Source organism: Polynucleobacter necessarius (genome assembly GCF_900095185.1).
In the GTDB taxonomy this organism is placed as follows: domain Bacteria; phylum Pseudomonadota; class Gammaproteobacteria; order Burkholderiales; family Burkholderiaceae; genus Polynucleobacter.
Genome location: NZ_LT606948.1, coordinates 1,476,684 through 1,531,960, shown reverse-complemented (window position 1 = coordinate 1,531,960; position 55,277 = coordinate 1,476,684). Strand labels below are relative to the sequence as shown.

The window sequence follows — 55,277 nt, the reverse complement described above, 5'->3', positions numbered from 1 at the left end:
GGTGTCAAGACGAACCACAAAACCAAGGTGCCTGGTTCTTTGTGCAGCACAACATCTTGGAAAACATGTCTGAAGGTATGAAGTTGGGCTATGCAGGGCGCCCCGCATCAGCCTCTCCAGCTTGCGGTTATGCACATCTCCACCAAGAGCAGCAGAAATCATTGCTCAATGGGGCATTCGCCAAATTAAAAGGTTATGTGATCACGAAATAATCGTATTCATTACTAAAACACATACATATATAAATAAACAGGATTGATCATGGCTATTTTCGAAGTTAAAGTTCCACAACTCTCTGAGTCAGTTGCCGAAGCAACTTTATTGCAGTGGAAGAAGAAAGTTGGTGACGCTGTTGGTCAAGACGAGATCTTGATCGAAATCGAAACAGATAAAGTGGTTCTTGAAGTTCCAGCACCTTCTGCCGGTGTTTTGACAGAAATTGTTGTTGCTGATGGCGGTACTGTACTTGCTGAACAGTTGATTGCAAAGATTGATAGCATCGCTGTTGCAGCCCCAGCCGCTGCAACTGCTCCGGCAGCTACCCCAGCTGCTCAGTCAGCAAGGGCCGCCGCCGCACCTTCTGCTGCAAAAATTCTGGCAGAAAAAAATATCGATGCTGGCCAAGTTGCCGGTTCTGGCCGTGATGGCCGTATTACCAAAGGGGACGCATTAAATGCCTCTGCAGGCAGCACTAAGGCAGCTGCCTTACCAAGCGCTCCAGTTCCAACAGGCGCTCGTCCTGAAGAGCGTGTGCCAATGAGTCGCTTGCGTGCTCGTATCGCTGAGCGCTTGCTCGAATCACAAGCAAACAACGCAATCTTGACTACATTTAACGAAGTTAATATGGCGCCAGTCATTGCTATGCGCAATAAATACAAAGATCAATTTGAAAAAGTTCATGGAGTGAAGTTAGGCTTTATGTCTTTCTTCGTAAAAGCTGCGACCCACGCTTTGAAGAAATTCTCGCTCTTAAATGCATCTGTTGACGGCAATGACATTGTTTACCATGGCTACTTTGACATTGGTATTGCTGTTAGCTCGCCACGTGGCTTGGTCGTTCCAATTCTGCGTGATGTAGGCCAAATGAATTTAGCTGACATCGAGAAAAAGATTGCTGAGTTTGGCGTTAAGGCGCGCGAAGGTAAGCTATCAATTGAAGAGTTGACTGGTGGCACATTCTCCATCTCTAATGGAGGCGTATTTGGCTCGATGCTTTCCACGCCAATCATCAACCCACCGCAATCTGCCATTTTGGGCATTCATGCGACTAAAGACCGCGCAGTGGTAGAAAACGGTCAAGTGGTTGTTCGCCCAATCAACTATTTGGCTTTGTCATACGATCACCGCATCATCGACGGCCGCGAGGCTGTACTTGGTTTGGTTGCCATGAAGGATGCCTTAGAAGATCCTTCACGTCTTCTCTTAGATTTGTAAGAAGGGAAGATCATGAGTCAAGCTTTTGATGTAGTTGTGATTGGTGGTGGACCTGGAGGCTATATTGCCGCAATTCGTGCAGCGCAACTCGACTTCAAAGTTGCCTGTGCAGAATCGAATGCCTATGATGATCCTAAGGGCGAGCCTCGTTTAGGCGGCACCTGTTTGAATGTTGGTTGCATTCCTTCAAAGGCGCTTTTAGCATCATCTGAAGAGTTTGAGAAGATTAATCATCACGCAGCTGACCACGGTATTAAAGTGGGAACAGTTAGCATTGACTCTAAAAAAATGGTCGCTCGTAAAGATGACATCGTTACCAAGATGACTGGCGGCATCCAGTACCTGTTCCGCAAGAATAAAATTACCCTCTTAAAAGGTCATGCCTCATTCGAAGGAAAGGGAGCTGATGGTTACCAAGTAAAGGTTGATGGCAAAGACAAAACTACGGTTACTGCAAAGAACGTCATAATTGCAACCGGTTCTAAAGCGCGTCACATTCCTGGTATCTCTGTTGACAATGTCTTGATCTGCGATAACGAAGGCGCACTCAAGTTTGATTCCGCTCCGAAGAAATTAGGAGTCATCGGCGCTGGTGTAATTGGCTTAGAGCTGGGTTCTGTATGGCGCAGGGTTGGTGCTGAGGTTACCGTGCTTGAGGCAATGCCATCGTTCTTAGTTGCTTGTGATGTCAGCATTGCTAAAGAAGCGCAAAAACTATTTGCTAAGCAGGGTCTAAGTATTAACACAGGCGTCAAGATTGGCGATGTCAAAGTAGAGAAGAAAGATATAGTTGTTAACTACACTGATAGTGCTGGTAAAGTAGCCAAATTGGAGTGTGATCGCTTAATTGTCTCTGTTGGTCGTGTGCCAAATACGGACAAATTAGGTCTAGATAAGATTGGTCTCAAAGTAGATGAGCGCGGTTTTATCCCGATTGATGACCATACTTGCGCAACTTCAGCGCCAGGCGTATATGCGGTTGGTGACGTTGTACGCGGACCTATGTTGGCCCATAAGGCTGAAGATGAGGGCGTCTTGGTTGCTGAAGTTATTGCGGGCCAAAAACCCCACATTGATTACAACTGCATTCCATGGGTGATCTATACCGATCCAGAGATCGCTTGGGTTGGTAAAACAGAGCAAGCTGTGAAAGAAGCCGGTATTGCTTATAAAGCAGGCCAGTTCCCATTTGCTGCAAATGGTCGTGCCTTAGGCATGGGCCGCGCTGATGGATTCATCAAAGTATTGGCTGATGCAAAGACTGATGAAATTTTAGGTGTTCACATCATCGGCGCCAATGCATCCGACTTAATTGCTGAAGCAGCAGTAGCAATGGAATTTAAAGCGGCAGCAGAAGATATTGCACGTATCTGTCATGCGCATCCTAGTTTGTCTGAAGTGATGCGCGAGGCAGCGTTGGCGACAGACTCGCGTGCATTAAATATGTAATTGAAAACCATTGAGTTTTACCAACAAGCGTTAAAGACGCGCGGGTATCAAAGCGATCCCGCGCAACTTCTTGCTGTAGCGCGTCTTCAACAATGCGAAAATGAGTGGATTGCTTACAAAGACATTCGCAGTAGTAAGCTGAAAAAAAAGCTTTTTAAACCAACTCTTCCTCGGGGATTGTATTTATGGGGTGGTGTGGGTCGTGGTAAGTCTTTCTTGATGGACTGCTTTTATGCTGCCTCACCACTCGAAAAAAAGATTCGGATTCATTTTCATGGGTTCATGCGTGAAGTGCATCGCGAACTTCATGAACTTTCAGGCTTAGCGGATCCACTAGATGAACTCGCCAAGCGAATCGCCGATCGTTATCGCTTAATTTGTTTTGATGAGTTCCATATCAATGACATCGCGGATGCGATGATTCTATACCGCTTGCTCAGCGCACTTTTTGCTGATCGTGTGCAGTTTGTAATGACATCAAACTACCGCCCAGATCAGTTATACCCAAATGGTTTACATCGTGATCGATTATTACCGGCGATCAAATTGCTAGAAGAGAAGCTTGATGTATTAAATGTGGATGCTGGCAATGATTATCGCCGCGTCCAAATGGCGCGAGTAGAGGCTTATCTCGCGCCAGTGAATGCAGAAACACAAACTGTCCTGGGGCAAATGTTCAAAACATTAATTGGCAATCAAAAAGAAACCCCTCAACCTGTTTTATATATTGAGTCCCGAGAGTTACGACCGTTGCATATGGCCGATGGTGTAGTTTGGTTTGATTTCAAAACGCTCTGTTGTGGACCTCGCTCACAAAATGATTATTTGGAGCTTGCCAATCAGTTTCATGCGGTAATTTTGTCAGGCGTTCCTTATATGCCCCCAAGGATGACTAATGAGGCACGCCGTTTTATTTGGCTAATAGACGTCTTATACGACCATAAAATTAAGCTCATTATGTCTGCTGAGGTACCGGCTCCGGATTTATATACCGAGGGTCAAATTACCGCAGAATTCGCACGAACCGTGTCCCGCTTGATCGAAATGCAGTCTCGTGACTACCTAGATGCGCCGCGCCGGGTAATTGATACCAGCTTGACCTAAAATAGAGGGCCATGAGCATCTTGCCCACCCTAAATGCCGATTTGCATTGCCACTCAGTTGTTTCTGATGGAACTTTCACGCCTGAAGCATTGGCTGAACGCGCTAAAGCCAATGGAGTGCATTTATGGGCGCTCACTGATCATGATGAGTTAGGCGGTCAGAAGCATGCTCGTGAGGCTGCTAGTGCATTAAATTTAGATTATCTTGCCGGCGTAGAAATTTCGGTAACCTGGATGGGTGAAACTATTCATATCGTCGGCCTCGGAATCGATGCAGAGCATGTTGGAATTATTGAGGGCTTGCGTCGCACGCGTGAGGGCCGCGGGAATCGCGCGCAACTCATGGCGGATCAATTGGCCAAAGTCGGTATTTATGGAGCATATGAGGGTGCACTTCATTGTGCTGGCAACCATCAATTGATTTCAAGAACGCACTTTGCGCGTTATTTAGTAGAGCAGGGAGTGTGCCGCAATACTGAGCACGTATTTAAAAACTATTTAATTGAAGGCAAGCCAGGATATGTGCCCCATCAATGGGCTAGTCTCGATGATGCAGTGGCATGGATCAAGGCATCTGGAGGAGTAGCTGTAATTGCACATCCTGGCCGCTACAGCCGGCTTAATGCGATGCAAATGGATGATGAACTTTATAAGCGCTTTAAAGATCTCGGTGGCTTAGCGATTGAGGTAGTCACTGGCAGCCATAGCCCCGATCAATACAAAACATACGCCAAGATTGCTGAGCAATACGGCTTTTTGGCCTCGCGTGGATCAGACTTTCACGACCCCAATGAGAGCCATATCGATTTAGGCAATTTGCCACTATTACCAGATCATCTCACTCCTGTTTGGTCTGCCTTTCATTAAAAATATAACCCCTTCACTATTTAGAAAAGAATACAGATGTTTGCTGAACGCGTTCTCTCAGGCATGCGACCAACCGGTAGTTTGCACTTCGGTCATTACCATGGTGTTTTAAAGAATTGGGTGCGCTTGCAGTCTGAATACCCCTGCTTCTTTTTTGTGGCTGATTGGCATGCCTTAACCACTCATTACGAGACCCCTGATGTGATCGAGCAATCCGTATGGGACATGGTGATTGATTGGTTGGCTAGTGGAGTGGACCCCAACCAAGCAACCTTGTTTATTCAGAGCAAAGTGCCTGAACATGCCGAACTCTTCTTATTACTGTCTATGGGTACGCCATTGGGCTGGCTTGAGAGGGTACCTACTTATAAGGATCAAATTGAAAAGCTCAAAGAAAAAGATCTGCAAACATATGGTTTCTTGGGTTACCCACTGTTACAAGCTGCAGATATGTTGATATATCGAGCCCAGTTTGTGCCGGTTGGCGAAGATCAGGTGCCGCACGTTGAGATGACTAGGGAAGTTGCCCGTCGCTTTAATTATTTATATGGCCGAGAGCCAGGTTTGAAGGAAAAAGCTTTAGAGGCTGTCAAGAAGTTGGGTAGTAAACGCGCCAAGATGTATGCTGAACTCCGGGTTGCCTTTCAAGAGCGCGGTGATGATGAAGCCCTAGAACAGGCAAAAGCACTTCTTCAAGAGGCGCAGAGCTTATCCATGGCTGATCGTGAACGTCTTTTTGGATTCTTGGAGGGCGCTCGCAAAATCATCCTTCGCGAGCCGCAGGCTTTGCTGACGTCTGCTTCGCGCATGCCAGGTATTGATGGACAAAAGATGTCAAAGTCTTACAGCAATACCATTAGCATCCGCGAAAACCCAGAAGATGTCATTAAAAAAATCCGCACGATGCCAACCGATCCGGCGCGTGTTCATCGCACCGACGTTGGCGATCCAGCGCGATGCCCAGTATGGCAATTGCATACCGTTTACTCTAATGACGAGACCAAGCTGTGGGTGGATAAGGGCTGTAAATCAGCCGGCATTGGTTGTCTCGAATGTAAGCAACCAGTGATTGATTCGATTTTGGCTGAACAACAGCCTATGTTTGAGCGTGCTCAGAAATATTTAGATGACCCGAGTCTGTTGCGATCCATCATTGCAGATGGATGCGATAAGGCCCGCAAGGTTGCACAAGAAACCATGCGTGAAGTTCGAGAGGCACTGGGTCTTGCTTACGATTGAGGCTTAATCTTGTCCAAGATGTACGCTATGCAATCCATGAATCCTTCCGAGGACTTTCAAACTAGAGGGTAATGAATGGTCCCTCTGACAGGCTCTATATTTAGCAGCATCATCGTGACAAATTACCTTTACCGCCCTTACCTCGATGAGTTACCCAAAATGTTGCAAAACGAAGGGGTTTTGATTTACGAAACCTTCGCCCAAGGAAATGGGGAAGGTGGGAAGCCAACGAACCCCAATTTCCTCTTAAAACCTGGAGGATTACTGGATTTTGCCTTGCGCAATAGCCTCAAGATGCTGGCCTATGAAGATATTTACGTGGATCAACCCAAACCAACTATGGTTCAGCGCCTATGCGCCGTAACAGGTCATCTAAAACAGCGTATTCCGTTACAATTTCAAGGTTAAGTCAGCTAGAAATCGGTGCATATTCGGTGATAAATACAGCTCATTCCAAAGGTATCAAAAAGCCTATCGCTGGCAGTATGCCGGCTATTGTGACTCCGATGTTTGAGGACGGTGGTCTGGACTATGTCAGTTTGCGTTCCTTGTTGGATTGGCATGTGGCCGAGGGTACTGATGGTATTGTGATTGTTGGCACTAGCGGTGAGTCTCCCACGGTCTCCGTTGAAGAGCACTGCGAGTTGATTCGTGTGACTGTAGAACATATTGCTGGGCGAATTCCCGTCATTGCTAGTACAGGCGGAAATTCCACCATTGAAGCGATTGAATTAACTCAATTTGCTAAGCAGGTTGGAGCAGACGCAAGCTTGCAAGTTGTTCCGTATTACAACAGGCCAACTCAAGACGGCATGTATGCCCACTTTAAAAAGATTGCCGAGTCAGTAGACTTGCCAATCATTTTGTATAACGTTCCCGGTAGAACGGTAGCTGATCTGGCAGGTGATACTGTTGTACGTCTTGTGGCTGTGCCTGGTATTATTGGAATCAAAGATGCTACCGGAAGTCTGGAACGCGGGACTTTATTGATCAATGATCTCAAGCGTGCTGGCCATCAGGATTTTTCAGTATTCTCCGGAGATGATCTTACGGCTGCCATGCTGATGTTGATGGGCGGTAAAGGCAACATCTCAGTTACAGCCAACGTTGCACCTCGTTTAATGCATGAGCTTTGCGTTGCCGCTATGTCAGATGATGTAAGGCGCACCCGTGAAATTCAGTATCAATTGATTGCTGTTCACAAGGCCATGTTTGCTGAGGCAAACCCAATTCCAGTGAAATGGGCATTGCACGAAATGGGCAAGATTACTGCTGGTATTCGTTTGCCATTAACCCCTTTAAATAATTCCTTGCGTGAGCCCTTAAAGGCAGCGTTAAAACAGGCCAACTTATTATGATGAATTTGCTTCCTATGTTGCGTCGACTGATATCGATCTTGGTTGTAGGCTTGATTGCTTCTGCTGCCTTGACAGCTTGTAAATCAGTAACTAGCAGTGATACTGTCGACTACAAGAGTGCCGGCGCTGTGCGTGGTCCTAATTTGTCCTACCCACCTGACTTGATTACAGCTCAGGCAGACCGTCGTTACATTGTTCAAGATGGTTCTGCTACTATGTCTGAATACAATGCAGCAGTAAAGAAATCCGCGCAAATGCGTAGTAACGTTATGACCGGTATTCCAGGTATGCGCATTGCACGTGATGGCGAACGTCGTTGGTTGGTAGTTGAGAAGCCTGCTCCTGAACTCTATCCGCAAGTAAAGGATTTCTGGCAAGAAAATGGTTTCTTATTGGTAGTTGATTCGCCATCAACCGGCATTATGGAGACTGATTGGGCAGAAAATCGTGCCAAGATTGCACAGGATTGGATTCGTTCTACGGTAGGCGGACTTCTGGATTCCGTTTATGCCACTGGGGAGCGTGATAAATATAAGACCCGTTTAGAGGTTGTAAAGCCAGGAGAGACAGAGATTTACATCACCCAACGTGGAGTTATAGAAAAGTGCGTGACCGATTCCACTACTACTGCATGTAATAACACTATTTGGACTGCTAGGCCAAATGATCCAGAGTTAGAAGCGGCTTTTTTGGCGCGCTTAATGGAGCGTTTGGGGATGACTCAAGAGCAAGCCAAGGCGATGGTTGCGGTACCTCTTGGTCCAAAAACGCCGAAAGCCAAGTTTGTGCAAGAGGGTAATAATCAGGGTTATATTGAGTTAAGCGCTGGCTTTGATCGCTCATGGCGCGACGTCGGTTTAGCGCTTGACCGCTCCAACTTTACTGTTGAAGATCGTAACCGTTCGCTTGGTATTTACTACGTTCGCTATGTGAACCCGAAAGATCTTGGGGATACCAAAGAATTTTTTACTAATCTCTTTAGCAGCAAAGATGAGTCTGGTATGAAAGCTAAAAAGTATCAGGTTGTTGTTAAGAGTACTGGTGAAAACTCAGCGAGTATTTACGTACAAACTGCTGATGGCAAACCAGAAACTACGCCGGCTGGATTCCAGTTGCTGACATTGTTAACAGATCAGTTAACTAAGTAAGAGCGATGCCACCAATCAAAAAGCCGCTGAAAAGCGGCTTTTTGATCTTCATGAAGAAGATTACTGCTTAGCGTCAGCAGCGGGAGCTGGTGCAGCTTCCACAGGTTTTGCTTCTTCTTTCTTACCGCAAGCGGCCAAGGCGATTGCTAACATAGCAGCGAATACGAGTGACTTCTTCATTTATAAATTCCTTTAAAAAATTAACAACAATTACCGGTAATTGTTCTTCAGAAATACCAAGGGATTACCCCTATGTATTTTCCAGTAATTATTATATCCATCTCTAAAGTGTCAGTTTTCAAAAATTAGCCATCCAGCCAAATAGGCCTCATAAAGGGCGGATCCATCTAAATGCTCAAGTTTTCTGGTTTTGAGACTCTTTTGGGCTGAAAGAGTTTGCCATGCTGAAGCAATATTTGCTGCCTGCTGGCCATTCGTCATGACCTCCACATTGCAGTAAACCTGCTTTTTAAGGCTCAAAATTCGGGATTTTGGGTGAGGTATAAGCCTATCGGTTGCGATTCTTTTTAGGAATGCCCTGGAGTTAAGTGGATTTTTAGGGGTTTCAAAAAAGACTTGCTGTTTTGGCTCCGAGAGGTAGGCGCTAATAATGCCAGGTCAAAAACCATGAATTTGATCTAACTTCAATTCTTTAAGTGTTTTACTCAATTACCCGAAGAACTGATTGGGTAATTGATTGGGGGTGTGTATTGCCTCTTGCTTGGGGTCAGAAAATTTTTGATCTAATTCTGGAATCTCTTCTAGTGACTCAGCAAGTCGCCATAAGCCTTCTTGCAGTAACGCTTTAAAGCTGGGTGCACGAAACCCAACAGACCAAGTTTGACAGCCTGCATCCAGAGCAATGCCGTCATGCGCAATATGTGGGGACAAATAGAGCATATCGCCTGACTCCAGAATCCATACCTGTTCTGGCCTGAAGTTCCGCAGAATTTTTAATGGCAGATTAGGGTTGAGGCTCAGATCTTTTTGCTTTGAGATGCACCATTGCCTTCTCCCGGACATCTGGATTAGGAACGACGCATCATATGAATCAAAGTGCGGTCCAACTCCACCTCCAACTCCGGCGATGCTGATCATCAACTCATTCAGACGGGGATCCGGTATGAATCGAAACTAAGACAGTGCTTTTGCAGCAGCTGGGTGGTTTGCCTCCATCCCTTGAAGCAGCAAGGCCCAATCTGATTTATTGAGTGAGGGAAGTGCTTGTTTGGAGAAAGGGCCTTGCTCAAAGCTCCAGGGCTGAGATTTAACGAGGCGCGCTTCCACCTCTTCGTTTAGTCCAAATGCCACAATAAGTCTTGAGCTAGAATTGGGCTATCAAGCCTCTCCCCATCCTGGGCTGCCAGGTTAAATACTGGAATGGCAACTCTGACGAGGAGGCACTTTTTTGCCAGTACTGAGCCATGTAGCGGTCGGGTCTCGCCAACTAAGGCCCAGGGCTTGCTCAAGTAAAATGAGGTCATATAGAGATAAAAGCTTTAAGAAACTGATTAAAACTGAGTGTTTGACAAATGCCGCATGAAGATTGAAAAAAATACCATCGTATCCCTTCGCTATAAGTTAACCGATGCGCAAAATCATGTCATTGAAGAGCCTGATTCTCCGAAGGTATACCGGCATGGAGGTTATGACGGTACTTTTCCCAAGATTGAGATTCTACTGGATAGTCAGGATATAGGTTATGAGGCAACTATCCAATTGGAGTCAAACGAGGCTTTTGGAGAATACAGCTCTAGATCTGTTAAAAATCGAGTCGCGTACGCGTTTTTCTGAATCTTTGGAAGTGGGTATGCAGTTTGAGGGTGTCCCAGATGCAGAAGAGGATGTAAGTTGCAGATGATGCTGATGAAGACCCTTTGATCTATACCGTTACCGACGTGGCTGACAATCCAGTGGTACTTGATGGCAATCATCCTTTAGCGGGAAAGGGCGTTGCGTTTTTGGGTACCGGTAGAGGATGTTCGTGCAGCGACCGAAGATGAAATTGAAAATCGTCATCCAAAAGGTGGATCTAGTTTTTCTTTTGGGATGCCCGATGATGATCATGAAGATGAAGAGTTTCCAGGTAATACATTGGGTAGCGATAACTCAGGGCCACGCACACTTCATTGAGAAGTTCGGTCAGCAATTAAAAAGGAATAGCAAGCTATTCCTTTTTGTTTTCTTCGGATATTAACCTTTGAGCGCTATTCTTTGAGTCATTCTTTAATAGCGTCTAAGTCGCGCTTGGTATCACTTGCGTTGGCATCGGTACCAATTGGTGTGTTATTCAACTTGGCAAGTGTGCTCTCTACTAAGGCTGCAATTTTGGCTTCTTGCTCAATGGTGGCATCAATGTAAGCCTTTGAGGGCCATTGATACAGGGTCATCCACATTGGGCGTGACACCACACGCAGAAAAATATTCTTTGGTTTTGCTATCAGCACTTTGCGGAAGATCGGGATGCAAAATACGTGCTGGTATGCCTACGGCTGTAGCACCTGCAGGGATTTCTTTTAAGACTATTGCGTTTGAGCCAATGCGCGCGCCGTCACCTACGGTAAAGCCACCAAGTACTTTTGCGCCAGAGCACTGGCTACTACACCTTTTCCAATGTTGGGTGACGCTTATAACGCCCTTGTAAAGCGAAGTGCCGCCTAAAGTCACGCCTTGGTAAATGGTGCAATCATCACCAATTTCAGTAGTTTCTCCGATCACAATACCAAGACCATGCTCCAAAAAATACACGGCGACCAATCTTGGTGCCTGGGTGAATTTCTATCCCCGTGAAGAAGCGTGTAAACATTGAGAGCAAGCGGGCAATCCATTTCAAACCTAAATTCCATAAGAAGTGTGAGATGCGATGAAGCCAAACTAAATGCAGGCCTTGGTAGCAGGTTATGACCTCAAGACGATTACGAGCGGCAGGGTCCCTAGCAATGATGGAGTCGACTTGGTCGAATATTGAATTTAGCATATCTGGATTTTAACGGTATGCGCTTATTTTCTCAGGAGCATCTGCTTAGCTATCCCTCGAAGAAGATCAATTTCTTCTTTATGCAGGCGGCTACGGGCAAATAGCCCCTGTAAACGGGGCATGAGCTTCTTAGGATTGGCTGGATCAAGATAGCCAATTGCTTCAAGGCCGTCGCGCCAATGCTCCAGCATGGCAGCAATCGCAGCTGGATCAGCATAATCTACCATAGATTCCCTGGCCACTGTGGTGTGTTGGCGTTCGTTTGGCTTGCCAAGCGATTCTCTTAAGGTATAAGCGCAAACCATTAAGGCTTGGGCAAGGTTAAGTGAGGGGTATTCAGGGTTGGCATTGAGCCATACGCGATGGGTACATAAACCTAAATGTTCATTATCTAGACCTGTTCTTTCAGGGCCAAACAACAAGGCAACCTTGCCATTTCCTGAAGTGGTTTCAGTGATTAAGGAGCGAGCGGTATCCCAGTCTAATGCGGGTGGTCCGAATTCTCGATCTCGACTTGTCAAACCCAGCACCAGAGAGCAACCCTCTACAGCACTAGCGAGAGAATTCGATTCTGATGATGAAGTTAAGACATCTACCGCACCGCTAGCTAAGGCTATCGCCTCAGGATGGCTGGCAATGGATTGCGCTTTGGGGTTAATCAGGCGAAGATCCGCAAAGTCCATAGTTTTCAGGGCGCGAGCAGCCGAGCCCACATTTCCCGGGTGGCTGGTCTCAACTAAAACCCAGCGCAGCAAGTTCAATGAATCGTTACTCATGCGTTGGGCGGGATGATGGATTGAGGGTTATAAAAGGCCTATTCATTGGGTAAAGGATGCTAATCGTTTAGAATCACACTGTTAGCTTCGTATTGTCATCCAATTTACCTTATTGGGGGGCGTTACAAGAAGCTTGTTCTTATTTAATTTGTCCAGCAATACTTATGCATCCCATGTTAAATGTAGCCATTAAGGCCGCCCGTCGCGCAGGAACAGTGATTAATCGCGCTGCTCTGAATTTGGAGCGCTTGCAGGTTGACCGCAAGCAACATAACGACTTTGTTGCCGAGGTGGGGAAAGCTGCAGAGGCAGCGATCATCGAAATACTCAGTGAAGCTTATCCAACCCATGGATTTTTAGCTGAAGAGACTGGTGAGCGTAATGTAGATGCAGAAAATGTTTGGATCATTGATCCCTTAGATGGCGCAACCAATTTCATTCATGGCTTTCCCCATTATGCGGTATCAATTGCTTTAGCAGTTAATGGCGTTACTCAACAAGCTGTGGTGTATGACCCAACCCGTGACGAATTATTTACTGCGACTCGTGGTGCGGGTGCGTATTTGGATCGTCGGCGTTTGCGTGTTGCCACTCAAGATCGTCTTGCGAATGCTTTATTCGGCACTGGCTTTCCTGATCGTGAAGATCAGGATTTAGATAAGTATTTAAAAATCTTTGGTGAGATGTCACGTCAATGTGCTGGACTGCGTCGTCCTGGAGCTGCTTCATTGGATCTGGCATATGTTGCCGCAGGTCGTTACGATGGTTTCTTTGAGAGTGATCTCAAGCCATGGAATATGGCTGCTGGCGCCTTACTCATTACCGAAACTGGTGGCTTAATGGGTAACTATCGCGGTGAAGAGGGCTTCCTTAAAAGCGGTGAAGTAATGGCTGCAAATCCGCGCATTTTCGCGCAGATGGTTCAATCTCTCTCCAAATACTCAGCTTCCTAATTCATGTAAAATGACTGGATTAGTTTTTGATCAGATCAAGATAGCGCACTCCATTACCTTCAATGAGAAGGCCGCTTGCCCTAGGTCGCAAGCTCTCTGGATGATCTAAGTCCCAGTCTGATAGCACCCAGCGTTGCCATGCCTGGGTGCCAAGAGACTCTTCGTGTTGTCTTGGCAAGTGGGTATGACCATGGATTAATTGATTGCCTGATTGATCTCTCAATACTGCAGCGCAAGCTTCTCTTGTGACGTCCATTTTTCGCAGATTGGACTCTGAGGAACAAACTTGTTGATCTTGGGTGTGACTATTGCTGCGCAGATGTTGGGCAATACCTTTGCGCCAATTGAGCGGCAGAGTGAGAAAGAGTTTTTGTAGCCAAGTTTTTCTAACCCAGATACGAAATACTTGGTAGCCCACATCTGCAGTGCAGAGAGCATCGCCGTGTGCCAATACCCATTTTTGTTGTGCAATTTCAACCGAGCATGGATCGGGTAATAGCGTCATACCGGTTTTTTGAATAAAACTTTGACCAATTAAAAAATCGCGATTGCCATGCAGGTAATACGTTTTTATTTTAGCGGCAAGACTGGCGATTATGCGCTGGACTTCTTGTTGAAAAGGGGAAGAGATGACTGCATCATCTCCCACCCAGTATTCAAAGAGGTCACCCAGAATAAAAACGGCCTCTACTTTTGGAGTTTCTTTTTCGCAGAAGTCAAAAAAGCGTTGTGCCGTCAAGGGCATTGACGGCGTGAGGTGTAAATCTGATATGAGCAGTGCGCTCGCGTATTGCGGGATCATGCCTCGAGAACAGAAGCCTTCTCAATGACAACATCTTCTGTTGGAACATCTTGATGAAAACCTGAACTACCAGTCTTAACCTTGCGAATGGTATCAACGACGTCCATTCCGTCGGTAACTTTGCCAAATACTGCATAACCCCATCCTTGGGCGTTTTGGGCAGTATGGTTTAAGAAATCATTGTCATTCACATTAATAAAAAATTGAGAAGTTGCAGAATGGGGGTCGTTTGTACGCGCCATTGCCACGGTATAACGATCATTTTTAAGTTCGTTATTGGCTTCGTTTTCAATTTCCGCACCTGTAGGCTTTTGTTTCATGCCCGCAGACATTCCTCCACTCTGGATCATGAAGTTATCAATGACGCGGTGGAAGATCGTGCCATCGTAATGGCCGCTTTTAACGTATTGCAAAAAGTTGGCAACGCTTTTTGGTGCTTTAGCTGCATCAAGGGTAAGGGTGATATTACCCTTATTGGTTTTGAGGAGTACTTTCGCCATTATTCAATCTACTTTCTAGAAGGTTAGTGGATGGGTTATTCCTGGAAGGATTTGGTGTGCGATTGATGTGGCGCTTTGGAGGCGGCTTTAAAACATCTAGAAGTGCTTTAGCGCGGTTTGAATACTGGCGCTGATTAAGCAGGGCGTTCTTAGCTGCATCCTCATAGGCTTGCGCTCCAAAACGAATATAAATTTCGCCTAAGTTGGCTGAGGCAATTGCGTAAGTGGGGCGTAGTTTGAGTGCTAACTCTAAATAGTCTCTGGCCTCTATCCATTGGCCTTGATTTGCAGCAATCGCTGCGAGGTTGTTATACGGTTCTGGTAGTTCAGGAAACTGTTGCGTAATTTCAATTAAAGTTTTTTTAGCTTGATCAAATTGGCGCATCTCAATTTGTAAGCGTGCTTTTACAAACCGCAATTGCACATTGCGAGGCGTTTTTTTGAGGTTAGCATTAATTTGCGTGACTGCATCTTGATATTTGCGCGCCTTAATTAGCTTCTCTACGTCGGAGGGCACTGCATTTTTTGTAATGGGATCTGGCTCAATAATGAGGAAGGATAAAAATGGCACCCCAACCGTCTCAGATAACTCTGGATTTAAAGGGTCATACCCCATATCAGCCGAGAGTCTCGGTGGGTCATTGAGGTTATAGCCGGCAAAAAACGGTTGTGGAGTGGCCTTTGAGGAATTGACCTCTTGTGCGTTTAACACCCTAATTTCCTCATCTGTACGCTGTTGGGCGGAGGTACTACAGCCCGTCATCAAAGCCAGCAAAGCCATCATGGCGGCAAAAGCACAGATGATGACCTTTACGGAGGTAGGGCTTGGCTCTGGGGCGTATTGGGGCATAGGGGAAAGGATGTGAAACAGGCTCATTCGATATACTCAGCGCTCAGTCTAACAAATTGGCGCAACTTGCCCCCCCTTTATAGTTCTATGCTGCAAATCTATAACACCCTCAGCCGATCTAAGCAGGGCTTTAAACCCATCGAACCGGGCAAGGTGAAAATGTACGTCTGCGGTATGACTGTGTATGACTTTTGCCATATCGGACACGCCAGGGTAATGATTGTTTTTGATATGGTGGTGCGCTGGTTGAGGACTAGTGGCTATGAAGTGCTGTACGTTCGCAATATCACTGATATTGATGACAAGATTATTAATCGGGCCATCGAAAATGGTGAGCCAATTTCAGTTCTCACTAACCGCTTCATAGATGCGATGCATGCTGACTCCGATGAGTTGGGTTTAATGCACCCCGATCAAGAGCCGCGAGCCACTGACTACATCAGTCAGATGCAAGGCATGATTGGTACATTGATTGAAAATGAATTAGCTTACCAAGCGAATGATGGTGACGTAAATTTTGCGGTTCGCTTGCTGCCTCGTTATGGTCAGCTATCAGACAAGACTCTCGATGAGCTTAATGCAGGTGAACGTGTTGCAGTGGCTGATGGTAAGCGTGACCCACTGGATTTTGTATTATGGAAAAGCGCTAAACCTGAAAAGCCTGCTGGTACTCTCTGGAGCTCACCATGGGGAAAAGGGCGCCCGGGCTGGCATATTGAATGTTCTGCAATGTCGTGCGACATATTGGGTGAGCACTTTGATATTCATGGTGGGGGTGCTGATCTGCAGTTTCCGCATCATGAGAATGAGATAGCCCAAAGTGAAGGTGCTTTGTATGGCAAAGACCGTAAAGATGACGACGCTCCATTTGTCAATTACTGGATGCATAACGGACATATCCGGGTTAATGAAGAGAAGATGTCTAAGTCATTGGGCAACTTCTTTCTGATTAGAGATGTGCTGAAAAGTTTTGACCCTGAAGTATTGCGTTTTTTTATGTTGAAAGCGCATTACCGTAGTCCAATAAATTACAGCGATGCCCAGTTAGAAGAAGCACGTGCTGGACTGGTCAGACTCTATACCGCTTTAGCGCAACCAGCACCCAAAGTGCTGGAGACTGCACTTGATCCCAACAATCCGTGGGCACAGCGTTTTGCTGGTGCAATGAATGATGATTTCAACACTCCTGAGGCGATTGCAGTTCTGTTTGACTTGGCCAGTGAAGTTAACCGCGCTCAGGGTGATGAAAAGCAATTACTCGCCAATCTTTTAAGATCGCTTGCCGCAACACTCAATTTTTTGCAACGTGAGCCAACTGAATTTTTACAAGCTGGAGCGAAAGATCAAGCAGGCTTGACGGCAGAACTGATTGAGGAGCGGATTGCCGCTCGTGTTGCAGCTAAGCAAGCAAAAGATTTTGCTCAAGCAGATCTGATGCGTAAAGCATTACTAGAGCAGGGAATTGTTCTGGAAGATAAACCTGGTGGCTTAACAGAATGGCGTAGGGCTTAATGACAGCGGTAAAAGATAAAACAGCAAAAGCAGATAAGCTTGAGGCATCAAGCTTGCAAGACGTTGCTCCTGATTACTGGGAGCAAGCATGCAAGGAGTTGATGAAACAAGATCGTATTCTGAAAAAGCTCATTCCAAAATATGGCTCAGGATTTTTGGTTACACGCGGAGATCCATTTAATACTTTAGCAAGAGCGATTGTTGGTCAGCAGATTTCAGTTGCTGCGGCACAATCAGTTTGGGAGAAAGTATTGGCCGCTAACAAAAAGAAAGTAACACCCAACAATATATTAGCGCTCTCAATAGAAGAGCTACGCGCTGCTGGCTTATCTGGGCGTAAGGTTGAATATATACGCGATTTGGCTGACCATTTTGATTCCGGTCGACTTCATGAGAATCAGTGGAAAGATATGCCAGATGAGGAAGTTGTTAAAGAATTAAGCTCTATTCGGGGTATTGGTCGCTGGACAGCCGAAATGTTCTTGATTTTCAATATGATTCGCCCTGATATTCTGCCTCTGGACGACATTGGGCTGATTAAGGCCATTTCCCTCAATTACTTCAGCGGAGAGCCTGTTAGCCGCCATGAAGCCCGTGAGGTGGCTGCAAATTGGGCCCCGTGGCGTACGGTTGCGACCTGGTATATGTGGAGAAGTATCGACCCAATCCCAGTTGAATATTAAAATCAGACTATGAAAATAACTTTCCTGGATTTTGAGCAGCAAATCGCCGAACTAGAGTCAAAGATCGAAGAGTTGCGTTTTGTGCAAGACGAGTCATCGGTTGATATTTCCGATGAGATCAAAACCCTTGCCGAGAAGAGTCAACAACTCACAAAAGATGTTTATGCCAATCTCACACCTTGGCAGGTATCTCAGGTAGCGCGTCATCCCCAACGTCCATACACCTTGGATTATGTTGGCGCACTGTTTACTGACTTTCATGAGTTGCACGGTGATCGAACTTTCGCAGACGATCAATCGATTATTGGCGGCTTAGCCCGTTTTGATGGTCAACCTTGCATGGTGATCGGGCATCAAAAGGGTCGAGACACTAAAGAGCGTGCGCTAAGAAACTTCGGCATGAGTCGTCCCGAGGGTTATCGCAAAGCAATGCGTCTGATGCGCCTTGCCGAAAAGTTTGGTATTCCGATTTTCACATTCGTGGATACACCCGGCGCCTTCCCTGGAATTGATGCTGAAGAGCGTAATCAAGCTGAGGCGATTGGTCGCAACTTGTATGTGCAAGCTGAACTAGAGGTGCCGATCATTGCTACCATTATTGGTGAAGGCGGTTCTGGTGGCGCATTGGCGATCGCCATAGGCGACGTTGTCTTGATGCTGCAAAACTCAACTTATTCAGTGATCTCTCCTGAAGGTTGTGCCTCTATACTCTGGAAGACAGCTGATAAGGCTCCCGAGGCTGCTGAGCAGTTGGGCCTGACAGCACAACGTCTCAAGACTCTAGGTTTGATCGATAGGATCGTGGCTGAACCAATTGGTGGTGCACACCGCGACTACGACAATATGATGAGCAATATGCGCAAAGCTCTTGCTGAATCTTTAAAAACTTTTGATGGCATGAAAGTCGATGCATTACTTGAGCGTCGTCATGAGCGTTTGATGAGTTATGGCAAGTTCAAGGAAATTACAGCAAAGTCCTAAGCCGGGACAACCAATTGCGGTTGCCCTGAGTGGCGGCCTCGATTCGGTTGTATTACTAGATACGGTTTGCAGAGCCAACACTAAAAACAAATACCAAATCTATGCATTCCATATTCATCATGGATTGCAAAAAGTCGCTGATGACTGGCTCATCTTTTGCGAGAAGATGGCTAAAAAATACAACATTCATTTTGATTTTCGGCTTTTACATTTAACTGATCCCAAAGCGCAGAGCAATGTTGAATCTAGAGCAAGAGTAGCTCGCTATGAAGCATTTGCTGATCTCTGCGAGGAATATGGCATTCAAGACTTACTTTTAGCGCATCATCAAAATGATCAAGCAGAAACGGTGCTGCTTCAAATGCTCAGGGGCTCGGGAGTAGCGGGCTTATCTGGTATGCCACAAAGTAGAGCATTAAGAAGTGGAGCACAGAATAATCCAGGCATCACGCTATGGCGTCCACTCTTGAATCAAAGCAGACAAGAACTCGAGGCCTATGCTAAAGAACATAAGCTCAAGTGGATTGAAGACCCTACTAATCAAGATATTAAATACCGTCGTAGTGCTATTCGTCAAAAAATTATTCCGGCTTTAGAAAAAATTCAGCCTGGGGCAATCGCAAATATGGCGCGCAGTGCTGAGCTCCTTGGAGACGCTCAAGCACTCTTAAATCGTTTGGCAGTGCAAGATGGAAAAAATATTCTGAATCAAGGTCGGATAAAGGCGCATGCGTTAAGTGAATTAGCTCAAGCGGATTTACCTGCGGCTAATAATGTGCTGCGTTACTGGCTGCAAACCCATCAACTCGCGATGCCCTCACAAGACCGTTTGCAGGCCTGGTGGCGAGATCTTCTTATTGCTAAGGCGGATAATAGTCAGCTTGAGTGGCTCCACGATGAGAAAAGTATTCGTCTGTGGCGCGGTGTTTTACAGGTTGTGAATCTTGAAGCAGGGTGCTGGGTTTTAAAAGCCTTACCGACGAATTCCAAGCAATTAGGTCTTCCTGAGGACTGGGTAACACTAGCGCATGAGAATGATCAAATTAGCCTAAGAGAGCGTCTAGGTGCAGAGAAAATCCAAATTAAGCCCAATACCCCTCGTAAAACCCTTAAAAACCTCTATCAGGAGGCTGATATCCCCCCTTGGGAGCGTAACGCACCTTTGCTTTATATCAACGATGAATTGATCGCTGTAGCCGGAATAGGCTTGAGTTACCCGCACCTTACAGTCAAAGGCAGGAGAGTGCTCCCGAAATGGGTGCAAAACCCTGTAAAATAAGCCCTTTTTAGACCCTCAAGGAATCATTTCCTTGTCACAGATAGTTAATTAGACAGTTTTTTATGGCTCTTATCGTTCATAAATATGGTGGCACCTCCATGGGCTCGATCGAGCGCATTGCTAATGTTGCGAAACGCGTAGCTAAATGGATGCGTGCTGGCCACCAGGTAGTAGTTGTGCCCTCAGCTATGTCGGGCGAAACTAATCGTTTGCTAGGCCTCGCAAAAGAGATCAATCCTGAAGCTAGCCCACGTGAACTAGATCAAATTGCCTCGACTGGTGAGCAGGTGAGTTCTGGCTTATTGGCCTTGGCATTAATGCGTGAGGGTATTGATGCGGTTAGCTATGCTGGCTGGCAAGTCACAGTGCATACCGATTCTTCTTTTACAAAAGCGCGCATCAAGAGTATCGAGAGCGACAAGATTCTGAAAGACCTCAACGCGGGTCGTGCAGTAGTGGTAACTGGATTCCAAGGCGTGGATCCCGATGGCAATATCACGACACTCGGTCGTGGTGGTTCCGATACTTCTGCGGTAGCGATGGCAGCCGCTTTAAAAGCCGATGAGTGCCTGATCTATACAGACGTGGATGGTGTTCACACAACAGATCCACGTGTTTGTGAAGATGCGCGTCGTTTAGACAAAATCACCTTTGAAGAGATGCTAGAAATGGCAAGTTTGGGTTCCAAGGTATTACAAATTCGTTCAGTTGAATTTGCAGGTAAGTACGAAGTTAAAACTCGGGTTCTATCTTCCTTGACAGACCCTTTGATGCCTTTAGACCAAGAGATGAAGTCAGGCACCTTGATTACATTTGAAGAGGACAGCACTATGGAAGCCGCAGTTATTTCCGGCATTGCCTTTGCGTGTGATGAAGCGAAGATTACCGTTTTAGGAGTTCCTGATCGTCCAGGCATTGCCTATCAAATATTAGGCCCAATCGCGGATGCCAATATTGATGTAGACATCATTATTCAGAATCAATCTGTAGATGGTAAGACTGACTTCACATTTACAGTGCCACGCGCCGACTATCAAAAAGCCTTGGATATTTTGAAGAACTCAGTGCAAGTCTACATTGAAGCAAAAGAAATCTCTGGTGATCCAGAGGTCTCTAAAGTTTCCGTAGTTGGTGTTGGCATGCGTTCACATGTGGGTATCGCCAGCAAAATGTTCCATACCTTGTCAGCAGAGGACATCAATATCTTGATGATCTCTACTAGTGAGATCAAGATCTCTGTGGTGATCGACGAGAAATACATGGAATTGGCTGTACGCGCCTTGCACAAGGCGTTTGAGTTGGACCAGAAGTAACGAAATCCCAGCACAAACGGTTATCCGTTAAACTGTGGGGCGTAGTAATAGCATAAGAAGTACGGAGACGTGGCCGAGCTGGTCGAAGGCACTCCCCTGCTAAGGGAGCATCGGGGCTCAAACTCTGATCGGAGGTTCGAATCCTCTCGTCTCCGCCAAGTCATTAGGCGAAATCAAGGGCGGTAATGCAAACTCCCTTTCAACCAAAATCGTTAACAAGAACCGCCCTCGTGCGGTTTTTTCTTTTTGACAGTTCCATAAGCCTATTTATTCATTGAGACAATAAATCGAATGGAAAAAGGCTTAATTGATTGGCGCCACCAATGTCTGAGGCAATCCAATTTAAAGTATGATTAATTTTCAATCACTTTTGCGAACAGGGATCTTATGAACCAAATAATTCATTTAGTGCTTGCTACTTGTTTCGGGATTTTTTCTGGCCTTGCTCTCGCATACCCCACTAAACCTATGACTATTATTCTTCCTTAGACCCATGGGGGCACAAATGATCTTGTTGGTAGGGTTGTTGCACAGCGCCTTGGTGAGCAATTGAAAGCCTCCGTGATTGTCGAAAATCGACCAGGTGCTGGTGACAATATTGGCACTCAGTTTGTAGTCAATGCACCCAAAGATGGGTATACCCTTTTAATAACAATTAGTAGCGCACAAGCTATTCATCCTGCGCTTTATAAGAATCCAGGATTTGATCCAGTAAATGACTTTGTCCCTATTGCAATGATTGGCTCGGTACCGAATGTCTTGGTGGTCAATCCGAATTTCCCAGCCAAGAACTTGGATGATTTCTTAAATGTAACTGGTTAAATCAAAGCCGCCCGAAACTTACCAATACGCCTCTGCAGGCAATGGCACTTTCAATCACCTCCTAGGTGAGATACTCAATCAAAGTGATGGCATCTCTTTACAACATATTCCTTATAATGGTGTTGCGCCTGCACTCAATGCTCTTTTAGGAGAGCAGGTACAGATTGCATTTGCGAGTTTGCCATCTGTATTGCAATACATCAATTCTCAAAACTTGAATGCCCTTGGCGTTAGTTCTCCTAAGCGCTCACCCATACTTCCAGATGTTCCCTCAATCTCAGAAAAAATCCCAAGATTTTCTGGATCCCTATGGATTGGCTTGTTTGCACCAAAAGGCATGCCTAAGCCTGTGGTAGATAACTTGCAAACCCAGAATTAAGAGAAAAATTACAAGCTTCAGGAGTAGAGCTTGTAAATATGACACCAACTGAATTTGCACAACAACTGCAAGATGACATATATCGCTGGGCTAAGATCGTCAAAACATCTGGTGCTGCATTAGATTAAACGCTGTTTGAGGCTTGGATTTCTGGTGCACACAATAACTCCTCGCTAGTGCCTTCTACGTTTCTTCTATGTGTAGGGTTCACCATTTGGAAACTTACCGGCAGTAATACCGTCCGCTCCAAATTTGCCTGCAATTTCTAAGCCGTTAAATTGAATGGTGACAAATTCACCTAACTTCTTGGCCCATGCCATTGCTTCGTCAAGCGTTTGAAACTTATGTAGTTCGGAATTGTGCTTGATCGTCATCACTGGGGGAGAGTGCAGCAAGGATCAGGCAGTTTTTGTCTACGTATTAATAAAATTAAACTTGATTAATTACATTTTGTATATTTAATATTTTTAGCCTCGGTGAGGTAGTTATCAAATACTAATATGGATCGAACTGTTTCTCACCTAGGATTGCAAATTTAAAGTTTTTTGGTGTGGGTCGATTAGATCCAAACCAAGAATAGGCTGTCATGTACTGACTGGTTTTTCCGTTAACTGTTAAATCGACATTTGCAGCGGTCCCATTTTTTTCGGGATTCACTAGACGATATTCAATAACAGTCTTGCTGTGGCAGTACACGACGCCTTCTGGCTTCTCCATTGAACACAAACAACTCTTGCTTTAAATCTTGCTAAGGGCTTTGGATTAAATTTGAATTCACTCAAAAATTTCTTATTCGCCGCTGTAACTGGAACACTCGTATGCGAATTGATCTCTAGCGGCAGTTATTACTTCATTAATATTCCTGGACAGGCTTCTTTCACCGAGTTTGCCGGCCGTATTGTGAAGTATTTCCATTGCGCTTTGGAAATTACGATCAGTTATCTGTTGGTGGCACTGGCGGTTAATTTAGTGTTAATCGCTGCTGCAAATAAGGCCGCCTTATCTAAAAGGGATAATTAGTACTCATCGACAATTCTTATTGCCCTGATCTGCCCAGAGATTGAGCTAAATTCCTTTTTCTCTGTTCGCGCTGACGCCGGATGGCTTGCAACGTTGAGTTCCTGAGGCGTTTATAAGCTAAGTGGTAGGCTGTTTTCTATCGCTTACCTAACGATTGCCCTTAGATGAAGTCGCATAACACCTATAATTGAGCTGTTGATGGTGCTTTGATATCTTTGATATCGAAGTTAAACGGGAAGCACTACCCAAACGTGCGCTGTCCCCGCAACGGTTAGAGAATGTCGCGCTTGTAATTTCGACTCAGAATTTGAAAAAGCCACTGTGCGTAGCTGTATGGGAAGGTCAAATTCCTCAATTCTCCAGCCCGGATACCGGCCTCAACAAGTGGAATTTGCAACGTGGGTCTTTGCATGCCGATAATGTTGTCGCATTACGCGATGACATACGTCTTGCATATCTCATTTGTAAATTCCTTAGATTCTGACTAACAGGGATTTTAGTCAGGGAATCCGCATTGAGGTATTAAAAATGAATTGCAGCACATTTAAGAAGAGCAAAAGCGCATTATCAATTTTGTTAGTAGCATCAGCAGGCATTGGGGTAAATCAACCAGTAGAATTTGCTCCAAACCCTCCATCGACCGTTTCAGTTTCAAATCTCAATAATCAGTTAGATCCTATTATTGTTACTGCCACGAGAACTCCAACTCGAGCTAATGACGTTTTGGCTGACTATGTTTACATTGGTCCAGAAGAAATGGCAGATGCTGGTCCGTCGACGATTACTGATTTACTATAACGTCAACGTGGCGTTGTAGTCTCCAATAATGGCGGCGGTGTTCAAAGCGTATTCTTACGTGGTGCAAACTTTGCTCAGACTCTGGTATTAATTGATGGTGTAAGAACCACATCCGTTCTCAATGGTGACGCTGCATGGGCAGCTATTCCTGTTCCCATCATTGATCATATTGAAATTATCTTTGGACCGCAGAGTAGCTTATATGGTTCTGATGCCATTGGTGGTGTCATTAATATCTTTACTAAAAAAGGTGCTGGACCTATCAAAGTCTCTGCTTCAGCAGGCTACGGAACTTATGGAACTAATATTGAGAATGCCAGTCTTTATGGTTCAACAGGCGGCGATAAAAATACAAGTTATTCCGTGAGTGCTACTACTGAGTATCCTGCAGGTTTCAATACAATCGCGCCAAACAACTCGGCTTATAACCGCTATAACTCTTCTAGCAAAATTAACTATACCAAAACGGGAGGTGCAGTACGAGTCAGTCAAGAATGGGATAACGGTCAAGAACTTGGAGCTCAGGTGTTTGCCAGTCAAAACAATATACAGATATCTGGAATAGTAATTTACAAATTGCTCAGTCCTATGGCCTTGGTCGGGCAATTTACCCAAGCCAGACACCTGTTTCTTCTTATCCAGCTGGTAATCCAATTACCAATACTAAGCAAAACATATACACATGGCAACACGACATCAGTATTGGTCCTGATAGATTGCAAATCTTGGGCGAAAGGAGCGCCGCTTTGGTCTATGCAACGGGAACCCAGATTTTAAGTTTGGATCAAAATACCAACTCGGTTGATATTGAAAGGAGGCTCAAATTTAGCAAACCTGAGTCTTCGTAACGATATAGCATTACAGGTATGGGCCACAGACTACTGGCGGCGCTTCTTATGGATACTTTTTTACTAAGGAATTGCGAGCTAACGTGAACTACGGCACCGGTTTTAAGGCTCCGTTATTTTATCATTTGTATTATCCAAACTATGGCGTTTCAACGCTGCAGCCTGAGAAAAGTAAAAATACTGAAGTGGGACTTCATTACGAAACTTATTCTTACGATCTTCACGTAGTAGTCTATAACAACTCAATAACGAATGTGATTCAATACACTAGTATAGGATGCCCGACTGGCTACAGTAGCGGCTGTGCAAGTAACGTTGCAACAGCAAAGATTTCTCGGAGTCTCTCTTGGAACTGTTGCACGATTAGGTGATTTCAACTTAAAAGCTTCATTTGATCAACAGAATCCAATTGATCAAACCACTGGCTATGTGCTTGCGAAAAGGGCTAAGCAGTTTGGCAATGCTAGCGCCGAGTATCGTAATAATGCTGTGACTGCTGGGGTTGAGGGAACATGTCAAGCGAATCGAAATGATTACAGTAATACAGGATATATAGGTGGGTACGGAACATTCAAGACTTACGCATCCTATAATTTTGCTAAGGATTGGAGTTTATTTGGTCGCTGGAATAATATGCCCAATAAAAGCTATCAGCTGAGTTATGGATACGTTACGCCGGGTTCAAACGTATATTTGTGGGTATCCGATATGCAATGCAGTAAAGCCCTTTAAATTTAAAGCCACTCTAGTGTAGATGAACTTCATCTTGCCGCATGTAAAGTAAGGCGGGATACTTATATTGATCCCAGTAGGGGATACCAAGCTCTCACTAGTGACGCACTTTTGCGCCAAGGCAAAAGTTGCGGATACTCTTGTCGCCACTGTCCATATAGCCATATTAATGGCGGCAGTAAAGCGCATGCTGGACCTGAAGTCACCAGACCTGTGCTGATGAATTGGGCCCCCAAAACAGGAAATTTAGATATTCTATTTTTGTCTGGCGGTAAGGATAGTTTCTTGACCCTCATGCATCTCCTGTAGAAGAAAAGAAACGTTGTTCTATTGACCAGTGTTGGAGCACTCACTAGTCGCGTATCTATTCAGGATATTCACATCAAGAATATTTCTAAGCAGGCAGATTTTTGAAGCCACCTCTATGCTCTTGGTGCCATTCAAACCCAATTCGGATTACAAGGTGAGTATTGAAGAAGCCCTGGAGATGATTAAACTGAAAATGGGTCTTGAAATTGAACGTTTAGTATTCGGGAATTTGGACTTAGAAAATCTACGAGAGTGGCTGGTTAAAACTTGGCCCGCCTACGAAATACATACGCCATTATTTAACTTTCCGTATCCAGATCTACTTGTTGATCTTTGGCGATTGCAGGCAGAGCAGGATTTGCTGAGTACCTTGTCGACCGATATCATAATCGAAGATACAATCATTCCTAAGTGCACTCCATACACTTCTGAATTGGTTGATCGGCTAGGACGACTCAACATTGATCTCATTCTTGAGAATGGCGAGGGATACACGCTAGTTTTCCCCAAAGCCTATATTGAATTTAGTGAGGCTTCAAGTGAGAACTGTCCGTTAGATATCTTTTGACAGGCCTGTCTGCTTCTGGGCTTTCTCCCGCTCTTTTCGGAAGTCACGAAATTGCCGCCATCCAAAAAGTAAAACTCCGCCAAAGACGAGAGCTAGCTCAATCAAGATAAAGGTTCAGTTTTAAGGCAGGCTCTTAAGGAGAGGGTGATGGTGAATCCTTTCGTGACCCGCTCTTTTAAGAATGCATCATTTAACTGCTCTGAGCTGGTTAATCAGCAATGTAAGATTTCTGCTGAAGCAGTAGCCATGCTAAAGGGCTTGCGTTATGGCAATACCTCAATCCGTAAAGATGTCTCCACGTTAATTAATGCAAATTCAAGACTCCAGAAAATTGGGAGCTCGCTCAAAAGAGCTTGAGCTTGATAGTCAATGACAAATCGAGTGACGCTAGAAGCGTAGAAGGAAAGTGCTGCTCTTAAGGAGTTGAACTCTATCAAATTGGCAAATCAAGCAGAATGTCCCGATTGTGGAAATATGCGGACGTTGATTAAACAATGTCCGCATTGTGGTTCTGAAAATTTTCCAATATTAAGTTCGGACACGATAGAGATCAATATAAAACAGGAGAGACCTTATGTTGAGGAAGCGCTAGAGCGCTTGACGGTTTATCTACGTAAATCTCTAGATGTCGGGATTCGAGCAATTATTTTGATCCATGGTTATGGATCCAGTGGTGAGGGCGGAAGAATCAAATGGGCCATTCATGATGCTCTTGAAAATAATCGCTACTCAGATCGCGTTGATGAAGAATATCATTTTTGGGAAAATGTTGCCTATGGTTCAGCTCCATATCATGACTTATTGAAACGCCGTCCAAGACTAAAGCGATATCTCAAGCGATTTAAAGAGGGAAATGCAGGAATGATAGTTCTATTGCTCGGATCGGTAAACAAAAGTGCTTAGAATAGGGGCGGATAATGTCTTCTAAACGTCCAATGCTGAGGAATGCAATCACATGACAGCTAAAAATCCAGAACATTCCATAGCGCACGAGACAAAGTCAGCTGGTGCCGAGCAGTTGATTAGTAAATTTAAGTCTCTTATGGCTGATGCAGAGGCATTACTTAAAGCAACCGAAGATCATCCTGGCGAAACAATCAGCTCCATCAGGAATCAAGTCCTGGAAACACTTGCAGGCGCTAAAGAGAGTCTCTCTAGTGTTGAAAGTAACTTGTTAGATAAGGCAAAGGTGGCCGCAGAAGGCGCTGATGATTTTGTGCATCGAAACATCACCCTTGGGAGGCGATAGGTGTCGCACCTGGTTTAGGTGTATTAATAGGTTTGTTTATCGGGCGTCGCTAGATATCTATGTCTCAAGAAAATCTTATATCCTCTATTAAGGAACTTGCATTCACGGGTGCTTCTATCGCCAAAACTCGCCTAGAACTTTTATCTCTGGATGTGCAAATTGCCAGGAGTAAATTTATTAGCTTATTAGTGATGTGATAGTGAGCGCGTTATTCTTTTTGTTCTTTGGCTTGGTCATGCTGGCATTGCTCATTGTGATCTATAGGTGGGAAACAGACAGAATGCTAGCTTTGGGTTTATTAACTGCCGCTTTTTTATCAGCTGGCTTGATTTTGGTATTTCTGATTATTCAATCGCTGCGTAAGATGCCTAGATTATTTGAGGCCTCGATCACTGAGTCAGCCAAAGACCGCGACGCTTTATCTAAATGAGATCTCACATAAAAGTATTGGAGCAGCCGCCAAAATGCGTTGAAACATCAAGCAGACCGAGAGCGCAAAGCCTTCGCAGAGCATTTTGATGGCTGGTAGAAGCTTCTATCTTGGGCAGATAGGGGTGTTGTTGACACCTATCATTTTCTGAAAAGTAATCTCATTCTTTGGACAAGCGCTTTTGCGGCACTAGCGCATTATAAGCCTAAACTAGCTAGTCAAGTGTTGGCTGTAGGTTGGGGCGCAATGAAAATCATCAAAAGCGCAAAAAAGTTAATCTAGCTTTTGAGTACAGGGCGGTGGCGCATGCCGTTTTGGTTGCCCCACCATTTAAGATGGTAATGGCTCCAGAGGCTTCGAAGCTGGCATTGCGAATTAATCTGTCTGCAGCAACTAAGGTGCCTCCAGTTGCTAGAGCATCATCTATTAAGAGGACTTTTAGCATCTTGAGGCAAAGTTGATTGCTGTATTGCTAGGGAATCGGCTCCGTATTCCAGACCGTATGATGCTTCGCGGTGGCTCGCTAAAGGAAGTTTATTAGGCTTTCGGGCTAGCGCTAGGCTGTGGGTATGGGTGAGCTAAAGCGGACCCGAAGATAAAGCCACGCGACTCAATTCCAAAAACATGGGTGTAATCAAACTGATTGGCTATTTCATGAGGTTGCCTGATTGCCTCCCTAAATGCTTGTGGATTCGCTAATAGAGGAGAGATATCGCTAAAAAGAATGCCGGGCTTTGGAACATCTGGAATCCCGGGTAGATAATCTAGTAAATTCATTATTCATCAATATGAAAATAAACCTTCTGATTATTACCGCTTTAGAGTCTGAGCTCAAGCATGAATCTTGCTCACGGGGGTAGAGATAGTCTATTCTGGCGTGGGCAAGATTAATGCTTCGCTTATGAATATTAAAGCAATACAGCAAGATTCTCCAAAACAAATTGTGAATTTTGGGGTTGCTGGAAAAATCAAATCCAGCTTGAATGGCTTGGTAGAGATTGGTAAAGTTATCCAGCGAGATATGAATGCCGAGCCTTTAGTTTCACGTGGCAATACTCCATTTTGCGACTGCCCCCAAGCATACCTCTCAACCAGTCAATTTCTCGGTGGCACAGGTGATAGTTTTGTAACTGCACAGGACCCTTGGCTGCTAAGTCGGGATGTCGATATGGGGTTATTTGCTATTGCTGCTACTGCGTATGCCTACCAAATATCTTGGCGATCATTTAAATATATTACTGATGAGGCAAATGAGAGTTCTGGTACCGATTGGGGTGAGAAAGTAAATGATGCTCAAGAGTTATTCTTAGAACAGTTGCAGCAAATCATTGCCTGAGCCGAGAGATGCCTGCGCGAACGCTTCAAAACCTTGGTTAAAACATTATCCAGAAGATGTACCTCATGAGTTAGACCCCCTGAATCAGGCCTCTTTGAGTCAATTCATTGAGGAATGTTTTGAACTCTTTGCTAATCGTCGGTTTATTGAGTCGATGGGAAGCTTTGATACCTATGGCCAAATTAATTGGTTGTCGAAAGATTTTGCATCCTACCTTCAGAGTTTGCATTTAGAAAAGGGTGCTTGTGTTGCCTTGATGTATCCCAATGTGGTGGAGTATGTCATTGCCATGATAGGAACATTGCGCGCAGGTTTTATGGTGATCAATATCAATCCCTTTTATATCAGCGCGCGAATTGGAAGCACAATTAAAAGATAGCGGTGCTTCAGTTTTCGTGATGATGGAAAACTTTGCATCGATCTATGAGCGGATCCAAAGTCAAACATCTATTCAGCAGGTTATTGTCAGCAGTCCCGGAGAGTTGATGGGATTTAAAGGTAGTCTAATTAACTGGGTAGCAAGACGTATGAAGAAAGTGATCCCGCCCTGGGATTTCCCGCATATCAAGTTCAAAGATGCCTTGCAAATTGGTGTAAGAAAAGCGTTTAAGCAACCGCAAATTGGATTGGATGATATTGCATATTTGTGCAATATGCCGGCGGCACAACGGGAGTTTCTAAAGGCGCAGTCTTGCTACAACATAATATCTTATCGAATGTTCTGCAAATAGAACATTGGCTAAACCCGGCACTAAAAAGTCTACCAGACCAGCAATTGGTTTTTTTATGCGCTTTGCCATTAACCCATATTTTTGCTCGGACTGCTTGTGCAATCTTAGGATTAGCTAAGAGCGGATTGCTAGCAATGGTAGCGAACCCTCGTGATATCTCTGGCTTTATTAAGTTGCTTGAAAAGCATCCGAACATCAATATTTTTCCAGGTGTGAAGACTTTATTTCATGCTTTGATTCACCGCCCCGAGTTTAAAAAGATTCAATTACCAAATTTACTAGTTACTATTGGTGGCGGTATGGCTGTCCACAAAAAAACTGCTGATCATTGGCACGCGTTGACTGGTGTGCCGATATGACAAGGGTATGGCTATCAGAAACATCACCCGTTGTTTGCATCAATAGCCCTCTAGAAAAGAATTTCACTGGTCACATTACACAAAAAAATCCGATGAGGCCAAACAATCAGCCAGTAGACAATGGCCATTGCGAAAATCCTTAATGGATCAGAATTTCCAAAAGCTGCCATCGATTCCAGCCTCGATGCAATTTAAGCCGATTACAACTATCAGATAAATGATGGATTCAAAAATGAGGGACTTCAAAATCCCATGATGCTTATCTACCTTGATTGGAAAAATGGCCTGCGCAATCAACATAAACTTTGCAGAGATAGCAGCTCTAACTAAAGCAAAACCAGGTGCCAAAATAAATCGTTAAGCTAAATGTTTGTCTGGCTTCTGCTTTGAGTTTTTGCCCAAGACTTGGAGTGTTTGGATGGTTCATTGAATTATTCGCCGCATATGGAGCAAGCGCTCTCTTCAGTTGTAGCTGGTTCCTGGGTATAGCGAGCAATGAACGCATGCTTGCTACGCAAGGGGAGCTCTAGCCATACAAAATGTCCTGATCCTGGTGCTACATCAATCGGGTCACCATTTATGTTCCACATATTCTCTAGAACAATATCCTGGTTGCCTTGTGGCTCAAGGAGCTCCAGTTTATCACCAACAGAGAAACGGTTCTTAACATCCACCTTCACTCGACCAGTAGCAGGGTCTATCTCAAGTGTCTCTCCTACATAGAGGCTGCGACCTGATAAGGAATGTCCACGTATATAGAGTTGATACTCTTTATCGTGATGTCGCTCATAAAAGCCATCCGTGTAACCGCGGTTTGCAAGACCCTCTAGATTGCCGAGTAAAGCCGTGTTAAATGGTCTACCAGCAACGGCATCATCAATCGCCGATCGATAGGCTTGAACAGTTCTGGCAACATAATAGGGAGATTTGGTGCGGCCTTCGATCTTAAAGGAGTCAACACCCATTTTGGTCAGTCGCTCAATGTGTTCAACGGCGCGCAAATCTTTGGAATTCATGATGTACGTGCCATGCTCATCTTCTTCCATAGGCATCAATTCATCAGGTCGACGAGCTTCTTGGAGGAGAACAACATCACCACTAGTGATCTGTTGACCAGGCTTCACTTTATAGTCCCAGCGGCAAGCATTCGTACAAGCACCTTGATTGGAATCGCGATGAGACATGTAGCCTGAGAGTAGACAACGACCAGAGTAGGCAATACAAAGCGCGCCATGAACAAATACTTCAAGCTCCATTTCAGGGCAGTCTTGTCGTACTTCTTCAATTTCATCAAAAGACAGCTCACGCGCAAGAATGACGCGACTAATACCCACTGAGTGCCAAAACTTTGCAGAGGCACCATTGACAGTATTCACTTGCACGGATAAATGAATAGGCATATCAGGCCACGCTTCACGCGCCATCATGATGAGACCCGGATCAGACATGATTAAAGCATCGGGCTTCAATGCGATGACTGGATCCATATCCTTAATATAGGTACGGGTCTTGCTGCCATGGGGTAATAAATTGGAGACTAAATAAAATTTCTTGCCCATTTCATGGGCAGTATCGATTCCCTGCTGGAGCACTTCAATCTTGCCAAAGTCATTATTGCGGACTCGTAATGAGTAGCGAGGTTGTCCAGCATAAATCGCATCCGCTCCAAAATCAAAAGCAGTGCGTAGCATATTCAAGCTGCCGGCAGGGGCGAGGAGCTCAGGAGCTTTATTCATAATCCAGCATTTTAATGTGGTTATGACGGATTTCGTATATCGGCAATTCGATGGGTGAATAAGATCCTATATAGGCTTATAAAGATCCTCAAATGAGGTTTGGATCTAAAACTCCGTCTATGTGTTTTGGGGTCCACTAGATAGATTTACCCAGCAAATCTGATTTTGTAGCACAGGCAATGCTCGATATGAGGCTCTCCGCCAAATGATATTGCTGGTTTGCAATGCCAGAATTACACGATGGCCAGTCCGTTTGCTTTTCTTAGTGGCTCTCGGCTGCCCTTATGGCCGATGATCTCTCCAGAACGTCTATTACTGGAATATATGCGCATAATGCTCCTATGAAGAAGAGCCGTTTGTATCGCGCGGAGCTGATTAAGCGAGCCGAGAACAGAGTGGCGGAATTCCTATTTCCTAAAATTACCACGGAGGTTGGTGGACAAAAGCGTTTACTTGATCAGCCACCACTGATGTTTCATCGTCAAAGAGCGAATTTTGATGCTAACGCAAAAGTAGAGCAATCAAGGATTACAGAGAGTCTGTATCTCATGATCGTAGAGTCTTAATTGACCGCTATCAATTGCAAGATATTGTGGTAGGCATTGGTAGTGTTGGAACGCGTTGTTTTGTGACCTTATTTATGACCCCAGACGACGAACTTCTTTTATTGCAGATTAAAGAAGTTCGAGCATCGGTGCTTCAACCTTATGCTGGGAAGAGTCGGTACGAGAAACACGGTGAACGTGTAGTAGTTGGACAGCGTTTAACCCAATCTTCTTCCGATATATTTCTAGGTTGGGCAAGATGGCCTGAAGATAGGGATTTTTATATCCGTCAGTTGCGAGATATGAAAGTTTCTTTTTTATTTGATGAGGTAACGCCTACACGTTTAAAAAATCATGCTAAATACTGCGGGCAAGCTTTAGCACGATCTCATGCGAAGTCAGGTAATACTGCAATGATTTCAGGTTACCTCGGCAAATCAGAAAAATATTTGAAGAGGCAGTTAGTCGCTTTGCAATGGAATATACAAAGCAAAATCACAAAGACTACGAAACATTGCTCGATGCCATTCGAAATGGGTGTATTAAGGCTATTAATGAGATTGATCCCTAAGCCCCCCAACCGGCAGGATAGTAAAAAAGCCTTCAGGGCTATTCACTCTGAAGGTTTTGACTTATCTGGCTCCTCGACCTGGGCTCGAACCAGGGACCTACGGATTAACAGTCCGGCGCTCTACCGACTGAGCTATCGAGGAATAAGCCGATATTATAGCAAGATGAAAGCACTTCTCTCTACTTCTGTGCAGATTCCTAAAGTATTGACTATCGCTGGTGCGGATAGTGGCGGTGGGGCTGGACTTCAGGCAGACCTTAAGGTAATTACTGCTACGGTATGTCAGTAATTACCGCTATCACAGCCCAAAATACCCTTGGCGTCACCCGCATTCAGGATATCGACTTAGATGTTGTTGAGGTCTAAATTGATGTTGTTTTATTGGATATCAGCGCTGATATTATCAAAATTGGGATGCTTGCAAGTCTTGAGATTGTAAAAACGGTAGCAAAAGCATTGCGTCGGCATGGCGTGAAAAAGATTGTTCTCTATCCTGTTTTACGTGCAACATCAGTGGCTAGTTTAGGTGGTGATGACACAGCTCAAGCCATGCTCACAGAACTGTTTCCGATTTAATGTGACGCACAATAGAAGAAGGTCTTAAGGTAGTGCAAACCACAGAATTTAAACATTATCGAGTCAATGCCATCAACACCCACGGAACGGGCCGCTCTCTTGCTGATGGCCACGATCTCAGACACGTAGTTGCACAAGCGATTGCATATGTGGAGGCAGGATTAGAGGCAGGGCGTTTCTTGAGCATTGGTGAAGGTCCAGGGCCATTATGATATATGCACGACTTCTACCCAACAGCATTACTCGATGAAAAAGAAAACTTCTAAAGGGGCTCGAGTAGGCACCCAATCTTTGTGAAGCCTCCATTAGTTCCTGCAAATGTTTTACGGCCGCTTTAGGATCTTTGGCTTGAGTGAGGGCTCTTACTACGGCGACCGAACCGACGCCACTTCGAGCTACTGCATGAATGCTATCTTTATCAATGCCTCTAATAGCGACCAGCGGATAGTGATTCATTAATTTGGCGTATTGATAAAGACGACCAAATCCTTGCGGAACAGTTGGCATTTTCTTTAAATTGGTTGGAAATACTGCACCCATAGCGATGTAACTTGGGCGCAAACGGTCTGCATGCGCAAGCTCTGCATATCCGTGGGTGCTTAGACCTAGACGCAGACCTGCAGCTCAAATCTGGTCAAGATCAGCGACTTCTAAATCTGCTTGACCTAAATGAACTCCATAGGCTCCAGCATCGATCGCCTCTTGCCAGTAGTCATTAATAAAGAGCAGAGTTTTGCTGTCCTTCACGGCAGCAACGGATTCTTGAATTTGTTTGCGGATTTTAGATTTTTCGTCTGACTTAAAGCGCAGTTGTACCGTCGGTAATTCAGCATCAACCATGCGCTTTACCCAATCAACATCTGGCATTACGCCATAAAGACCTAATCGTTGCGGGCATTCTGGAAATGCGTTGGGATTCATATTGCGTGTCCAAAAGGCAACAAATCAAAATGCTCTGGTCTGCTCGGCCACTGAAAGGGATTAAATCCACCGTCTTGCAAGGTCATCCGCAACGAGGCTTTACCTAAAATTCTGGCATCTGTTTCAATAAAACCCATCTCAATGCTCGCCAACGCACCTGCCAATTCGTAATGGTCTACAGCGGCCTCATTATTTATGAGAGGAGGTGGAGTATTAAGGCTAAATGCTGGAATCGGAATGCAAAGCTCATCATTGCGATGCGCTTCGATGATTTGGTTAGCCAGGTCTCTTATTAAGCCCATTAAATTGGTGTACTCAGTCCCTATGGATTCACGAAGTGTGCTGCACTTGGTGTAATTACGATTGGTGCCAAAACGGAGTATCCACTAAAGGGGTGCTGGCTTGAGCAGACTTTTGAGGTTTCATAGCACCAGATAAATAGGCTGAACGGCCAGCATCTACCGCCATTGCGAACGCCGTAGCCATCACTACAGGATCGTTAGCTAATGCACCCGCGGTATTGAGTAGTACGCCATCAAAAAGCCCCATGCCATCAAAGTACAAGCGTGTGATGGGTAGCCCTAGACCCGCATCACAACTAACACCGGTACTTAAGGCGATCGCGCAAGAGTTTCATAGCATATGGATTTAAAGGGCCCTGACCAGTTCCAATTGGAGCAGCCCAGGGCATGACCGCCTGACACCCTACATCGACGAGTCGTTGGTACAATATCAAATCTTCAGTGCAATACGGCAATACTTTAAAGCCATCCTTGATTAAGGATTCAGCAGTTTGTACTAAACGCAAGACATCGTGTTGTAATGTGTAATCGTCACCAATGAGTTCAAGCTTAATCCAATTGGTTTCAAAAACTTGTGCAGTAGTAATTACTTCCTGCGGGCTATGACAACCAGCAGGATTGTGAAGAACAGGTACAGCCATTTTCTTTAGCAAATCCCAGAAGCCACTATGCGCTTCGGTTGTTGGAGTACCCTAACGACGTAAGCTTACGGTAATCATGGTAGTATTAGATACTTGGACCGAATCCTCTAAAATTTGTGGGGGATGGGTAGCGTGATGTTCCCAATAGTAGGCGGTTTTTAAAGCTCTCGCCATAAAGGACAAGCGTATCAGCACGATTCTTCATTAGCCGCCAGTAACCGGTGCGATCACTTCAGCTTGATTATTTTCTTTTAATACAAACTCACCATGTTTAGTCTTCGGCACAAAATTAAGGTTGACTGCAACGGCATAAGGTGGTTTTGCATCTATTAAGCTTAGTGCATCGCTAATCATGCTATTGCTAGGTAATTCATAAGGCACCTGATTGACAACTACACGCATAATTCCTCGCTCAGGTGATTATCTTGAATAATGCTCAAGCTCAGCTCAAATGCAGTCTTACTAATGCCATGATCTAAAACCTGTAATGCGCAATCAAGCACTGCTGGCGCAATCATAAAACCATGGCGATACAGGCCATTGATCATGATCAAACCTGGCAGGTCTTTGTCTTTCTTCATCCGTATTTCGGGAAGATTATTTTTTAAAGTAGGACGACATTGTGTAGAATGCGCGCTTCAGTAAAATCACTATGAACGGTATAGATGGCACTCAAAAGCTCCATTGCAGAGCGCACACGCATTGTCGAAAAATTTTCCGATTCAATTTTAGCGGCTCCGACAACATAAACATCATCCTCTTTTGGTGCAATATATATATCCGGTAGCGGAGATGTATCAGGCGAGTAGAACGGCGTAATTTCATTTCAGGCGCATACAAGCGGATGACCTCACCGCGCGCGGACGCCACGGGAGCCGTATTGGATGTATTACCGGCCGTCCATAGCCCCTTAGCACCTGTTCCACGGAGTCAATTACTCCTGTATAGGTTTTCTGCTGACGTACATTCGATGGTTCGATCTCGGTATGCCAGTGGCAATCAACCTTGGTAATTTCGAACTCAATTACCAGAGCATCTAATAATTGGCGATGATCCAATTGTCCTTCGTTGGGTAAATATAAACCCTGGTTGAAACGATCAGCAACGCTGGGTTCTAGCAAAAGTAAATCATCATGACCTAATTTTTGTGGTGCACTTAAATCGGTATGGAGGCGACAGTTCTTCTCCAACTGAGCAGCAAAGCGTTCCGCTTCACTAGAATCTTGTCGGTGCCAAAGAATCAGAGTGCCATTTTGCTGAAAATACACGGGGGTACTGATTTCATTGATGATTTCATGCTAACGCGGCAAGCTATATCAACCCAACCTGACAACAGAATCCTCGGTAATGGTTGACTCTGCTAGAGGGGCGAGCATCGCAGCAACGATACGGCGGGCAGCAGCCTTACCCCTCAGGACCGCCTTTATCAAATATCTCGACATGTGCTTCACCTTTAGCAAGCGAAAGCGCAAGCAGGCGACCCATGAGGCCGCCGCCAACAATTGCGTACTTACGATTGGTGAAACTCGCGCTTGGCGTCTTGATCTATTTTCTGTTTGCTAAAAACGTTAGCTTACTGATAGATTTCGCTGCCACGCTTGCGGAACTCTGCAGACATCTCTTCCATACCTTTGCTTGGATCCACTACTTCATGGATAGGAGTCACCTTAGCTTTGGGATTGCCATCGTCATCTAAAGTGACTGCATAGTCGCGTACTTCTTGGGTAATCTTTATGGAGCAGAACTTGGGTCCGCACATTGAGCAGACGTGTGCAATCTTTGCACCTTTAGCTGGTAGGGTGTACTCGCGTGCACGCTCAGGATCTAAGCCGAGATTGAATTGATCTTCCTAATGTGGGACTCAAAGCGTGCCTTAGATAGGGCGTTATCGCGTACTTGTGCGCCCGGCAAGCCTTTTTGGCTAAGTCAGCCCCATGAGCGGCAATTTTGTAGGTAATGATGCCTTCACGCACATCTTCTTTGTCTGGTAAACCCAAATGCTCTTTTGGTGTGACATAGCAAAGCATCGCTCCAATACCACTACTGATGTGAGCATAGCCAGGGGCAATATCAGTAATCTCAATGGTCAAGGGTATAGAAGGGCGCCTCTAAACAGTGCTTAAGCTCTTCAGTCATGTTTTCTTCAATGCGTTGCATATCGGTACGTGACCTGGGCCTTCAATCATGACTTGGACATCATGCTTCCAAGCTTTAGCGGTCAACTCGCCTAAAGTATGAAGTTCACCAAATTGCGCAGCATCGTTTGAGTCTGCGATACAACCAAGACGTAGACCGTTACCTAAGCTAAATGACACATCGTATGATTTCATGATTTCGCAGATTCTGATCGCACAAATTTACCGGTAACGATTTCGGGTAAGTTGGAACCGCATCCTTTACCAGGATGTGGTTTGAGGAGTGGCTTATAGGCTGGATCCTTGCGTAATTGCTCAAGACCTATGGATTCAGAATAATATCAGACCTTGATCCTTACAGATAAGTTTTGGTAGAAGCTGGATAGGCAAACTTCTGACCAAAGTCGCGCTCCAAACTTTTTAAACTTGGAATCTCGTGTTTTGCGTTTTTTGTTGAGGTATTGCCTGTGCTCATGTTGTTTTAGATGGACGAAACCGGGTGTCGGTCTGATACAAATGCGGCATCAGAAGTAAATTCATCAGCCAAAATACGGGCTGCCTCCTCTGGGAGGAGGCTTATTTCAATAAAACCGCTGACTTCCCCATCATGATGTTGGTGGGGATCAAGTTATCCGCCAGCTCTAGGTCGTAGATGTACAGCTGCTCATCATCAAAGCCTCGGCCTGAGATTGGTCTCCGCATGCGCATGCGCCATGCGGGTTCAAGTTGCTCGGGTACACCAGCTTCCGCTCAAAGTTCGCGGCGTGCACAGACCCAAGGTGTTTCATCGTAAATAATACCACCAGCTGCTAAGTTATCTAATTTACCGGGATCAGTAGACTTCGTTTCACTGCGCCTACCAAGCCAAATAGTGTTGCTCTGGGTATAGCCATACCCCTAAAACCAAAGGCTCTAAAAAAGCTGCTCGCTCCATACGAAAGTACTTGTGCCCATTTTGATCAAGCCAATCACAGTCTTCATTGCGCCATCCGGGTATAAATCCGCCTCAGCGCATACGATCGGCTAATTGAAAAAGCGAAACGGATAACTCGTTTGGTTTAGCTATTTGAATCGTTAGTTTGTTGCGCCCAACTGCACTAAGGAATAGGTTGCTTTTGTAAAGACTCTTGCAAGTAGGGTAAAAATCCTGGGCTGAGATGGCAAATCAGTTGTTCGCCAAGCAAACCGCGTGATAGGTAAATTGGTAAAAAATCCGCTGGAGCAGAACGTGCCGTATTTTGCTGCATACCCTCGAGAGCAGCAAGCGTAATGGTTGAAAGGCTATTCATGGCTTTTAGTGTAAGGGGATATCACCTGATATGCTCCTATTCTAGGGTTCTATTAACACAAATTTAGCTAGAGAAAGTAGGAAAATTTGTTAATCATTATTGAAATCCTTGTAAACCATTTTGCACACATTTTAGGCAAGCTAGGTCAGCCTATACAAATCCGTGACTTACCATAATTTCTACATACTTATCCACAATGCCTGTGGATAAGTATGTAGAAATTATGGTCCCGCCGACAGGAATCGAACCTGTATCCCACGCTTAGGAGGCATGTGCACTATCCATTGTGCTACGGCGAGTTTGATGTGTGACTAAAAGTATGTTAACGGGATTTTAAATAGAAGAGAATTCGTGGTCTCAACCGAGAATGCCGTAGACCACGCTATAACATCGCTTGAAATTGCCATGCTAGCAAGACCGAGTACATAGAGTAAGCCACCAGCGACCATAATTTTGAATGCGACAAAACGATCGGCTAATGTCCCTGTAATCGGCTGTACTGCACCCCAGATGAGGTTCTATAACGCAATTGTCAATGCAAAGGTTTCGCGGCCCCGGCCATTAGCAGAAGTAATGGGGAAATTAAAGAGTCCAAAGCCATGACGAATTCCCATGGATATGGTGACCATGAGTCCTCCGTAGATCAGGGCCTGATGAACTGTCAATCCTGTTGTGGAAGATTGAGTAGTCATGGTATTTAGATGACTCCTGTTGGAAAGGTTTGATAGGGCACGATAATTGCAGACGCGTTACCCCAACGTTTAGGAATTGCTCCGGAAGTCAGGTAGGCACTTGATACATTGGCTATCATAGCTATCTCCGTATCTAGTAAAGACATATCAATATATTGACCTTCGCCAGTGTGGTCACGATGTACGATCGCAGCCAAGATAGCAGTACTGGCATACATACCAGTACAAATGTCAGCGATTGCAACGCCTGATTTTTGCGGGCTGGTTCCTTCAAGGTCATGGGCTTCACCAGTCACACTCATGAAGCCACCCATGCCCTGAATCATGAAGTCTATCCTGGTCTTTGCGTGCATAGGGGCCAGATTGACTAAAACCAGTAATTGCACAGTCAATCAAATCAGACTTAACTTTTTGGAGACTCTCATAATCCAGGCCGTATTTAGCTAAGTCACCGACTTTGTAGTTCTCAATAACAACATCTAATTCGGCTGCTAGTTTGCGAATGCGATCTTGCCCTTCAGGCTTGGCGATATCCACTGTGATTGAGCGCTTATTGCGGTTGATGCAAATAAAGTAAGCAGATTCATCAGTGTCTTTGCTGCTGGCATCTTTGGCAAGGGGAGGGCCACAATAACGGGTATCATCTCCAACATCAGGCCTCTCTACTTTTACACCATGGACATGGTAGTACACGGCTGAGGTCTAATATACGAATATGCCTTAAGGCTCCCATACCCCAATTTTGGCATCGATGACAGGGGCATTCCGGAAAATTTCAGTCTAGCTCTCAGACATGACTACAATTTGCGCGCATGGCTACCCGTAAAACTTCCGAATACAGTGAATCATCGATTCAGGTCCTCAAAGGCCTCGAACCAGTCCGTCAACGGCCTGGAATGTACACCCGCACCGATAATCCTCTCCACATTATTCAAGAGGTGTTGGATAACGCATCTGATGAGGCTTTGGGAGGCTTTGGTAAGCAAATAATTGTGACGATGCATATCGATGGCAGCGTGAGCGTTGAAGATGATGGCCGCGGTATTCCAGTTGGGATGCATTCTACTGAAAAATTACCCGTCGTGGAGATTGTATTTACTCAATTGCATGCAGGCGGCAAATTTGAAAAAGGTACCGGTGGTGCGTATGCCTTCTCGGGTGGTTTGCATGGTGTTGGAGTTTCCGTAACAAATGCACTATCCAAAAGATTGGAAGTAACTGTTTGGCGTGATGGCCAAATGTCGACATTAACCTTTGCTGATGGCAAGGTGATCGAGAAACTCAAATCAGTAGCTTCAACACAAGAAGATAAGTCTCATGGCACACGTGTGCGTGCATGGCCAGATGGCAAGTACTTTGATAGCTCTGTAATCCCTATGCCTGAGCTCATCCGCTTACTGCGTTCTAAGGCAGTCTTATTACCAGGCATCAAAGTCACTCTCATTCAAGAGAAGACGGGTGATACCCAGCATTGGCAGTACTCTCAAGGTCTGCGTGGTTATTTAAATGAAGCCATTGCCCAAGCAGGTCATGGCACAGCAGTCATTCCTCCATTTGAAGTCGAGCAATATGCTACTGGAGTGGGTGATGATGATTCATGTGCCGAAGGTGAGGGCGCTGCTTGGGTGGTTTGCTGGACTGAAGATGGTGCTCCAATACGCGAAAGTTATGTGAACTTAATTCCAACACCTGCTGGCGGAACTCATGAAAGTGGTTTACGTGAGGGTCTGTTTAATGCGGTGAAAGGTTTTATTGAAATGCACGCATTGCGACCTAAGGGCGTGAAGTTGATGCCTGAAGATGTTTTTGCTCGAGCATCATTTATCTTATCTGCCAAAGTATTGGATCCTCAATTTCAGGGTCAAATTAAAGAGCGCCTTAATTCTCGTGATGCCGTTCGCCTTATTTCAGGGTATGTGAAGTCGGCCCTAGAGCTTTGGCTCAACCAACATGTTGATTATGGTCGTACATTAGCTGACTTGGTGATTAAGCAGGCTCAAGCGCGTACGCGCGCGGGTCAAAAAGTAGAGAAGAAAAAATCTTCTGGAGTAGCTGTCTTACCAGGCAAGCTGACCGATTGCGAGAGCCAAGATATTGCCATGAATGAAATCTTCCTGGTAGAAGGTGACTCCGCAGGTGGTTCTGCGAAGATGGGTCGTAACAAAGAATATCAAGCAATCTTGCCTTTGCGGGGCAAGGTATTGAATACTTGGGAAGCAGAACGCGATCGTTTATTTGCGAATAATGAGGTCCACGATATTGCAGTAGCTATTGGTATAGATCCCCATGGCCCTAATGACAACCCCGATTTATCGAATTTGCGTTACGGCAAGGTTTGTATTCTTTCGGATGCAGACGTTGATGGCGCTCATATTCAAGTTTTGTTATTAACTCTGTTCTACAAACACTTCCCTAAACTCATTGAGTTCGGTCACGTGCATATTTCTCGACCACCGCTATTTAGAGTGGATGCGCCTGCGCGTGGCAAGAAACCAGCACAAAAGATTTATGCCCTGGATGCAAATGAGTTGCAAGCAATTGAAGATAAGCTTCGTAAGGATGGCGTAAAAGAAACCGCATGGCAGATCTCTCGCTTTAAAGGCTTGGGAGAGATGAGTGCCGAGCAGCTTTGGGATACCACTCTCAATCCTGATACACGCCGATTGCTACCTGTAATGCTGGGGACACGGACCGAGGATGAGACATTTAAAACCATGGATATGTTGATGGGTAAATCAGAGTCTAGCGCTCGACGTGATTGGCTTGAAGAACGCGGTAATGAAGTTGAGGCAGATATCTAATGGCGACTAAAAAGACTCCTGGAAAAAATATTCCAGTGGAGCAGGCAGATTTATTTTCTAGCCCCATTGAAGTGAAGGAAATTGAAAAAGTTGAGATCGATCAGGCGCCTATATTAGCTTCATCCTCCGGCGGCGGTTCTGGTAATCTTGATACCAAGACCATCGACTTAAATGAAGATGGTAAAGATAGTCTTACTTTAGCGGTATACGCAGAGCGTGCCTATTTAGATTACGCCATTAGTGTGGTGAAAGGACGTGCTCTCCCAGACGTATCCGATGGACAGAAACCGGTACAGCGCCGCATTTTGTTTTCTATGAGCGAGATGGGTTTGCGCGCTGATGCTAAGCCGGTCAAGAGTGCTCGCGTCGTGGGCGATGTGCTTGGTAAGTTTCACCCGCATGGTGACCAATCTGCTTATGATGCGTTAGTTCGCTTAGCGCAAAGCTTTTCGCTTCGCTATCCGCTGATTGATGGACAGGGGAATTTTGGTTCTCGCGATGGTGATAGTGCTGCTGCAATGCGCTATACCGAGGCGCGATTGACCAAGATCGCCAGCTTGCTTTTGAGCGAGATTGATGAGGGCACGGTAGATTTTGCGCCGAACTATGATGGCTCATTCCAAGAACCCAAATTATTGCCTGCACGTCTTCCATTTGTCTTGCTCAATGGTGCATCGGGTATTGCGGTAGGTATGGCGACAGAGATTCCTTCACACAATTTACGTGAAGTAGCTAGCGCTACAGTGGCACTCATGAAGTCGCCAAAAATGAGCACAACAGAGCTTTTAGAAATTATGCCTGGTCCCGACTATCCAGGTGGCGGCCAGATTATTTCCTCTGCTGCAGAGATTACGCAGATGTATGAAGCAGGGCGCGGCAACATTAAAGTACGTGCTCGTTGGTCGGTCGAAGAATTGGCACGTGGCCAGTGGCAGATCGTGGTGAATGAATTACCCCCAGCAACCTCTTCACAGCGTGTGTTACAAGAAATTGAAGAAATCACCAACCCTAAGGTAAAGGTTGGTAAAAAAACCTTAACGCCAGAACAAAATAATCTCAAATCAACCATTCTGAATGTTTTGGATGGTGTTCGTGACGAATCTAGTAAGGATGCTGCAGTTCGTTTGGTATTTGAGCCTAAGAGTAAAAATATTGATGTTAATGAGTTTGTTAATTTATTGCTGGCACACACTTCGCTAGAGTCCAATGCGCCAATGAATTTGGTGATGATTGGTAATGACGATCGTCCACGTCAAAAAGCCTTAAAAGATATTCTGACTGAATGGATAGCTTTTAGGGTTGCTACTGTAACCCGCAGAACTCAACATCGCCTGGGCAAAGTACAAGACCGTATGCTCCTTTTGGAGGGGCGCTTAATTGTTCTTCTCAATATTGATAAGGTCATCAAGATTATTCGTAACAGCGATGAACCGAAGGCTGACTTCATTAAAGAGTTCAAGCTCAGTGAGCGTCAAGCAGAGGATATTCTTGATATCCGCTTGCGTCAGTTAGCGCGCCTAGAGGGCATCAAAATTGAACAAGAACTTAAAGATCTGAAGGGGGAACGTGACGATCTAGAGGGCTTGCTGCAAAGCGACCCCGTCTTAAGAAAACGCATCATCAAAGAGCTTGAGTCCGACATGAAGGATTTCGGCGATGATCGTCGCACCTTGATTCAAGAGGGTAAGCGTGCTGTGGCTGAGACCAAAGTGATTGACGAACCAGTCACGGTGATCGTGTCGCAAAAAGGGTGGGTACGCGTTCGCCAAGGTCATGAACATGATCCTACCCAATTTAGTTTCAAGGCGGGTGATGCTTTATATGACACCTTCGAAGTCAGAACCATTGATGTCATCCAGGGCTTTGGCAGTGATGGTCGAGTTTACACGGTACCTGTTAGTGAGTTGCCGGGCGCGCGCGGTGATGGCTCTCCATTAACCAGCTTTGTGAATTTGGCTGCCGGGTCGCAAATGGTTACTTACTATGCCGGTCAAGCAGATGATTTGATATTGCTATCCACCAGAGCTGGCTATGGTTTCTTAGCTAATGTCTCTGATATGAGTACGCGTAATAAGGCCGGTAAATCATTCCTCAGTATTGATGCTAAGGTTCTCGGCGATGCGCCTTTAGGCGCCTCTAAGGTTAAAGTTGGCATGAAACAGGTTGCCTGTCTATCTGAAGCATCCAAGTTACTTGTGTTCCCGTTGGATGAGCTCAAGCGTTTACCAACCGGTGGTAAGGGCGTTATTCTCATGGGCTTAGACGATCAGGAGTGTCTGGCTTCCGCTATTGCCGTAGGTTCTGATGGGGCAATTTATTCAGGGGCTGGACGCGCTGGTAAGCCAACAGAGCTGAGTTTAGATGCGAAAACCTTAAAGTCATTTGCGGGCAATCGAGCACGCAAAGGCCACTTTGTTGAGCCGCGCCTCAAAGACGGTAAGTTAATAGCAAATTGATTGCTTTAATTTTTCTTTGGCACAGCAATACCGTATTTAACTGCAATTACTGCTGCCAGAATCGAGACTGCGATTTCTGGTGGAGTGAGGGCGCCGATATGTAGACCAACGGGTCCATGTAGTGTCTCAACTTGCTCTTGGCTAACATCAAAATCTAGTAAACGCTCTTTACGCTTCTGTGTATTCTTGCGGCTGACAAGGGCACCGACATAAAAGGCTGGGGATTTTAGAGTCTCCATTAGAGCCATATCATCGAGCTTGGGATCATGGGTTAGTGTCACACAGCTGTGTGAGAATCAACACCAATCTCGAGCAGCACGTCATCAGGCATTCCCTTTTTGAAAAAAATATCCGTGCGGTTGAGCCATTCAGCATATTCTTCGCGCGGATCGATCACAATCACTTCAAAGTTTGAAGTCAGAGCAAAATCAGCGGTATAGAGTGAAAGTTGGCCAGCACCAATGACCACCATGCGCCATCGTGGGCCATATGTCGTTTGCATGTCGAGATCAGAACAAGCAAATTCATCATAATGACTTTATCTAGTGATTCCCTTAAAAATCGGAATTTGCGTCTAGCGATATTGATCTTAGCTGCGGGTGAGGGAAGTCGCTTAGGCGGTCATCTTAAGAAAAGCGGGAGATACATTAGTTAGGCGTTTGATTCACTCTATCCAAGGCATTGATCCAGTTGAGGTCTTGGGGGTGACTGGTTTTTACTCTGATGCTGTTGAAAAAGAAATTCAGTTAATAAATCAGTGCGCACATAGACCAATGACTTTTATCAGAAATTCAAATCCAGAGCTTGGCCAATCTTCATCTGTGCGTCTTGGATTAGAGTCGCTCAAGGGTGACTACGATGCACTGTGAATTGCTCTATGCGATCAGCCTCTTGTGGGTGCTACTGAAATTGAATCTTTGCTGGATCAGTTCTACCAGAGAACTGTAAGCGAGGAAATAGTGCTACCGATAGCGAATGGTCAACGTGGTAATCCAGTGATCTTCTCGCGCAGTGTGATCAATCAGATTCTTCAGATTTCAGGAATGGTTTGCAGACAATATATAGTTCTGCATCCAGAACTAGTCAAATCATTTGCCACAGATAATGAAGCCTATGTGTTGGATGTTGATACACCTACGGATATCCAGTCTCTTCAGATTGATGGGGGCAATCCACTCAAGTCAAATTAAATCTTGGCAATTAATTCGATTTCAACACAGGCGCCAAGTGGTATTTGCGCTACGCCGAATGCGCTCCGGGCATGTTTACCTACTTCTCCAAAAACTTCAAACAACAACTCTGAGCAACCATTGACTACCAAATGTTGCTCCGTATAGCTATCAGTTGAATTCACTAAACCCATGACTTTCACAATCTGTTTCACTTTGTCTAATGATCCTAGGTGATTTTGCAGTGCGGAAATTAAGTCAATTGCGATAGAGCGTGCAGCAGCTTTACCCGTTTCGGTATCCATATCTTTGCCGAGTTTTCCAACCCATGGTTTCCCATCACGTTTGGCAATATGTCCAGACAGAAAAACGGTATTGCCACTAGTAGCGGCCATGACATACGCGGCAGCAGGCGCTCCAGAAGGCGGTAAATCAATGCCAAGTGCTTTAAGGCGTTCGCTGATATTTGTGCTCATGGTGATATCCGGTTAAATAAAAAGTGAATATGAGAATAAGATAATCTTCCTTGAAAAGTTGGCGCATCGCGCTCTCAAGAAGGGCTGAGAATTTCATAGGGAGACATCGTTGCATCCCCCACAAAAATCAATTATATGATCATCCATAGAGCCGCACACATCCATTAGGATGTAAAATTTTCACCTGGTTGTGGCGTTCGGGCCGCATTTGAAGATCAAGCATGCCTGCATTGGCAGCGGTAGAGTGAATAGTCTTATCGAGATCGAGTTAAAGGGTTGAACCTTCACGCGCTTCCCAAACCTTAATGGCCGTTTTCGATTGCCAGCGTTTTCACCACCCATGCGAATACCTTCTGGGTGATAGCCGCTATGTCCAAATAGCGAGGAGCCACCAGCTCCAATCCATTTATTGCCACCGCTATGCCACGCCTTTTGTTCTTTTAAGAGCTCTTCTAGTCGCTTCTTCAAAGCATCAGGGCTGCCTAGCTTTTGAAGTGCAGCCTTTTCCTCATCAGTCAGAATGTGCTGTAATTTCTTCTCTAGTCAATCGAGCGCTATATCTGGGGAGATGGCAATGCTTTGTTCAGCACCATGGAAATAAGAGCCAAAAACTTGATCAAAGCGATCAAAAATGTTGCTCATCTTTTACTAAAGATAGACGCGAGAGTTGATAGAACTCATTAATCGATGGGTTGATGACCACTGATTTTAATGCCTCTAGAAGAATTAAAAACTCCTTGCCGAAATAGGCACCTTAGCCTCTTTCAAGCGTAAGAAAAATTGAATCAACATGACACAAATCGATTAGTTAAATAACTAGCGATGATTACGCTTCATGATGACTAAGCGCTCAAATAAATGAATGTCCTGTTCATTTTTAAGCAGAGCGCCGCGTAGAGGAGGGACCACAATCTTTTCATCGCTGCTGTACAGTGCTTCTGGTGGAATATCTACTGCAAGTAAGGGCTTGAGAGCAGCATCCAAAAGGTCTTGCTGGGGTGATGAACATCCACGATGCTTTGCATTGTATTTGCATCTGGAACGGTAATGTAATGAAAGAAGCAGCGGCGCAAGAAGGCATCAGGCAATTCTTTTTCATTACGATCGATTGCGCGACGAAAATCATTCGAAAATTCAATATCAGCTTTGTCAATTGCATCAATTAACAACACTGTGGGCTCATCTGCCTCAAATGCTTGCCACAAGACACCTTTTACAATGTAGTTATGAGTATCTTTTGCTTTTTCATCCCCTAGTTGCGAATCGCGTAAGCAGCTAACAGCATCGTATTCATATAAACCTTCTTGGGCTTTTGTAGTGGATTTAATGTGCTATTGCAAAAGCGGTATCGGTGGTAACTTCCTCGGCCAGCATGGTCTTACCCGTTCCAGACGTCCCCTTTAATTAAAAGGGGACGTTGCAGGGCAATGGCAGCATTTACTGCCAATTTCAGATCGTCGGTTGCAACATAACTTTGGCTACCTGAAAAGCGGTTCTGGGTAGGGGAGGTGGTTTTACTCATAGACTGGCCTAAATAAGTGCTGGGTTGTATAGGTAAATAGGCTAAATTTTTTAGTATTTACACTAATTTCCCTCTCTAAAATAGAGAGGGATGCTCCTCTGTCCGCTATAGTCTTTCCCAATTGATCCGAATCAACCCCGTTTAATAATGATTTCTATGAAAAAACTTTCAAATGCGCTCAATCGCTGCGAGCCTCTCTGACCAAGATATGCCGGATATCGACGAATACTATGCTGCGCAAAATGCCAGCACACCAAATAACCCATTGAAGGAATTTATTGATAAAGATTTTTAGAGATACAAATATGAAATTCGCACTGATAACTGTAGCCTTACTCACCAGCATTGGTTTTACTAGCGTAGCGAGCGCTGCTAGCAAAGCAAAAGGTCAAGTACTGGTGGAGACGGCAAACTGCGAATCCTGCCATGGTGCCGGTTTATCCAAAATTAGCTGGGCAGTATGCTGATTACCTTTATTGCGCTCTCAAGGCTTGAAAGAATAGTAAAAATTTGTTCGAGATCCTTTCGAACCACCTCAGTTATATAGGCTCCACACCTCATTTTGATAGTAACAAGACCCTCAGAAGCTAAAACCTTGATTGCTTCCCGCATCGGTGTACGACTAATACAAGTATTGATGCTTGGAAAAAATCAGCACAGAAATCTGCCCCTAATGGCGATGTTGATTCATTAGGCTGGAAACCCCCGATGGAATTCATCTAAAAGCGCTTTACACATTATCGGATATTGAAGGATTTCATTGCACGGATACATTGCCTAGTTTTGAGCTATTTGTTCGTGGTCCACAAGCTACGATGTATTCAGTTCGCCCGTGTGGACTATTCGCCAATACGCAGGTTTTTCAACTGCGGAAGAATCAAATGCCATTTATCGCAAAGCATTAGCAGCTGGTGGTCAGGGCGTTTCGGTAGCTTTTGATTTGGCAACTCACCGCGCGGTTATGACTCAGACCATCCGCGCGTAACTGGTGACGTAGGTAAAACTGGCGTTGCAATTGATTCTGTAGAGGATATGAAAATTTTGTTTGATGGGATTCCATTAGACAAAGTATCCGTTTCGATGACGATGAATGGTGCCGTGTTACCAGTGTTGGCCGGTTATATTGTGGCTGGTGAAGAGCAGGGTGTTAAGCAGGAACAGCTCTCAGGCACGATTCAGAATGACATTCTGAAGGAATGCATGGTGCGTAATACCTATATTTACCCGCCAGAGCTATCTATGCGCATTATTGGTGACATCATTGAGTACGCCGCGCGAAAGCATATGCCTAAGTTCAACTCGATTTCAATTTCGGGCTATCACATGCAAGAGGCTGGAGCCAATCAAGTATTGGAATTGGCCTTTACGTTGGCAGACGGTAAGGAAGTTGATGTATTGATGATTGATAACGATAAGGTGCGCGAAGGTCAGATTGCGCGCCTGAACGAGATTAAAGCAAAACGCGATACTCAAAAAGTACAGGCCGCATTAGAAGCCTTAACCAAAGCCGCTGAAGATGATTCTGGAAACTTGTTGGAGTTATCGGTCAATGCTATTCGTTTACGCGCGACAGTGGGAGAAGTTTCTGATGCATTGGAAAAAGTTTACGGGCGCCATCGCGCCGATACTCAAAATGTGACTGGTGTGTATGCAGCTGCTTATGACTCAGCCGAAGGATGGGCAAAACTCCAAACAGAAATTGCGGATTTCGCAAAAGACTTTGGACGACGTCCACGTGTAATGTTTGCTAAACTTAGTGAAGATGGACATGATCGTGGCGCAAAGGTAGAGTTGCTACTGCTTATGCTGATCTGGGGGTTTTGACGTTGATATTGGTCATTCCAAACGCCAGAAGAATGCGCTCGCCAAGCAATTGAAAATGATGTGTACGCGCTCGGTGTTTCTACCTTAGCTGCAGGTCATAAGACAGTAGTACCCGCCATTATTGCTGAACTTAAAAACCAGGGCTCTGATGACATCATCGTATTCGTAGACGGCGTGATTCCAAGACAGGACTACGAGTTCCTATATGAGGCCTGTGTAAAAGGAATTTATGGTCCAGGTACTCCCATTCCGGCTTCGGCTAAGGATGTGCTTGAGCAGATTCGTATGTTTGTAAAGCCTGCTTAATACGGACATAAGCATGCTTGAAGCTGCTGATCAGGCTCTAATGAGCGATCTCTTGCCGGGGGGAGAGCGCCATCGTTAAAACAGCGACGCGCTTTAGCGAAGATTATTACCTTATTAGAGTCAACGCGCCTAGATCATCGTCATCGTGCTGATGATGTGCTCAATGCTTGATTGTCTAAAACTGGTAAATCATTTCGTTTGGGTATTTCTGGTATTCCAGGGGTTGGTCAGTCGACTTTAATTGAATCTTTGGGTCTTTACCTCATCGAAAAAGGTCATCAAGTTGCAGTGCTCGCAATTAAGCCATCATCTAGCGCGTCTGGTGGCTCGATCCTTGGAGATAAAACTCGCATGGAACGATTGTCAGTGCTCGAGAATGCTTTTATTCGTCCGAGTCCATCCTCATGCAACCTGGGTGGTGTGGCCGAAAAGACCCGTGAAGCGATGTTGAGTGCAGAGGCAGCGGGGTTTGACATCATCATCGTTGAAACTATTGAAGTAGGGCAAAGTGAAATTGCAGTTGCAGGCATGACAGATATGCTTGTACTCTTGCAGTTGCCTAACGCCGGCGATGATCTCCAGAGAATTAAAAAAGGCGTGATGGAAATCGCTGATTTAATTGTGATCAATAAAGTTGATATCGATCCCGATGCCGCTATGCGGGCACAACTCTTTATTACCAGCTCCTTACGTCTTTTGAGCTTTCAGGGCAACCCTGACCATGCATCTCACGACAAAGAATTTTGGCACCCACAAGTAATGATCTTAAACGCATTAGACGGTAAAGTCGTTCCGGAGCTATGGGACAAAGTTGCCCATGTTGAAAAACTTCAAAAGGCAAATGGAAAATTTGATTCCCGTCGTCAACAACAAGCAACCTCATGGATGTGGGATCGCATCGATGCAGGTTTAAAAAATGCATTTCGTAGCAATGTGGCAGTGCAAGAACTTCTACCAAGTTTGATTGCACAAGGAAATCAAGGAACTATGTCCTCCTCAGTAGCAGCAAGACGATTACTGGAGCCCATGGAGCATGAGTTTTTCTAAGGATCAGGAAATGAAGGAAATCATTAAACAACTGGAAGCCAAACGTGAGCTTGCCCGATTAGGTGGCGGGCAAAAGCGAATCTAAGCTCAGCATGCCAAAGGCAAGTTAACTGCTCGTGAGCGCATTGAGCTTTTGCTGGATCCTGGAACATTTGAATAATGGGATATGCTCGTTTGAGCACCGTTGCCATGATTTTGGGATGGGCGATCAGACGGTTCCTATATGTTTGTTACAGGTCCAGAGGTGGTGAAGACCGTTACTCATGAAGAGATGTAACCGCAGAAGAATTGGGCGGTGCGGTAACGCACTCAACAATTTCTGGTGTTTGTGATTTAGCTTTTGATAATGATGTGGATGCAATTATGATGTTGCGCCGCTTCTTTAATTACTTGCCTCTCTCTAATCGTGAAAAGCCGCCCCTAATTAAGGGCGCCAATCGTATTGAAGAGCCTTATTTTTCCCTGGATACATTAGTTCCATCTAATCCAAATCAACCTTACGACATGAAAGAGTTGATCGAGAAAATTGTGGATGATGGAGAGTTCTTTGAATTACAACCTGATTACGCTACAAAGATCGTGATCGGTTTTGCCCGTATGGCAGGTCGTTCGATAGGTATTGTTGCTAATTAACCTCTGGTTTTGGCAGGATGTTTAGACATTAAGGCATCCATTAAAGCGGCGCGCTTTGTGCGCTTCTGCGATGCTTTCAATATCCCAGTAGTGGCATTTTAGTCGATGTGCCTGGATTTATGCCAGGTACTGCGCAAGAGTACGGTGGAATTATTAAGCAGGGTGCGAAATTGCTGTATGCATCTGCAGACTGCACAGTTCCTAAAGTGACGTTGATGACCCGCAAGGCCTATGGCGGTGCTTACGACGTGATGGCCTCTAAGCATTTACGTGGAGATGTGAACTTTGCTTGGCCTTCAGCTGAAATTGCGGTAATGGGTCCGAAGGGTGCAGTAGAAATTATTTTCCGAGAGGAAAAATCTGAGTCACAAAAGATTGCTGCTCGAGAGGCTGAGTACAAGTCTAAGTTTGCTAACCCGTTTGTGGCTGGTCGACGTGGCTATATTGATGACGTCATCCTCCCTCACGAAACCCGTAAGCGCATTGCTCGTTCATTAGCAATGCTTAAAGACAAAGACTTGAAGAATCCTGCGCGTAAACACGGCAATATTCCTCTGTAAAGGTGCTGACAAATAATGACTACGAAAATGTTTAAGAAAATTTTGATTGCTAACCGCGGCGAGATTGCATGCCGTGTGATGATAACCGTCAAAAAAATGGGCATTAAGACGGTTGCTGTTTATTCCGACGCAGATAAAGAGGCGCGTCATGTCCAGGGCCGATGAGGCTGTTTGTATCGGACCAGCGCCTTCACGAGAATCTTATTTAGTAATGGATCGCATTATTCAGGTCTGCAAAGATACTGATGCTGAAACGGTTCATCCTGGTTATGGTTTCTTATCTGAGAATGAGCAATTTGCCAAGCGCTGCGAAAAGGAGGGCATTGTTTTTATTGGCCCGAAATACCGATCGATTGCAGCGATGGGCGACAAGATTGCCTCTAAAAAACTGGCATTAGATGCCAAGGTAAAGACGATCCCTGGTCACAACGAAGCGATTGTAACTACTGTGAGGAGGCGGTTAAGATCGCCCACAAGGCATTGGCTATTCAGTCATGATCAAGGCTTCTGCGGGTGGCGGCGGTAAAGGTTTGCGCGTCGCCTTTAATGATAAAGAAGCGGCAGAGGGTTTCGCGGCTTGCAAAACCGAGGCAATGAATAGTTTTGGCGATGATCGCATCTTTATTGAGAAGTTTGTGGAAGGCCCCCGCGTCATATTGAGATCCAGGTGTTAGGTGACTCACATGGCAACGTGGTGTACTTAAACGAATGTGATTGCTCGATTTAACGTCGTCATCAAAAAGTGATTGAGGAAGCGCCATCCCCATTTATTGATCCTGTAACTCGTAAGGCGATGGGTGAGCAAGCCTTTGCTTTAGCAAAGGCGGTGAACTATCAATCCGCAGGTACGGTTGAGTTTGTTGTAGGCAAGGATAAATCTTTCTACCTCTTGGAAATGCATACCAGCTTGCAGGTCGAGCATCCGGCAACAGAAAACATTATAGGCCTGGATCTTGTTGAACAGATGATTCGTGTAGCCGCGCTGGTGAGAAGTTGGCGTTTAAACAAGAAGACGTCAAACTGGACGGTTGGTCTATGGAGTGCCGCATTAACGCCGATGATCCATTCCGAAACTTCTCCCGTTTGGTTAAATATCGTCCACCTGAGTCGGTTAATGGCGTACGCGTGGATACCGGCGTCTACGAAAGTGGTGCGATTCCGATGTATTACGACTCGATGATTACCAAATTAATTGGACACGGTAAAGATCGTGCCGAGGCAATCGATAAAATGCGCGCAGTATTGAATGCCTTTGTGATTCGCGGCATTCATTCCAATATCCCTTTTCAGGCTGCGCTGTTACAGCACCCTCAATTTGTGAATGGTGACTTCACGACTGGATTTATCGCCGAAGAATATCCTGAGGGCTTTAAAAAGGATGCTGCCGTACAGCAGCCGACAGATCCTACGCGTTTGGCAGCTTTGGCTGCATTTATGCGCTATCGCTATTTCCAGCATATTCAGATGATTGATGGTTAATTGGCTGGTCATGAAATGATCATTGGCAAAAAGTTTGTTGTTGTCACCGGCAAAAAAACCGGCTCCATGAGTGACCCATATGAGGTACCTATTCGTAGTTGAGCTTAAGGATGGAGTTTATTCGGTCTATATTGACGAAGCTGATGACGTTAGTCGTTATGACATTGTGAGTGATTGGCATCCTGGACAAATTTGCTTGAATGCTACTATCAATGGCACGCATAAAATTACTGCACAGGTAGAGCGTCGAGGCGTGCGCTATTATGTACTGATTCTGGACGGCGTAAATTATGAGGGCCTGGTGCTAAGCCCTCTTGGCGCAGAGCTCCAACGCCGCATGCCTGTCAAGCTTCCACCAGATACCTCTAAATTGGTGAGGTCGCCTATACCTGGACTCCTGACAAAAATCGCGCAGTTAAGGTTGGTGAGGCAGTCACTGCAGGGCAGAAATTAGCCTCTCTTGAAGAGATGAAAATGGAAAATACACTTTCTGCGATGCAAGATGGCGTTGTTGCAGAACTTTGCGCCAAAGAGGGCGATAGTTTAGCGGTTGATCAGTTGATCATTCGTTTTGAGTAAGGGGGCTTATGACATGAGCGTAAAACCTTTTAAGATTTTGGGTATTCAGCAGATTGCTATTGGTGGTGAAGATAAAGATCAACTTAAAAAGTTATGGGTTGATATGCTTAGTTTTGAATATAAAAGTACTTTTGTTTCAGAGCGTGAAAACGTGGATGAAGACATTTATGCGATTGGCAAAGGTGCCCATGAGATTGAAGTATATCTTATGC

61 protein-coding genes, 3 tRNA genes, 19 pseudogenes and 1 riboswitch (2 of these 84 cut by a window edge) are annotated in these 55,277 nt (G+C 45.1%); of the genes and pseudogenes, 51 read left to right on the top strand and 32 right to left on the bottom strand.

Annotated features, from left to right (window positions below):
- The 9 genes from DXE31_RS08865 to bamC all read left to right on the top strand — a co-directional run.
- Positions 1-212, top strand: the 3' end of a protein-coding gene (locus DXE31_RS08865; protein ID WP_114698511.1) for a 2-oxoglutarate dehydrogenase E1 component. 2,644 nt of this gene lie to the left of the window's left edge; only the last 212 of its 2,856 coding nucleotides appear in the window; its start codon lies beyond the left edge, outside the window; its stop codon occupies positions 210-212.
- Positions 213-261: 49 nt separating this feature from the next.
- On the top strand, positions 262-1,434 hold the full coding sequence (gene odhB, locus DXE31_RS08860) for a 2-oxoglutarate dehydrogenase complex dihydrolipoyllysine-residue succinyltransferase (RefSeq protein WP_114698510.1): 1,173 nt from the start codon (positions 262-264) through the stop codon (positions 1,432-1,434).
- Between the two features lie 12 nt (positions 1,435-1,446).
- Positions 1,447-2,883 carry a dihydrolipoyl dehydrogenase gene (lpdA, locus tag DXE31_RS08855; protein ID WP_114698509.1) on the top strand — a complete coding sequence of 479 codons (1,437 nt, stop codon included), beginning with the start codon at positions 1,447-1,449 and terminating at the stop codon, positions 2,881-2,883.
- Positions 2,884-3,987 carry a cell division protein ZapE gene (zapE, locus tag DXE31_RS08850; RefSeq protein ID WP_114698508.1) on the top strand — a complete coding sequence of 368 codons (1,104 nt, stop codon included), beginning with the start codon at positions 2,884-2,886 and terminating at the stop codon, positions 3,985-3,987.
- Positions 3,988-3,998: 11 nt separating this feature from the next.
- Positions 3,999-4,853: a 3',5'-nucleoside bisphosphate phosphatase gene (locus tag DXE31_RS08845; RefSeq protein ID WP_114698507.1), complete on the top strand. Its 855-nt coding sequence runs from the start codon at positions 3,999-4,001 to the stop codon at positions 4,851-4,853.
- Between the two features lie 36 nt (positions 4,854-4,889).
- Positions 4,890-6,092, top strand: a complete 1,203-nt coding sequence (locus DXE31_RS08840; protein ID WP_114698506.1) for a tryptophan--tRNA ligase — start codon at positions 4,890-4,892, stop codon at positions 6,090-6,092.
- A gap of 159 nt (positions 6,093-6,251) precedes the next feature.
- Positions 6,252-6,500: a hypothetical protein gene (locus DXE31_RS08835; RefSeq protein WP_114698505.1), complete on the top strand. Its 249-nt coding sequence runs from the start codon at positions 6,252-6,254 to the stop codon at positions 6,498-6,500.
- Between the two features lie 77 nt (positions 6,501-6,577).
- On the top strand, positions 6,578-7,450 hold the full coding sequence (dapA, locus tag DXE31_RS08830) for a 4-hydroxy-tetrahydrodipicolinate synthase (RefSeq protein WP_114698504.1): 873 nt from the start codon (positions 6,578-6,580) through the stop codon (positions 7,448-7,450).
- A complete protein-coding gene (gene bamC, locus DXE31_RS08825) occupies positions 7,447-8,598 on the top strand; it encodes an outer membrane protein assembly factor BamC (protein WP_114698503.1) in 1,152 nt (383 codons plus the stop codon). Before dapA ends, bamC begins: the two co-directional genes overlap by 4 nt.
- Positions 8,599-9,267: 669 nt before the next feature.
- Here the strand turns inward: bamC and DXE31_RS11740 are convergent.
- The gene (locus DXE31_RS11740; RefSeq protein ID WP_331852018.1) at positions 9,268-9,696 is read right to left on the bottom strand and encodes a cupin domain-containing protein; all 429 of its coding nucleotides are present in this window, start codon (positions 9,694-9,696) and stop codon (positions 9,268-9,270) included.
- A 36-nt stretch (positions 9,697-9,732) separates the two neighbouring features.
- The gene (locus tag DXE31_RS12535; RefSeq protein WP_331852017.1) at positions 9,733-9,909 is read right to left on the bottom strand and encodes a hypothetical protein; all 177 of its coding nucleotides are present in this window, start codon (positions 9,907-9,909) and stop codon (positions 9,733-9,735) included.
- Positions 9,910-10,137: 228 nt separating this feature from the next.
- Between DXE31_RS12535 and DXE31_RS08815 the strand changes: the two are divergent.
- Positions 10,138-10,731, top strand: a pseudogene (locus tag DXE31_RS08815) (FKBP-type peptidyl-prolyl cis-trans isomerase).
- A gap of 86 nt (positions 10,732-10,817) precedes the next feature.
- Here DXE31_RS08815 and cysE read toward each other — a convergent pair.
- A pseudogene (gene cysE, locus DXE31_RS08810) lies at positions 10,818-11,575 on the bottom strand (serine O-acetyltransferase).
- Between the two features lie 23 nt (positions 11,576-11,598).
- A complete protein-coding gene (locus tag DXE31_RS08805) occupies positions 11,599-12,351 on the bottom strand; it encodes an RNA methyltransferase (RefSeq protein WP_114698502.1) in 753 nt (250 codons plus the stop codon).
- Positions 12,352-12,515: 164 nt separating this feature from the next.
- Between DXE31_RS08805 and DXE31_RS08800 the strand changes: the two genes are divergently transcribed.
- Positions 12,516-13,304: an inositol monophosphatase family protein gene (locus DXE31_RS08800; protein WP_114698501.1), complete on the top strand. Its 789-nt coding sequence runs from the start codon at positions 12,516-12,518 to the stop codon at positions 13,302-13,304.
- Between the two features lie 19 nt (positions 13,305-13,323).
- Here the strand turns inward: DXE31_RS08800 and DXE31_RS08795 are convergent, their stop codons facing one another.
- From DXE31_RS08795 to DXE31_RS08785, 3 genes are read right to left on the bottom strand one after another with little or no spacing between them, the layout of a single operon-like run.
- Entirely contained in the window at positions 13,324-14,106 is a 783-nt protein-coding gene (locus DXE31_RS08795) for a UDP-2,3-diacylglucosamine diphosphatase (protein ID WP_114698500.1), read from the bottom strand.
- Entirely contained in the window at positions 14,103-14,606 is a 504-nt protein-coding gene (locus DXE31_RS08790) for a peptidylprolyl isomerase (RefSeq protein ID WP_114698499.1), read from the bottom strand. Before DXE31_RS08790 ends, DXE31_RS08795 begins: the two co-directional genes overlap by 4 nt.
- Complete coding sequence (locus DXE31_RS08785; protein ID WP_114698498.1) at positions 14,578-15,483, bottom strand: tetratricopeptide repeat protein; 906 nt, start codon at positions 15,481-15,483, stop codon at positions 14,578-14,580. Before DXE31_RS08785 ends, DXE31_RS08790 begins: the two co-directional genes overlap by 29 nt.
- Before the next feature lie 60 nt (positions 15,484-15,543).
- Here DXE31_RS08785 and cysS point away from each other — a divergent pair, with 60 nt between their 5' ends.
- The 8 genes and pseudogenes from cysS (at position 15,544) to DXE31_RS13060 (ending at position 22,425) form a co-directional block, all read left to right on the top strand.
- On the top strand, positions 15,544-16,968 hold the full coding sequence (gene cysS / locus DXE31_RS08780) for a cysteine--tRNA ligase (protein ID WP_114698497.1): 1,425 nt from the start codon (positions 15,544-15,546) through the stop codon (positions 16,966-16,968).
- The gene (locus DXE31_RS08775) at positions 16,968-17,651 is read left to right on the top strand and encodes a DNA-3-methyladenine glycosylase family protein (RefSeq protein WP_114698496.1); all 684 of its coding nucleotides are present in this window, start codon (positions 16,968-16,970) and stop codon (positions 17,649-17,651) included. The genes cysS and DXE31_RS08775 overlap by 1 nt, the downstream gene beginning before the upstream one ends.
- 9 nt (positions 17,652-17,660) lie before the next feature.
- Positions 17,661-18,632: an acetyl-CoA carboxylase carboxyltransferase subunit alpha gene (locus tag DXE31_RS08770; protein ID WP_114698495.1), complete on the top strand. Its 972-nt coding sequence runs from the start codon at positions 17,661-17,663 to the stop codon at positions 18,630-18,632.
- The gene (gene tilS / locus DXE31_RS08765; protein WP_114698494.1) at positions 18,598-19,911 is read left to right on the top strand and encodes a tRNA lysidine(34) synthetase TilS; all 1,314 of its coding nucleotides are present in this window, start codon (positions 18,598-18,600) and stop codon (positions 19,909-19,911) included. The genes DXE31_RS08770 and tilS overlap by 35 nt, the downstream gene beginning before the upstream one ends.
- Positions 19,912-19,973: 62 nt before the next feature.
- Positions 19,974-21,224, top strand: coding sequence for an aspartate kinase (locus tag DXE31_RS08760; protein WP_114698493.1), 1,251 nt, complete (start codon positions 19,974-19,976; stop codon positions 21,222-21,224).
- A gap of 63 nt (positions 21,225-21,287) precedes the next feature.
- A tRNA-Ser gene (locus DXE31_RS08755) sits at positions 21,288-21,382 on the top strand.
- A 370-nt stretch (positions 21,383-21,752) separates the two neighbouring features.
- A pseudogene (locus DXE31_RS13065) lies at positions 21,753-22,046 on the top strand (Bug family tripartite tricarboxylate transporter substrate binding protein); the annotation flags it as partial.
- On the top strand, positions 22,039-22,425 hold the full coding sequence (locus DXE31_RS13060; RefSeq protein WP_415078109.1) for a tripartite tricarboxylate transporter substrate-binding protein: 387 nt from the start codon (positions 22,039-22,041) through the stop codon (positions 22,423-22,425). The pseudogene DXE31_RS13065 and the gene DXE31_RS13060, both read left to right, overlap by 8 nt.
- Before the next feature lie 194 nt (positions 22,426-22,619).
- On the opposite strand, the gene DXE31_RS08745 is transcribed toward DXE31_RS13060, so the two are convergent.
- Both DXE31_RS08745 and DXE31_RS08740 read right to left on the bottom strand, forming a co-directional pair.
- Positions 22,620-22,820 (bottom strand): hypothetical protein, encoded by a 201-nt coding sequence (locus DXE31_RS08745; RefSeq protein WP_162785585.1) that lies wholly within the window; start codon positions 22,818-22,820, stop codon positions 22,620-22,622.
- Positions 22,821-22,920: 100 nt separating this feature from the next.
- Positions 22,921-23,121: a hypothetical protein gene (locus DXE31_RS08740; RefSeq protein WP_162785584.1), complete on the bottom strand. Its 201-nt coding sequence runs from the start codon at positions 23,119-23,121 to the stop codon at positions 22,921-22,923.
- 72 nt (positions 23,122-23,193) lie between these two features.
- On the opposite strand from DXE31_RS08740, the gene DXE31_RS08735 reads away from it, so the two are divergent.
- From DXE31_RS08735 to DXE31_RS11725, 13 genes and pseudogenes are all read left to right on the top strand, one after another.
- Positions 23,194-23,445: a hypothetical protein gene (locus DXE31_RS08735; RefSeq protein WP_114698490.1), complete on the top strand. Its 252-nt coding sequence runs from the start codon at positions 23,194-23,196 to the stop codon at positions 23,443-23,445.
- 182 nt (positions 23,446-23,627) lie between these two features.
- A riboswitch (cobalamin riboswitch) is annotated at positions 23,628-23,839 on the top strand.
- Positions 23,840-23,973: 134 nt separating this feature from the next.
- Positions 23,974-24,243 (top strand): hypothetical protein, encoded by a 270-nt coding sequence (locus DXE31_RS08730; RefSeq protein WP_114698489.1) that lies wholly within the window; start codon positions 23,974-23,976, stop codon positions 24,241-24,243.
- Positions 24,244-24,264: 21 nt separating this feature from the next.
- Positions 24,265-24,459: pseudogene (locus tag DXE31_RS13055) on the top strand (TonB-dependent receptor); the annotation flags it as partial.
- Positions 24,460-24,606: 147 nt separating this feature from the next.
- Positions 24,607-25,020, top strand: a complete 414-nt coding sequence (locus tag DXE31_RS11730; protein WP_231969500.1) for a hypothetical protein — start codon at positions 24,607-24,609, stop codon at positions 25,018-25,020.
- Positions 25,021-25,174: 154 nt separating this feature from the next.
- Entirely contained in the window at positions 25,175-25,462 is a 288-nt protein-coding gene (locus DXE31_RS13050; protein ID WP_415078107.1) for a TonB-dependent receptor domain-containing protein, read from the top strand.
- A complete protein-coding gene (locus tag DXE31_RS08715; protein ID WP_162785583.1) occupies positions 25,407-25,823 on the top strand; it encodes a hypothetical protein in 417 nt (138 codons plus the stop codon). Before DXE31_RS13050 ends, DXE31_RS08715 begins: the two co-directional genes overlap by 56 nt.
- A 42-nt stretch (positions 25,824-25,865) precedes the next feature.
- Positions 25,866-26,132, top strand: a pseudogene (locus tag DXE31_RS13045) (DUF5522 domain-containing protein); the annotation flags it as partial.
- 154 nt (positions 26,133-26,286) lie between these two features.
- A complete protein-coding gene (locus DXE31_RS08705) occupies positions 26,287-26,700 on the top strand; it encodes a hypothetical protein (RefSeq protein ID WP_231969499.1) in 414 nt (137 codons plus the stop codon).
- Positions 26,701-26,847: 147 nt separating this feature from the next.
- A complete protein-coding gene (locus tag DXE31_RS08700) occupies positions 26,848-27,057 on the top strand; it encodes a hypothetical protein (RefSeq protein ID WP_197712222.1) in 210 nt (69 codons plus the stop codon).
- A gap of 81 nt (positions 27,058-27,138) precedes the next feature.
- Positions 27,139-27,603 (top strand): Smr/MutS family protein, encoded by a 465-nt coding sequence (locus tag DXE31_RS08695; protein WP_114698694.1) that lies wholly within the window; start codon positions 27,139-27,141, stop codon positions 27,601-27,603.
- A gap of 52 nt (positions 27,604-27,655) precedes the next feature.
- Complete coding sequence (locus DXE31_RS08690) at positions 27,656-27,949, top strand: ElaB/YgaM/YqjD family protein (RefSeq protein ID WP_231969498.1); 294 nt, start codon at positions 27,656-27,658, stop codon at positions 27,947-27,949.
- The gene (locus DXE31_RS13040; RefSeq protein ID WP_415078105.1) at positions 27,946-28,002 is read left to right on the top strand and encodes a hypothetical protein; all 57 of its coding nucleotides are present in this window, start codon (positions 27,946-27,948) and stop codon (positions 28,000-28,002) included. Before DXE31_RS08690 ends, DXE31_RS13040 begins: the two co-directional genes overlap by 4 nt.
- A 182-nt stretch (positions 28,003-28,184) precedes the next feature.
- Positions 28,185-28,379, top strand: a complete 195-nt coding sequence (locus DXE31_RS11725) for a phage holin family protein (protein WP_231969497.1) — start codon at positions 28,185-28,187, stop codon at positions 28,377-28,379.
- A gap of 256 nt (positions 28,380-28,635) precedes the next feature.
- On the opposite strand, the gene DXE31_RS11715 is transcribed toward DXE31_RS11725, so the two are convergent.
- Together DXE31_RS11715 and DXE31_RS11710 are read right to left on the bottom strand one after the other, a co-directional pair.
- Complete coding sequence (locus DXE31_RS11715) at positions 28,636-28,824, bottom strand: phosphoribosyltransferase family protein (protein WP_231969496.1); 189 nt, start codon at positions 28,822-28,824, stop codon at positions 28,636-28,638.
- Between the two features lie 92 nt (positions 28,825-28,916).
- A complete protein-coding gene (locus DXE31_RS11710; protein WP_231969495.1) occupies positions 28,917-29,156 on the bottom strand; it encodes a type I phosphoribosyltransferase in 240 nt (79 codons plus the stop codon).
- Positions 29,157-29,280: 124 nt separating this feature from the next.
- Here DXE31_RS11710 and DXE31_RS08670 point away from each other — a divergent pair, with 124 nt between their 5' ends.
- The 4 genes from DXE31_RS08670 to DXE31_RS10645 all read left to right on the top strand — a co-directional run bounded on the left by DXE31_RS08670 (position 29,281) and on the right by DXE31_RS10645 (position 30,805).
- Complete coding sequence (locus DXE31_RS08670) at positions 29,281-29,715, top strand: nucleoside phosphorylase-I family protein (RefSeq protein WP_231969494.1); 435 nt, start codon at positions 29,281-29,283, stop codon at positions 29,713-29,715.
- 94 nt (positions 29,716-29,809) lie between these two features.
- Entirely contained in the window at positions 29,810-30,094 is a 285-nt protein-coding gene (locus DXE31_RS10655; protein ID WP_197712221.1) for an AMP-binding protein, read from the top strand.
- Positions 30,072-30,446 carry a hypothetical protein gene (locus DXE31_RS10650; protein WP_197712220.1) on the top strand — a complete coding sequence of 125 codons (375 nt, stop codon included), beginning with the start codon at positions 30,072-30,074 and terminating at the stop codon, positions 30,444-30,446. Before DXE31_RS10655 ends, DXE31_RS10650 begins: the two co-directional genes overlap by 23 nt.
- On the top strand, positions 30,362-30,805 hold the full coding sequence (locus DXE31_RS10645; protein ID WP_197712219.1) for an AMP-binding protein: 444 nt from the start codon (positions 30,362-30,364) through the stop codon (positions 30,803-30,805). The genes DXE31_RS10650 and DXE31_RS10645 overlap by 85 nt, the downstream gene beginning before the upstream one ends.
- Positions 30,806-31,236: 431 nt before the next feature.
- On the opposite strand, the gene DXE31_RS08655 is transcribed toward DXE31_RS10645, so the two are convergent.
- Positions 31,237-32,541, bottom strand: coding sequence for a peptidase U32 family protein (locus DXE31_RS08655; RefSeq protein WP_114698483.1), 1,305 nt, complete (start codon positions 32,539-32,541; stop codon positions 31,237-31,239).
- Positions 32,542-32,825: 284 nt separating this feature from the next.
- Between DXE31_RS08655 and DXE31_RS08650 the strand changes: the two genes are divergently transcribed.
- Positions 32,826-33,107, top strand: coding sequence for a hypothetical protein (locus DXE31_RS08650; RefSeq protein ID WP_114698482.1), 282 nt, complete (start codon positions 32,826-32,828; stop codon positions 33,105-33,107).
- Positions 33,062-33,493: pseudogene (locus DXE31_RS13035) on the top strand (DUF2252 family protein); the annotation flags it as partial. The gene DXE31_RS08650 and the pseudogene DXE31_RS13035, both read left to right, overlap by 46 nt.
- 230 nt (positions 33,494-33,723) lie before the next feature.
- On the opposite strand, the gene DXE31_RS08640 reads toward DXE31_RS13035, so the two are convergent.
- Positions 33,724-33,799 (bottom strand) — tRNA-Asn (locus tag DXE31_RS08640).
- A 21-nt stretch (positions 33,800-33,820) separates the two neighbouring features.
- Here DXE31_RS08640 and DXE31_RS11705 point away from each other — a divergent pair.
- The 3 genes and pseudogenes from DXE31_RS11705 (at position 33,821) to DXE31_RS11695 (ending at position 34,445) form a co-directional block, all read left to right on the top strand.
- On the top strand, positions 33,821-33,946 hold the full coding sequence (locus DXE31_RS11705) for a bifunctional hydroxymethylpyrimidine kinase/phosphomethylpyrimidine kinase (RefSeq protein WP_231969493.1): 126 nt from the start codon (positions 33,821-33,823) through the stop codon (positions 33,944-33,946).
- Positions 33,937-34,233, top strand: a pseudogene (locus DXE31_RS11700) (bifunctional hydroxymethylpyrimidine kinase/phosphomethylpyrimidine kinase). The gene DXE31_RS11705 and the pseudogene DXE31_RS11700 overlap by 10 nt, the downstream one beginning before the upstream one ends.
- 32 nt (positions 34,234-34,265) lie before the next feature.
- On the top strand, positions 34,266-34,445 hold the full coding sequence (locus tag DXE31_RS11695; RefSeq protein ID WP_231969567.1) for a hydroxymethylpyrimidine/phosphomethylpyrimidine kinase: 180 nt from the start codon (positions 34,266-34,268) through the stop codon (positions 34,443-34,445).
- A gap of 202 nt (positions 34,446-34,647) precedes the next feature.
- Here the strand turns inward: DXE31_RS11695 and DXE31_RS08630 are convergent.
- From DXE31_RS08630 to DXE31_RS08585, 13 genes and pseudogenes are all read right to left on the bottom strand, one after another.
- A pseudogene (locus DXE31_RS08630) lies at positions 34,648-35,073 on the bottom strand (thiamine phosphate synthase); the annotation flags it as partial.
- Between the two features lie 77 nt (positions 35,074-35,150).
- Positions 35,151-35,456 carry a hypothetical protein gene (locus tag DXE31_RS08625; RefSeq protein ID WP_114698481.1) on the bottom strand — a complete coding sequence of 102 codons (306 nt, stop codon included), beginning with the start codon at positions 35,454-35,456 and terminating at the stop codon, positions 35,151-35,153.
- Positions 35,457-35,511: 55 nt separating this feature from the next.
- Positions 35,512-35,703: a hypothetical protein gene (locus DXE31_RS13030; protein WP_269460610.1), complete on the bottom strand. Its 192-nt coding sequence runs from the start codon at positions 35,701-35,703 to the stop codon at positions 35,512-35,514.
- A 49-nt stretch (positions 35,704-35,752) separates the two neighbouring features.
- Positions 35,753-36,097, bottom strand: a complete 345-nt coding sequence (locus DXE31_RS13025) for a beta/alpha barrel domain-containing protein (RefSeq protein ID WP_269460609.1) — start codon at positions 36,095-36,097, stop codon at positions 35,753-35,755.
- Positions 36,098-36,301: 204 nt separating this feature from the next.
- Complete coding sequence (thiS, locus tag DXE31_RS08615; RefSeq protein WP_114698480.1) at positions 36,302-36,499, bottom strand: sulfur carrier protein ThiS; 198 nt, start codon at positions 36,497-36,499, stop codon at positions 36,302-36,304.
- A pseudogene (locus DXE31_RS08610) lies at positions 36,490-37,582 on the bottom strand (FAD-dependent oxidoreductase). The gene thiS and the pseudogene DXE31_RS08610 overlap by 10 nt, the downstream one beginning before the upstream one ends.
- Positions 37,583-37,670: 88 nt before the next feature.
- Positions 37,671-37,856, bottom strand: coding sequence for a hypothetical protein (locus DXE31_RS11690; RefSeq protein ID WP_231969566.1), 186 nt, complete (start codon positions 37,854-37,856; stop codon positions 37,671-37,673).
- A gap of 58 nt (positions 37,857-37,914) precedes the next feature.
- Positions 37,915-38,427 (bottom strand): annotated as a pseudogene (locus DXE31_RS08605) (phosphomethylpyrimidine synthase ThiC).
- A 555-nt stretch (positions 38,428-38,982) separates the two neighbouring features.
- On the bottom strand, positions 38,983-39,102 hold the full coding sequence (locus DXE31_RS13020; RefSeq protein WP_197712255.1) for an NUDIX domain-containing protein: 120 nt from the start codon (positions 39,100-39,102) through the stop codon (positions 38,983-38,985).
- 227 nt (positions 39,103-39,329) lie between these two features.
- Positions 39,330-39,521 carry a hypothetical protein gene (locus DXE31_RS10635; protein ID WP_197712218.1) on the bottom strand — a complete coding sequence of 64 codons (192 nt, stop codon included), beginning with the start codon at positions 39,519-39,521 and terminating at the stop codon, positions 39,330-39,332.
- Positions 39,522-39,745: 224 nt separating this feature from the next.
- A tRNA-Arg gene (locus DXE31_RS08595) sits at positions 39,746-39,820 on the bottom strand.
- 219 nt (positions 39,821-40,039) lie between these two features.
- Entirely contained in the window at positions 40,040-40,213 is a 174-nt protein-coding gene (locus DXE31_RS10630; protein ID WP_197712217.1) for a hypothetical protein, read from the bottom strand.
- Positions 40,214-40,230: 17 nt separating this feature from the next.
- A pseudogene (locus DXE31_RS08585) lies at positions 40,231-40,946 on the bottom strand (CaiB/BaiF CoA transferase family protein); the annotation flags it as partial.
- A 79-nt stretch (positions 40,947-41,025) separates the two neighbouring features.
- Between DXE31_RS08585 and DXE31_RS08580 the strand changes: the two are divergent.
- Positions 41,026-43,014 carry a DNA topoisomerase IV subunit B gene (locus DXE31_RS08580; RefSeq protein ID WP_114698479.1) on the top strand — a complete coding sequence of 663 codons (1,989 nt, stop codon included), beginning with the start codon at positions 41,026-41,028 and terminating at the stop codon, positions 43,012-43,014.
- The gene (gene parC, locus DXE31_RS08575; protein ID WP_415077979.1) at positions 43,014-45,470 is read left to right on the top strand and encodes a DNA topoisomerase IV subunit A; all 2,457 of its coding nucleotides are present in this window, start codon (positions 43,014-43,016) and stop codon (positions 45,468-45,470) included. The genes DXE31_RS08580 and parC overlap by 1 nt, the downstream gene beginning before the upstream one ends.
- Before the next feature lie 5 nt (positions 45,471-45,475).
- Here the strand turns inward: parC and DXE31_RS11685 are convergent, their stop codons facing one another.
- Positions 45,476-45,709, bottom strand: a complete 234-nt coding sequence (locus tag DXE31_RS11685; RefSeq protein WP_231969492.1) for an XdhC family protein — start codon at positions 45,707-45,709, stop codon at positions 45,476-45,478.
- Between the two features lie 38 nt (positions 45,710-45,747).
- Entirely contained in the window at positions 45,748-45,942 is a 195-nt protein-coding gene (locus DXE31_RS11680; RefSeq protein ID WP_231969491.1) for an XdhC family protein, read from the bottom strand.
- Positions 45,943-46,129: 187 nt separating this feature from the next.
- Between DXE31_RS11680 and DXE31_RS08565 the strand changes: the two genes are divergently transcribed.
- Positions 46,130-46,339, top strand: coding sequence for a glycosyltransferase family protein (locus DXE31_RS08565; protein WP_114698478.1), 210 nt, complete (start codon positions 46,130-46,132; stop codon positions 46,337-46,339).
- On the top strand, positions 46,340-46,660 hold the full coding sequence (locus tag DXE31_RS08560) for a nucleotidyltransferase family protein (protein WP_114698477.1): 321 nt from the start codon (positions 46,340-46,342) through the stop codon (positions 46,658-46,660).
- On the opposite strand, the gene DXE31_RS08555 is transcribed toward DXE31_RS08560, so the two are convergent.
- The 3 genes and pseudogenes from DXE31_RS08555 to DXE31_RS08545 form a co-directional block, all read right to left on the bottom strand.
- Positions 46,657-47,115 carry a RidA family protein gene (locus DXE31_RS08555; protein WP_114698476.1) on the bottom strand — a complete coding sequence of 153 codons (459 nt, stop codon included), beginning with the start codon at positions 47,113-47,115 and terminating at the stop codon, positions 46,657-46,659. The genes DXE31_RS08560 and DXE31_RS08555 overlap by 4 nt on opposite strands.
- A gap of 132 nt (positions 47,116-47,247) precedes the next feature.
- Positions 47,248-47,907: pseudogene (locus DXE31_RS08550) on the bottom strand (hypothetical protein); the annotation flags it as partial.
- A 24-nt stretch (positions 47,908-47,931) separates the two neighbouring features.
- A pseudogene (locus tag DXE31_RS08545) lies at positions 47,932-48,637 on the bottom strand (AAA family ATPase).
- A gap of 172 nt (positions 48,638-48,809) precedes the next feature.
- Between DXE31_RS08545 and DXE31_RS12220 the strand changes: the two are divergent.
- The gene (locus DXE31_RS12220) at positions 48,810-48,932 is read left to right on the top strand and encodes a c-type cytochrome (RefSeq protein WP_269460608.1); all 123 of its coding nucleotides are present in this window, start codon (positions 48,810-48,812) and stop codon (positions 48,930-48,932) included.
- 185 nt (positions 48,933-49,117) lie between these two features.
- Here DXE31_RS12220 and DXE31_RS08535 read toward each other — a convergent pair.
- Positions 49,118-49,264 (bottom strand): annotated as a pseudogene (locus DXE31_RS08535) (GntR family transcriptional regulator); the annotation flags it as partial.
- Positions 49,265-49,270: 6 nt separating this feature from the next.
- Here DXE31_RS08535 and DXE31_RS08530 point away from each other — a divergent pair.
- The 5 pseudogenes from DXE31_RS08530 to DXE31_RS08510 form a co-directional block, all read left to right on the top strand.
- Positions 49,271-50,767 (top strand): annotated as a pseudogene (locus DXE31_RS08530) (methylmalonyl-CoA mutase family protein).
- Positions 50,768-50,869: 102 nt separating this feature from the next.
- Positions 50,870-51,814 (top strand): annotated as a pseudogene (gene meaB, locus DXE31_RS08525) (methylmalonyl Co-A mutase-associated GTPase MeaB).
- A gap of 10 nt (positions 51,815-51,824) precedes the next feature.
- A pseudogene (locus DXE31_RS08520) lies at positions 51,825-53,007 on the top strand (acyl-CoA carboxylase subunit beta).
- A gap of 27 nt (positions 53,008-53,034) precedes the next feature.
- Positions 53,035-55,065 (top strand): annotated as a pseudogene (locus DXE31_RS08515) (acetyl-CoA carboxylase biotin carboxylase subunit).
- Between the two features lie 13 nt (positions 55,066-55,078).
- Positions 55,079-55,277, top strand: a pseudogene (locus DXE31_RS08510) (VOC family protein); it runs 274 nt beyond the window's last position.

Bases quoted from the DNA above. Each gene is read 5' to 3' on its own strand.
- bamC (WP_114698503.1), top strand. From the start codon at position 7,447: ATGATGAATTTGCTTCCTATGTTGCGTCGACTGATATCGATCTTGGTT.
- DXE31_RS11725 (WP_231969497.1), top strand. From the start codon at position 28,185: ATGCTGGCATTGCTCATTGTGATCTATAGGTGGGAAACAGACAGAATG.
- tilS (WP_114698494.1), top strand. From the start codon at position 18,598: ATGGCAAGTTCAAGGAAATTACAGCAAAGTCCTAAGCCGGGACAACCA.
- DXE31_RS08805 (WP_114698502.1), bottom strand. From the start codon at position 12,351: ATGAGTAACGATTCATTGAACTTGCTGCGCTGGGTTTTAGTTGAGACC.
- DXE31_RS11740 (WP_331852018.1), bottom strand. From the start codon at position 9,696: ATGATCAGCATCGCCGGAGTTGGAGGTGGAGTTGGACCGCACTTTGAT.
- DXE31_RS11715 (WP_231969496.1), bottom strand. From the start codon at position 28,824: ATGCTAAAAGTCCTCTTAATAGATGATGCTCTAGCAACTGGAGGCACC.
- DXE31_RS08770 (WP_114698495.1), top strand. From the start codon at position 17,661: ATGAAAATAACTTTCCTGGATTTTGAGCAGCAAATCGCCGAACTAGAG.
- DXE31_RS10630 (WP_197712217.1), bottom strand. From the start codon at position 40,213: ATGACTACTCAATCTTCCACAACAGGATTGACAGTTCATCAGGCCCTG.
- DXE31_RS08580 (WP_114698479.1), top strand. From the start codon at position 41,026: ATGGCTACCCGTAAAACTTCCGAATACAGTGAATCATCGATTCAGGTC.
- parC (WP_415077979.1), top strand. From the start codon at position 43,014: ATGGCGACTAAAAAGACTCCTGGAAAAAATATTCCAGTGGAGCAGGCA.
- thiS (WP_114698480.1), bottom strand. From the start codon at position 36,499: ATGCGTGTAGTTGTCAATCAGGTGCCTTATGAATTACCTAGCAATAGC.
- DXE31_RS11710 (WP_231969495.1), bottom strand. From the start codon at position 29,156: ATGAATTTACTAGATTATCTACCCGGGATTCCAGATGTTCCAAAGCCC.
- DXE31_RS08840 (WP_114698506.1), top strand. From the start codon at position 4,890: ATGTTTGCTGAACGCGTTCTCTCAGGCATGCGACCAACCGGTAGTTTG.
- DXE31_RS11705 (WP_231969493.1), top strand. From the start codon at position 33,821: ATGAAAGCACTTCTCTCTACTTCTGTGCAGATTCCTAAAGTATTGACT.
- cysS (WP_114698497.1), top strand. From the start codon at position 15,544: ATGCTGCAAATCTATAACACCCTCAGCCGATCTAAGCAGGGCTTTAAA.
- DXE31_RS08655 (WP_114698483.1), bottom strand. From the start codon at position 32,541: ATGAATAAAGCTCCTGAGCTCCTCGCCCCTGCCGGCAGCTTGAATATG.
- DXE31_RS10635 (WP_197712218.1), bottom strand. From the start codon at position 39,521: ATGAATAGCCTTTCAACCATTACGCTTGCTGCTCTCGAGGGTATGCAG.
- DXE31_RS13025 (WP_269460609.1), bottom strand. From the start codon at position 36,097: ATGGCTGTACCTGTTCTTCACAATCCTGCTGGTTGTCATAGCCCGCAG.
- DXE31_RS08845 (WP_114698507.1), top strand. From the start codon at position 3,999: ATGAGCATCTTGCCCACCCTAAATGCCGATTTGCATTGCCACTCAGTT.
- DXE31_RS08760 (WP_114698493.1), top strand. From the start codon at position 19,974: ATGGCTCTTATCGTTCATAAATATGGTGGCACCTCCATGGGCTCGATC.
- DXE31_RS12220 (WP_269460608.1), top strand. From the start codon at position 48,810: ATGCGCTCAATCGCTGCGAGCCTCTCTGACCAAGATATGCCGGATATC.
- DXE31_RS08795 (WP_114698500.1), bottom strand. From the start codon at position 14,106: ATGATCCCGCAATACGCGAGCGCACTGCTCATATCAGATTTACACCTC.
- DXE31_RS11690 (WP_231969566.1), bottom strand. From the start codon at position 37,856: ATGTGCGGACCCAAGTTCTGCTCCATAAAGATTACCCAAGAAGTACGC.
- DXE31_RS08700 (WP_197712222.1), top strand. From the start codon at position 26,848: ATGGTGAATCCTTTCGTGACCCGCTCTTTTAAGAATGCATCATTTAAC.
- DXE31_RS08625 (WP_114698481.1), bottom strand. From the start codon at position 35,456: ATGGGCTTAATAAGAGACCTGGCTAACCAAATCATCGAAGCGCATCGC.
- DXE31_RS08670 (WP_231969494.1), top strand. From the start codon at position 29,281: ATGAATATTAAAGCAATACAGCAAGATTCTCCAAAACAAATTGTGAAT.
- DXE31_RS13030 (WP_269460610.1), bottom strand. From the start codon at position 35,703: ATGGGGCTTTTTGATGGCGTACTACTCAATACCGCGGGTGCATTAGCT.
- DXE31_RS08650 (WP_114698482.1), top strand. From the start codon at position 32,826: ATGGCCGATGATCTCTCCAGAACGTCTATTACTGGAATATATGCGCAT.
- DXE31_RS11685 (WP_231969492.1), bottom strand. From the start codon at position 45,709: ATGGAGACTCTAAAATCCCCAGCCTTTTATGTCGGTGCCCTTGTCAGC.
- DXE31_RS08835 (WP_114698505.1), top strand. From the start codon at position 6,252: ATGTTGCAAAACGAAGGGGTTTTGATTTACGAAACCTTCGCCCAAGGA.
- lpdA (WP_114698509.1), top strand. From the start codon at position 1,447: ATGAGTCAAGCTTTTGATGTAGTTGTGATTGGTGGTGGACCTGGAGGC.
- odhB (WP_114698510.1), top strand. From the start codon at position 262: ATGGCTATTTTCGAAGTTAAAGTTCCACAACTCTCTGAGTCAGTTGCC.
- DXE31_RS08690 (WP_231969498.1), top strand. From the start codon at position 27,656: ATGACAGCTAAAAATCCAGAACATTCCATAGCGCACGAGACAAAGTCA.
- DXE31_RS11680 (WP_231969491.1), bottom strand. From the start codon at position 45,942: ATGGTGGTCATTGGTGCTGGCCAACTTTCACTCTATACCGCTGATTTT.
- DXE31_RS08555 (WP_114698476.1), bottom strand. From the start codon at position 47,115: ATGAGCACAAATATCAGCGAACGCCTTAAAGCACTTGGCATTGATTTA.
- DXE31_RS08785 (WP_114698498.1), bottom strand. From the start codon at position 15,483: ATGAGCCTGTTTCACATCCTTTCCCCTATGCCCCAATACGCCCCAGAG.
- DXE31_RS08775 (WP_114698496.1), top strand. From the start codon at position 16,968: ATGACAGCGGTAAAAGATAAAACAGCAAAAGCAGATAAGCTTGAGGCA.
- DXE31_RS08790 (WP_114698499.1), bottom strand. From the start codon at position 14,606: ATGGCGAAAGTACTCCTCAAAACCAATAAGGGTAATATCACCCTTACC.
- dapA (WP_114698504.1), top strand. From the start codon at position 6,578: ATGCCGGCTATTGTGACTCCGATGTTTGAGGACGGTGGTCTGGACTAT.
- DXE31_RS08730 (WP_114698489.1), top strand. From the start codon at position 23,974: ATGAATTGCAGCACATTTAAGAAGAGCAAAAGCGCATTATCAATTTTG.
- DXE31_RS08800 (WP_114698501.1), top strand. From the start codon at position 12,516: ATGCATCCCATGTTAAATGTAGCCATTAAGGCCGCCCGTCGCGCAGGA.